The sequence below is a fragment of the Bradyrhizobium sp. AZCC 2289 genome, from assembly GCF_036924615.1.
Classification (GTDB): Bacteria; Pseudomonadota; Alphaproteobacteria; order Rhizobiales; family Xanthobacteraceae; genus Bradyrhizobium.
In genome coordinates this window covers 112,614-167,673 of sequence record NZ_JAZHRY010000001.1, presented here as the reverse complement: position 1 = coordinate 167,673, position 55,060 = coordinate 112,614, and the positions used below count along the sequence as shown (strand labels likewise).

Here is a 55,060-nt window from a genome sequence, read left to right as displayed (position 1 = left end):
CCTCAGCATCGCATCAGGCGGTGGTCACGGCGGGAGTCGGACGGGGCAGTAGGAGCGTTGATGCCGGGTAATGCCGGTGGAGCAAAGGGCCCCGACTTCTGGTGCGCTTTTGAAGATGGCGAGGTCGTGGTGATTGGCGATGAGCCTGCAAACACCATCAATGACAGGCGCCGCCGGAGATTGCTGTGTCGAGGGGCGAAGGAGAGTTACTCACCGTGCCGAAGCCGCGTGCGGTCAGTTTGTCTCCGTGTGCCTTGCGGTGAAGCCAGTCGGAAAGCCGGATGCCGGAAATCGGCTCGTCCGGTTGTGTGTCCAGCGAAGGCTGGCATGTTCAGCAGGAGACAAACCTGCCGGGGTAGAAGTCAGAGCCCCGTAGTTTGGATAGCAGAGGTGATGGAAACTGAAACTCTGAAGCCTATCGACAAGGTCTCCCCAGGGGAGGCTACGAGTCACCGGGCCGTAACAAAGGTGAACGCGTTGTGGCCTCGAAAATGAGTATCCCCGAGGGCCAAGCCTTCAACTGGAGGGCGAAGGCCGCATGAGCAGCTCAGTACTCAATCCCGGCCAGCTATCCGTGGCCTGAGTTCGCCAGCGCTGGCGGACTGCTTTGCTACGGAGCAAACAATTCCGACGCCTGGCGGCAAGGTGGCGTTTACATCGGTCGGATTCTCAGGGGCTCGAGCCCAGCCGAACTTCCGGTCATTCAGTCAACCAAACTGGAGTTGGCAATTAACCGCAAAACCGCGAGGAGCCTTGGTCTGGAAATCCCGGCCATGCTTCTCGCGGTAGCCGACGAGGTCATCGAATAGCGCTGTCACTTCCGCTTTTGGCACCAAACGGACATCATTGGACGCGCTGATGATGTCGGCTTTTCGGGGTAAAGCGGACCTCGAACCGGGCCGCGCCGAAGTCAGCTCTTGACCCATCTCGGAAGTTTGCCCCTAGCCCAAGATTAGCCCCCGTGCTTTGATTGTGTGGTTGAATTTGCGGATCATCTAGGGGGCGTTTCTTTGGCGACCGAGCGTGTGGACCGGCGATTGGCCGCGGTGCTGGCGGCGGATGTCGCTGGGTACAGCCGACTGATGGGGGCCAACGAGGAAGACACGTTGGCGCGGCTAAAGGCTGTCAGAAAAATCCTAGTTGACCCGGCTATAACCTCCCATCGAGGCCGGATCGTTAAGACGACCGGCGACGGTATGCTGGTCGAGTTTGCCAGCGCCGTCGATGCGGTGCGCAGTGCGATTGAAGTCCAGCGCAGCATGGCCGAGCAGAATGCCGCCGTGCCGCAGGATCAACGGATCGAATTTCGCATCGGCATTCACGTTGGTGACATCATTTTCGATGACAACGACATTTTCGGCGATGGCGTCAACATTGCTGCCCGCCTTGAGGGTATTGCCGAACACGGCGGGGTTTGCATTTCGGATGACACCTATCGGCAGATCCGGGGCAAGGTCGACATCGCATGTGACGACCTCGGGCCACAGAACCTCAAGAACATTGCCGATCCGATGCGGGCTTGGCGCGTTCGATTGACCAATCAAGCTTCGTCCACGGCACAATGCGGTTCGGGCATAGCTGCACCAGCGGTTCTGGCTTTACCCGACAAGCCTTCCATCGCGGTGCTGCCGTTCCAGAATATGTCCGGCGATCCCGAGCAGGAGTATTTCGCCGACGGCATGGTGGAAGACATCATCACTGCGCTGTCGCGCTTCAATTCGCTGTTCGTGATCGCCCGCAATTCGAGCTTCACCTACAAGGGAAAGGCGGTCGACATCAAAAGGGTCGGCCGCGAGCTCGGCGTGCGCTACGTGCTGGAAGGAAGCGTCCGGAAGGCCGGTGGCCGGGTGCGCATCACCGGTCAGTTGATCGATGCGTCGAGCGGCGCCCATCTTTGGGCGGACAGGATCGACGGTGAATTGACCGACGTCTTCGAGCTTCAGGACCGGATAACGGCGAGCGTGGTATCCTCGATCGCGCCGAAGATAGAACTGGCAGAGATCGAGCGGGTCCGGCAAAATCCTACGAACGTACCGGACAGCTACGATTCGTATCTGCAGGGAATGGCGCTGGCTAGTCGCGGGCAAGGCGCCGAGGCCAGGCGCCTGTTCAAGCGGGCGATCGAGCAGGATCCGCGATACGCCGCTGCCTACGCGATGGCGGCTTACACCTACCTCGTGGATCAAGCTCAGCACGGTGCGATAGCGGACCCGGGCATGCGCGCCGATGCCGTCGCGCTTGCCAATGCCGCCCTGAAACTCGCTAATCAGGACGCCTTCGTGCTGGCCCGCTCCGCCCAAGCCCTCACCTACCTCGGCCTCGAATACGACCGCGGGGCGTCGCTGGTAGAGCAGGCGATTGCCCTGAATCCGAACTTGTCCGTTGCATGGCTCGCAAGGTGCTGGGTTTCGGTCATGCGGGCTGACGCGGAGCGGGGGATCGAAAGCTTCGAGAAGGTGATGCGGCTAAGCCCTCTCGATCCGCTCAAGCCTTTCTTCGTGGCCGGCGTTGCGCACTGCCATTGGTTCCAGGGCCGTTTCGAGGAGGGGCGCGAGCTTGCCAGGGAGGCCATTCAGATTCGACCGCACCTTCAGCCCTTCGCATCCTACATCGTGAACAGCGTAGCTCTCGGAGATCTGCCGGAGGCCAGGGAGGCCGCCCGGCGTCTGCTGGAGTTCGATCCCTCCTTCCGGATGTCGGGCGCGGCCGCGATTTTCCTGATCCGGTCTCCGGAATATCGCGAAAAATTTCTGGGCGCCCTCCGGACTGCGGGTCTGCCGGACTAGGGCATCGATGCCGCACTGAACGAGGCCGGGACTCGCTGGCTCCGGTTGAGAGGACCAGGCAAGGCGCGCGTTGGTGAAATGTCTGTTCATGGCAGATATTGTTGCAAAAGTCGAAAATCGAACAACCCCAAAAATCTCGCGAAGTTGATCTTTGGGCTTCTCTGCGGCTGCGTCGCTCTTTAGCTCCACGCCGGAGACCCGTGATCGATTTTGGATGAAACGATATGGTCCCTCACGTCGCCGTGGGTAAAATGCACCACCGGCTCTAGAAATTTTCGTTCGTCACAGCAAAAAGACTTTTGCAACAATATCGGCACGAAACGGACCAGCCGGACCGGTCGGTTGATGTCCGTTGATTGGGGTAGACCGGTCGTGGCCGGTTGAGGGGCAAGGCGGCGCGATTTGACCCAATGTATGGTCCGGCCGCGCGTTGCAAGAAGATTTCGTCGAATTGGCGGCGGCGGTCTTGCATCAATGTATCCGGCCTCTGATTGGAGCATGTGGTGCTCCGGGCCATCATGGATATCAGCGCGCGTGCGTTCTCATTAACGGACAGGCCTCGATTGGGCCATTTGGGTCACCAGTGTTCGCACGCGCTCGGAAGACCGATCCTCCCATCTCGTCTCATCCTCTCGCAGACCTCGGCTGGAAACTGTTGATAGGGTTACGTCATCGCTTGCTCCTCATGTCGCGCAGTTCCTTTGTTCGAGCCAAGGGCCGTTCCTTCGTCCCGGCCCGCAGAACGTCGATCGCGTCGCGCGCAGGGGCGGTCAAGGCCGGCCGTCGCGCTTGGCTTGCGGCGGGCGCCGGCGTTGCCAGGCTGCGCCTTGACCGCGCCGAGCACGGCGCGAGGATCAAGCAGATCGGACGCTTGCATCATCGGTCCTCGTCAGCTCGAAGGCGCGTCCTTTGGCCAGCACCGCCCAGGCGATCCGGGCAAGCTTGTTGGCGAGCGCGATCGCGAGCACGTTGTGGTGCAACCGCCTCTTGGCGGCTTCGATCCAGGATTTGAGCCCGTAACGTTCCCAGTCCTTTATCCTGACCAGCACAACCCATGCCGCCTGCACGAACAGAACGCGCAGGTAGCGATTGCCGCGCCTGGAGATTTTGCCGAGGATCGTGCGGTCTCCCGTCGAGATCTGCTTGGGCACCAGTCCGAGCCAGGCGCCGAAGTCGCGGCCTTTGGAGAATACGTCTCCAGTGCCGATCGCGGCCACCATGGCGCTCGAAATGATCGGCCCGATGCCGGGCACCGTCATCAGGCGCGAACATGCCTGATCCTGACGGGCCAGGGCTTCGATCTCGCCGGAGAGGCCATCGATGCGCTGGTCCAGCCGGCGCCAGTCGCCTGCCAACTCCTCGATGACACGCAACATGCGGGGCGACAGGGCATCGGTGCGCGTCGCAAGGATGGTGGGCAGCTCCTTGCGCAGGAAGCCGATACCCTGGCGCGCGGCGATCCCGCGTTCCAGCATGAAGGCGCGAATCTGATTGATGATACCGGTGCGTTGCGAGACCAGCCGCTCGCGCACCCGATGCAGCGCCTGCAGATCAAGTTGCTCCGCGGTCTTGGTCGCCACGAACTTCATCGTCGGGCGCTGCACGGCTTCGGCAATCGCTTCGGCATCATTGAAGTCGTTCTTCTGTCCCTTGCTATAGGGGCGGACATATTTGGCCGGCATCAACCTGGCATCGTGACCAAGCGATGCGAGTTTGCGGCTCAGGTGATGCGCGCCGACGCAAGCTTCCATGCCGATCAGGCAAGGTGGTATATTGGCGAGCCGCGCTTCCACTTGGCCACGCGACCACTTTTGCCGCAGCACGATGGCGCCGCGCGCATCGTGGCCCACGACGTGGAACGAGTTCTTGCCGATATCGATGCCGATCACGGCGATCGCGGTATTGGGTATCTGAGACATGGCGTGCTCCTTGTCTTTGGCGCCCCTTGCCAGCTTCGCTTGCTGGCGGGGCAGGAGCACGGCCGGACCATCCCATTAGCAGACGTCGCGCCTCCTTATTCGATCACCTCGTCAGCGCGGGCAAGGAGGAGCGGCGGGATATTGAGTCCGAGCTTTTTCGCCGTCTGAAGGTTAATCCGCAGATTGAAGGTCACGGGTTGCTGGATCGGGATGTCTTGCGGTTTTTCCCCTTTTAGAATCTTGTCGACGACCGCTGCAGAGCGCCGAAAAATATCGGCGTGGCTAGGGCCATAAGCGAGGAGTGCGCCCGCTGTCGCTTCGTCGAGATTGCTTCCCATGTACGGCAGGCGACTTTTGAGCGCCAAGTCAGCGAGCCGTCCTCGTGAGTTGAAGATCATTGAATCGGGGGCTGACGCGACGGCGTCGAGGCTTCGGGTGCTTGCGCTCTCCATAGCAACATCGATTTCGGCCGGCGTGTGCGCTTCGAGCACGACTGTTTCGATGCCGAGGAGAGCCGCGGCGGCGCGGTACTCGTCGAAGACCCGTTGTGGGCTCTGGCCTCCGGGATGCACGATCAAGCCCAGCCTTTTTAGATGTGGCACAGTATCCTTAAAAGTCTGAACCCTCTTGGTGGTCAGATCCTCAGAGATGTTCGACATACCGGTCAGGTTGCCGCCCGGGTGCGCCAAACTCTTGGCGAGCCCGGTGCCGACTGGATCGGATACGATTACGAAGACAACCGGAATCGTGTTGGTCGCCTGCTTGGCCGCACGCGCGGCGGGCAGAATGGAAGCCATGATGACATCCACTTTCAGACCGACAAGCTCCTGGGCGAGGGCCGGGAACCGATCGTATTGCTCATGAGCATATCGGTGCTCGAACAGGATTGTTTGCCCCTCAACGTATGCCAAGGCATTGAAGCCTTCGATAAGTGACGTGAAGTACGCTCCTTCCTCTTCAGCACTGCCTGCGTGCCAAAGCATGCCGATTTTGGGAATCCTCCCGGGAACTTGGGCGTTTGCGCAGCTTGGCCAGGCAAGAGCTGCCATGCCGAGGGTGATTAACTCTCGCCGATTCATTCGCTTTAGCTCCCAGTTGCCGATAACGCAGCGCTTCATTTGAAATTGAGGACAGATGAATTTCAGTATGGCCTAAAGCTGACGGCTCTCTCAATCAAAACCTCCTATGTGAGCTAGACGAGTTACGGCGCGGCCCTGCGCTTCTGGGTAGGCCTCGACGTGCCTCTGCGTGGGTCGTCGGTTGGGTTGTCCGGCGCAAGCGGCATGTCTGTTCATGGCACGAAATGGACATGCGGGGCCGGCCTGACAATGTCTGCTGTCGAGGGTGGAACGGACATCAATTCGGATCGCGCCGAGGTCCCAACGAACGACGGAGGTAGAGTACGCTCTTCGGGTCCAGATGCTTGGCTTGGAGCGACATGGCCAGAAAGAATGCCCGTGTCACCCACGTTGAGACAAGTGCACCGCTGAACGTCGATCGCGAGAGATTTTTCTGAGACCGATCCTTTGATGACCTCGTCTACCGAGATCACGCCCTGTCGATGGGCTTCGGTCGTTCGGTATCCAGGGAAGACATGCTCCCCAGGAGACGTCGCACGAAAAGCACGGACTTGGGGCGTCAGTGTCTCCGAAAGAAGACCCCTGAGGTAGTTTCAGATTTTCTTTGGCATGAGACCCCCGCGAAACCTTGGGCCGTTATACGTCCGGCATCTGAAACCGTACGGAGCCAACGGAAATGACATCCACACGCTGCGACACACCTGCATCACCAGAATGATCGAGAAGGGGCAGTCGGCAACGGTGATCTCGGCGATCTGCGGCATCTCGCTCGACATGCTGAGACGCCGCTACGACCACAGCGACGCCCGCGTCGTCCAGGTGATCGGCCACGCCATCATGGACGATCTGCTGGGTGTCGCGGCCTAGCCTCCTGCTCGACCAGTTTGCGCCGCCGGCCCCTGCCGGCGGCCTTTTTTTGCCTCGGCGGGGGGCGGGGGTGGGACTGGTGGCGTACGATCTGCGGACGCGGCCCCGCGCGACGGCCCTCCCAGCCCTGCGGCACAGGCACTTCTGAAGCAAGGGGTGTAATAGGGGTAATTACAGGTCCTGCTTTTTATATCGGAAATCCGTATTACAAGACGCCAGAAGCTGATGAAGATCGCGCCGCGATCATCGAACACGACCTAATTTCGACGAACTACACTCCCAGGACCAACTATCAGCGCTTGGTGAGCAAGGAAGCATATGACGCGCGTCTTCCAGCGCTGTCCTGGGCGCCGCAAAAGCGACATACCAGCGTCTTTCGAATCGCGTTCCGGAATATGTTGCCGCCCAAGAACGAGCGGACGCTCATTGCTGCACTTATACCTCCAGGGATCTGGGCGATTTTTGCTGCATACAGAGCGCGGCTCGATCAGGAAAACCTGTCGGAGCCCGAGGACGCCTACCGGGCAGCGAGAGAGATTTTGGCGGCAAAGCCGGCGCTCCTGCCCTATCGCGCCGTCGTCGTCGACGAAGCGCAGGACCTTGGTGCCGAAGCTTTCAAGCTGATCGCGGCGATCGCGCCGAAGGCGGACGGAGGCGGAGGCAAGGCTGCACCCGATAGTCTCTTCGTTGTCGGTGATGCGCATCAGCGCATCTATGGGCGCAAAGCATCTATGACGAAGTGCGGCATCGACGTGCGGGGAAGGAGCAAAAAACTGAAGGTTTGCTACCGCACCTCTGACGAAATCCGTCGATGGGCTGTCGCGGTGATGGAAGGTGTGACCGTCGACGACCTCGACGAATCGTCCGACGATCTCCGCGGGTACCGCAGCCTGTTCCATGGGCCGGTGCCCGAGGTTCTTATCGCGAAGACCACCGCGGGGGAAATGAATGCGCTCACTGAATGGATTGAGAACTGTAAGGATGACGGGATCGACGAGTCCGACATCTGTGTCCTCTCGCGAACGAACCCTATCCTGAAGGAAATCGGCGAGGCCTTGAAGCAGAAGGGATACAAGACGGTACAGATCGCACCTGGCGAGGCCGATAACAGGGCGAAATCAGGCATTCGGCTGTCGACCATGCACCGCTCAAAAGGCCTTGAGTTTTCTGCGGTGGCCTTGGTTCGGATCAATGAGGATGTTGTTCCCCCGAAGGCCCTTTTGAGTTTGGCGCCTGACGCGGCAATTCGCAGATCGCTGATAGCCGGCGAGAAGTCGCTAATTCACGTTTCGGCGACGAGAGCGAAGCGGAAATTGTTCGTCAGCAGTAGTGGGCAGCCCGGTGCCTACCGTAAATCACATCCGGCCATATTGATGGTGCAGTCCGCCCAGGATCGGGCGGCAGACGATATTCCCGGCCCACTCAACGCCGCGAGGGACCGGGGCATCCTTGTTCAATGACAAATGAGTGCGCGTGGCGTTGTAGTAATCTTTGTACGACAGCAGAACGTGGCGCAGATGGCGTTCGCCGAAGACTGCGACATGATCGATGCATTCCCTCCGGATTGAACCGATCAACCGTTCTGCGCAGGCATTTTGCCAAGGTGAGCGGAAAGACGTCGGGCGGTCTCGAATGCCGATCGACCGAACCCGGCGGACAAAGATCTCGCCATAAGCTCGATCGCGGTCCCTGATCAAGTAACGAGGGATTTGCTCCCAGCCACAGGCTTCAGTGAACTGATTGGCGATCCATTCGGCCGTCGGGTGCGCGGTCACCCCAAACCACAGGATCTGCCGCCGGCCATGGCCCATGATCAGCAAACCATAGAGCAGCCGGAACGAGATGGTCGGCACGACGAAGAGGTCCATTGCGACAATGCCATCCGCATGGTTGCGAAGGAACGTCTTCCATCCCTGCGAGGGAGGGCCCCTCCTCCGCGCCATATACTTGGCGACGCTGGTCTGGCCGATCTCGATGCCGAGCTTGAGAAGCTCTCCATGGATTCTCGGCGCTCCCCACAGCGGGTTGGCGATGCTCATCGCGCGGATCAGCCGGCGAATTTCCAACGGTACCGTTGGTCGGCCGCAGCGGTGCCGCGATTTCCAGCGCCAATACGATCTGAAACCGGCACGGTGCCAACGGATGACGGTATCCGGCTTCACAAGCGTCAGCGCCTTGATGGTATTTGGCACCAAACGATACAGCCCAACAAAGATCAGGCGATCCATGGCACTGAAGGCCACTCTCTTCGGCAGATGCCGTCGCTGGATGTTAAGTTGATGACGAAGGATCAGGATCTCAGCTTCCAACGAGGCCCGCGACCGGAACAATAAGACCAGCACCGACCAGACCAGGCTGCAAGCTTCTCTCATGAGACAGAAGCATTGCGCGATTCGGCCTCCCGTACCAGCCGGATTAGGTTTCCGACAGGGACAGCCGGGTAATTTTTCGAAGGGTGTACTGGCCTCGAAGGGATGCACAACTTTGGCGTTATGGCACGAGTGTTGCACAAGTGGGGAAAGCTCCTTTTGCCTCTTATGTGATTTCAAAGAGTTAGGCGTTGTAAAAAGGTCACGTTCGACAACTTCTGCGCGATCAGCCTTGCGACAGCCATGGAGCATCATAGGGCGAACCAATTTTTGAAGACTGCAACAAACCTCAATTTTGTCCAACCGAAACTGTACTCGTCGGTGCCGTCGGAGAAATGGTTGGAATTGGGCGTGGCGCATTCTCCGGGAACATGAGGGTATCGTTTCAGGCTGCGAGGTCAATCGGCTGATTGCCAGGCTTTACGGCGAGCGTCTGCCATCCATCGACCTTGCGCATGTTGATCTGTCCAGAGGCGAGCAGCGCCCAGAACAACATGGCTGCGGTGTCTGCTGACGGCAGCACGGTTTGCGTCTTGATTCTTCGCTTGAACTCTTCGTGCAGCCGCTCGATTGCATTGGTGGTGCGCACGCTGCGCCATTGGCTCGGCGGCAGGCGCGTGAAGGTGAACAAGCGTTCTCCTGCCTCCTCCAGGCTGTCGGCGACGGCGCGATGCTTGAGCCTCCATTTGCGGATGAAGGCTTTGCGGCGCGCTTCGATCTCCTCAGGCGTCGTCGCGTAGATCATGTCGTTGTAATCAGCGGTGATCTCGTCATGCAGCCGCTCTGGGGCATGTGCGAACAGGTTCCTGTGCTTGTGGACCGTGCAGCGCTGGACCGGCACGCCGTCCCAGACGGAGGCGATGGCCTTGTCGAGCCCCGGCGCGCCATCGACGATGAGGAATTCCGGACGCCGCAGCCCGCGATTGATGAGGTCAGCAAGGACAGTGCGCCAGGCCTCGGCGCTCTCGCCGCCCATGCTCTTGATCGCGAGCAGCACCTTCTGGCCGTCCTCGCGCACGCCGAGAACGACCAGCAGCGAGATGGAGGTCGCCTTGCGGTCGAGCCGCACGCGCACCACGGTGCCGTCGAGGATCAGGCGCACGATCGGCTCTCCAGTCAGCGAGCGGGTGTGCCAGGCGTCCCAGTCGCTCTTCACCTTGCGCCAGGTCCGGCTCACCGTGTCCTTGCCGACCGTCCCGCCGAACAAGGCCGCGAGCGCGCGACGCACCCGCCGCGTGTTGGTGCCAGCGAGATACGTGCTCGCGATCAGCGCGTCGGCGGCCAGTGTGCGCCGCTGATAGGCCCGCAGCGTCTGGCTCTTCCATTCGGTCGTCTTGCCATCGGCAGTGGTCAGACGGGCGCGCGGCACCGCGATCTCGATCGGTCCGAACGTGCCGGTCAGCGATCGCGTCCGGCTGCCGTGGCGGTGGCCCGCAACGCTCGCTCTTCCTTCGTTGCCGGACATCGGGATGCGCCCGTAACGTGGCCGCGAAAGTGCCGCCTCGAGCTCGCCGCGGAGCAGTTCTTCGATGAACTCACGCGATCGAGCCCGCACTTCGGCCTCAAGCGGATCAAACCAATTGTCGAAAAGATCGCCGGCCATATCGGCCGCAGGCTGCAAAGAATCAGGCTTCGTGGTAGTGCTCGTCATGGCGTGGTCTCCAGTCCGACGCTTCAACGCCGGATGATTCGAGGTTGATCACCCCGGAGACTACGCCACACTCAATTCCTACCAACCCCGCGACGGCACCTACTCGTCAAGATGATCACTGCTTCTCCGATTGCACGGTGTTCGTTATTCAAATTCTTGACGATGCAGATATAGCCTTCTGCATCTCGGGCGCGGAATTGCGGACCGTTCTATCCGCGACCACCATGCTCGCAGACAAGCCGCATCGCCTCAACGGACGAACTAGCGTGCAGCGAATTTGTGTTTTGACGATCTTGCCTCCGGTTACCGCACTCACGGTTGGGCTACCCGCGCAGCGGGCTATCGCGCAGCGATTTCGTGCTTTGGCCTTAGGTCACCCCGACCGGACTAGCATTACAGTTGTCTTTTTGATTTGAAGTGAGCGCGTTGAGCGGCAGCCTGGTGAGCTCTGCGCCAGAAAGACCATGCGATGATGCGTGCGGGTTGAATACGCTTTCGAGCAAGTCTGATGGCAATGCGGCGGATTTCCTGGATTGACCAACGGATCAGTGGCGGTGCGGTTATGTTTTGGCTTTTGCCGGGGGGCGCCGTTTCGTTTTTTTTGGCGGTGGCAGATTAGCGCGATGTCGGATCGCGGCCATCATGGTGAAGGCGAGCATCACCAAGGACACATGACGGTGCCAGCCATGCCAGGATCTGCTCTCGTTGTGATCGAGCCCGAACTCGTTTTTCGCGGTTTCAAAGCTGTCCTCGATCGCCCATCGATGGCCTTCGACCGCGACCAGCGCTTGGGCTCGTCGTAGCCGGCTTCGACGCCATGGTCCGACTCGGATAGCCTGGCGCCGGATAGGGAAGCGCGGACCACGCGCATGACAGCCGAGCCGAAGCCGAAGTCAGCCAGGAAGAAGCGCGGCCGCACCCCACGCGAGGTGTTGGTCGACTACGTGGTCGAGATCGACGGCTGGGACTGGGGCTACTCGCTGTCCCTCAACACGCTGTGGCGCGAGGCGGACCCCTACAACGAATTCAGGCACCTCAAGGTCACCGGCAGGATGCTGTGGCCGAAGGGGTTGAAGACCGATCAGGTCGAGGTCTCGCTGCTGCCGTCGTTCGACATGAGCGAGGAGCACCGAAAGGATTTCAAGCCCATCGCGCTGGGTGGGCTTGAGGCCTACCCCGACAGGATCGACGGACACGTCGGGATCCCGGCGGACGCGCTATCGCCGATCCTGCAGAAGCTGATCGCCGGCCGGTTCAAGTTTGCCCTGATGCGGGGCTCGAAATTCCGCTACCGCAGCGCCAGGCTGGTCAGCCTGCGGCTCGAGATGAAACTGACCGAAGACGATATGCCGGACGACCCGGCGAGCGGGATCCAACCCGTGCAGAGCGGCGCGTCTCCGAGGTTCGGGGATCCGGCCCTTGCCGCCGCACTTTTTGCAGCGGTCCAAAAGATTCCCGCCCATGAGCGCTTCCGGCCGGTTGCAAATTTACGGCAACGCGACAAACTCACGCTGCTTCAAATCATTTCAAGGAGCGACCGATGATTGACCAAAGGATTGCGCCTTATGCTGCATTGCTACTACGCGTGACGATTGCCGGACTGTTCATCGCTGCCCTGTACGGCAAGTTCGTCCTCAAGCCCATCGGCGTCTGGTGGAATGGGCTTCTGAAGGCCGGATATCCGGAATGGGTTCTCGCCTACGCCTTGAGCGCGGAATTTGCGTCAGCCGTTCTGCTGTTGCTCGGCGTCTACACTCGCTGGGTGAGTATCTACACTTTGCCGATGATGATGGGAGCCACCCACTTCTGGATGGTTCGCAAGAGCTTCTGGTTCGTCGAGGGTGGATGGGAAATGCCTTTCGTCTGGGCCGTCATGCTGCTCACCCAAGCGCTGCTGGGCGATGGTGCTTTCGCGCTGAAGGTACCCAAGCTGCCTTGGGACGCGCGGCTTAAGAGAGCGCCGGCCTTAGAAGCTTGTCCGGTGCATGCCGTCGGAACGAACGATCCTGCGGGCTACCAAATCGTGGGATATACGAAGTAGACTGCCCGTCGTCGCCCTCCGGCCGCGGCGGGCTTTTTGTGAGTTGCGTAGTTGGCCAAGCGTACCCAGACCCGGTTCCTGGCGCGGACGATCGAGGGCTCACGGCCCTCGGAGATGCCGGGATTCGTCCCGCCCCAGCTGGCGACGCTGAGGTCGAAGGCCCCCGCCGGCGACGGCTGGCTCCACGAAATCAAGTACGACGGCTACCGCCTTCAGATCCACCTGAACAAGGGCAGGGTGACGGTCTACACCCGGAACGGATTGGACTGGACGAAGCGCTTTTCCGCGATCGCCCGCTCATTCGACATCCCGGTCGAGCGCGCGATCTTCGACGGCGAGGTGGTCGTGGTGAAGGACGGCCGGACCAACTTCTCCGAGCTCCAGGCCGCGCTCGCCGGCGGGCAGCAGGGAGCGCTGACCTTCCTCGCCTTCGATCTTCTCTTCCTCGAAGGCTTCGACCTGCGGGGCGCGCCCCTGATCGAGCGCAAGCGCATCCTGAAGGGACTGTTCGACGAGACGGGATTGGCAGGCCCCGTGATGTACGCCGACCATCTCGAGGGCGACGGGGCGCGCCTGTTCGAACATGCGTCCAAGCTGGGATACGAGGGCATCATCTCGAAAAAACGCGACGCGCCCTACCGATCTGACCGCAGCGATGCGTGGGTCAAGATCAAGTGCGTGCAGCGGGCGAAGTTTCCGGTCGTGGGGTTCGTCAAGGACCCCACGGGCGTGGCCGCGCTGCACCTCGGCCGGAAGCAGGGAAAGGATTTGGTCTACATGGGCAAGGTCGGCACCGGCTGGTCGCGCACCGTTTCGAGCCGGATCCGGAAGCAACTCGACACCGTCGTCAGCCCGAAATCGAAGCTGACGAAGCCGATCAAGGCTCTCAGGGCCACCTGGACCGAACCAAAGTTCGTCGCCGAAATCGAGTACCGCGACATCACGGCCGAGGGGCTGCTGCGGGCCAGCTCGTTCAAGGGGCTGTCGAAGGCATGAACCCGAAGTGTCCGATCTGCAAAGGCGTCGGCTGGGTCTGCGAGAACCATCCGGACAAACCGTGGGATGCCCAACTCGGGTGCGTGTGCGGGGCTGGCGTGCCCTGCAAGTGCAACGAGACCGACGGCGTCGATGAGCCGGACGTCAGCCAGGTGATCGTCGAGGACGGCCCGCAGCGCCGCCACTAGCCAACTCCGGACCAAGCCCGCGCGTCAGCGCGGCGGCTTGAGCTCGCCGGCGAGCCAGCCCACGGCATCAGACTTCATGGGATCCACGGCGATCGAGATCGTCTCCGTCCGGCCGCAGGTGGAGCACTCGAACGTCCGCTCCTCGAACCCGCGCTCGCCGGGAGAAATCCGCGCCAGGGCCATCCTGTGTTTGCACACAGGACACATCGGTCGGTCGTTGGTCGGTCTGCCCATGACACCCTTGCCCAGAGGCCATCATACCCAAACTGCGCCGGCTGTCGGCAAAATGCGCGAGTCAGGACGAGATTTTCAAAGGGCGGCTTGTTCATCGGAACGGCCGCGGCGCGGAGGAGTTGATTAAACGGGCCGCGACCATTGCGCGGCCTGCGTAGCTCCGCCCCCAAGCCCCGAAAAGCCCCCCAAACGCGGGGCTGCGCTCATGGTGGATTGCCACCTTCCAAAGCCCGCGCGGACAACAAGGGATCTGTCCCGCGGGGCGAAAGACAAGCTTGAAGAAGCCAGCAAAAACGCGCGAAGAGCTCGAGGCCGCGATCAGGCTGGAGATGGAAGACATCAGCGAGTTGCCGACAGATCTTGCCATCTCGGTCGTGCCCTTTGAGGATACCTGGAAGGTCGGGATCATGACGGAGGGACCGCAAGATGCGGGGCGCTCCGAGATGATCGAAGCGATCGCGGACAGGCTGCGCACCGAATTCGACTTGAAAGGCTGAACCGAACGGATTCAGAACGCGCTCAGGTCCTCGGGCACGTCGCCGAACTTGCGGATCACCTTGGCGTCGCCGAAATCGCCGGTCGCGGGATCTCCCGTCCGGCTGAATGCCACCACGCCGACGACGCCGGGTTTGCGCGAAAGCGCCTCCGCCTTCATCACGGCCGCGTTCAGGTTGAAGCATTCGGTCGCCTCGCCAGCGGCGACGCCGTCGTCGGCAACGACGAAGGGCAGGGCGACGTAGTAGGTGACCTCGGACATCTCAGTCGTCCTTGCGCTTGCGTTTGCCCTCGATCACCCGCACGGTCTTCATCGAATGCACCGGTAATGGCTGGGAAAACTGGAAAAAGGCGGACCCCAATGTCACGGTCTTGTGAGCACCAATGAGTGGACCGGCGTTCCGCTTCCCTTTCTCATCGATCTCGTCGGGAAGGACCGCCGATCCACCTGGATGCTGGCGGAAGGCGCCGACGCAGCCGGCGTTGATCCGAGTATTCCGCTCACCGAGGAGATCATGGACGAGGCCTTCATCGCATACGGCCAGAACGGCGAGCCGTTGCGGCCGGCCCACGGCTTTCCGATCCGTCTCAATCGACAAATCGCGTCCGACAGCCCTCGGATCGGCGGCAGGAAATAACCGTCGCAGTGACGGCAGGGCCGTAAACCGACGATGCCCCGAGAGATCGGCACCCACCTCGCGCGGCGGCACGTCGGCAAGCGTATCGGCTGTCGCCTGCGTTGTAAGGAGAGCGCTCGCAACGCCTGCCGTCGTGCTTGCGAGGAAACGCCTGCGCGAAAGCGGAGCTTCTGCGAAATCCTAGCGGTGTAGGAGATGATCGCCCAGGGGCAAGATTGCTCGCATGACACGATCACATCACGAGAGGCCGACTAACTCACGAAGCAAAAGATCAGCAAATTGACCGAAGAGGCTGCGAACAGCGCCAAAGTCACTGCGACCAGCGTTTGAGGGCGGTTCGAACTTGGTGGCGTTCTCATAGAGAGAAACATCCGGCGATTCTACGCCGCGAGTCCCGCGAATAATTTGCTTGAAAATTCAGAATTCGTTTACGACTCGGCTCGCGGTCGTCAGTGAATCATTTAAGGTCCCTGCGCTGGAAACTCGGCGCAGGTCACAGCATGACCGATAAACTGGTCGGTCGCTCCGTGGGACTACTCCATGCTGAAGGCTTACCTAGGAGCCCGTCCAGATAGGCGTTGCGATGGGCATTGTTGCAGGTTAGCCGGCTGAGGCTGCGTTTGCGAGGGTGAACAGCTTCAGGAGGTTGTGGGTGGTGCAGATGATGGCCCATTCGGCCCGCACTTTCTCTACGCCCCGCAACAGGAACTGGCGGAAGCCGCGCGCCTGTTTGATCTGTCCGAACACCGGTTCCACTACTTGCTTTCTCAATCGGTAGGGTGTTTCGAAGCCGCCGTCGTCGATCTTCTTTCGCATCCGTTGGGTCAGCGGTCCGCCGATTTTTCCGTTCGCTGCTGTCGGGTGCTTGGCGCGTCCGGGCGCGACATAGCCGTCAACGCCGTGTGCTTCGAGCGCTTCGAGATTGGATTCGCTGCAGTAGCCGGAGTCCGCCGAGGCCTGCTCCGGCTTGCGGCCGAGATTGTTCTCGATGGCCTCGATCAGGGGCACCAGCTGGCCCTGATCGTTGCCGCACTGCGTCAGTTCGTGCGCGACAATGATCTGGGCGCCTGCGTCGACGGCGGCCTGGGCATTATAGGCCTGAACGAAGCCATCCTTCGACTTCATGATGCGGCTTTCCGGATCGGTGAAGTTGCGTTGCGACTTGGGATCAGGTTGGTCCGATGCCGGCGCCGCCGGTTTGCCCGGCTTCTTGCGGCCTTCGACTTGGCGCTGCTGTTCCTTTTCGACCTCGATGCGACGCTCTTCCTCCGCCGCCAGCTTGGCATCCGCCTCCAGCGCCGCCATCGCCTGCTGGATCTTCGCCAGCCGCTTCTCCTTGTCGCCAGCCCAATCCGGCAGCTCGTCGCCGCGCTTGTCCTTACCGAAAGTCTCGTCTTCCTCGGCATCCGCCGCCTCGGCGGCCGCCAGCATGCGAGCGACCTCGGCTTTCAATTCCGCCTCGCGTTTCTTCATGCGCTCATAACTCATCGCTTTATGTTTCGACGCGTTCGCTTTGATCTTCGTGCCATCAAGCGCGACATGGCCGAGTTTGACCAACCCTGCCGTCTCGCACAACTTCAGAACCTGCAGAAACAGCGCGCCGAGCGCCTTCAAATGCCGCTTGCGGAAGTCGCTGATCGTGCGAAAATCCGGCGGATCGAGCGCCACAATCATCACAAAATCATTCCGTTCGCGGCAGGCCTTCGCGATCCGCCGCGACGAATACAGCCCACTCGCATAGCCGTGCAGCAGAAGCGCCACCATCATCCGCGGGTCAAACGGCGGTTGCCCGAGCCCGCTCACATAGCTGCCCGTGATCTCCTTGAGATCGAGGCTCTCCCGCACCAGTTCAACGATAAACCGCGAGACATGGCCTTTCGGCACGAAGTCCTGCACATTCGGCGGCAGAAGCAGCGTCTGATCGATATTCCAGGGGCGAAAATACTTGCTCATAGCCCAAGGTTGAATCAGACTCGCTCAGAATTGAACAGCCGCTATTCGGACAGGCTCCTAGCCCGAATGTAGCCCCATGTAGCCCTGTAGCCCATTTGGCTGCCAAGTGCCGGAAATTTGGGGCTACATTTGTGCAGAAAACCAGCATAAATGCTGGTGCCGGTTGAGAGGATTGAACTCCCGACCTTCGGTTTACAAAACCGCTGCTCTACCGCTGAGCTAAACCGGCGAATTGAGGGGATCGGCGGCCCGAATATCAGACTTGCCCGCAAAGAGCCAGAACCTCGAAGCCCGCTTCCACCATGATCGCGCACAAAAAAGGCGGCCCTTAGCCGCCCTTTTTGCCTCAAAGCGCGAAAGTCTTACTGGCAGAGGTGCCGGCGGCCGTCTTCGCCGCGGAAGTAGGTACCGGGGGTGCAGATAAAACCGTTCTGCCGGGCATAGGCGTCGCTCGCGAGCGGTGCGGTGGCGATGGCTGCCGCGGTGCCGACCGCCCCGCCGACGACGCCAGCTGCGACATCGCCCGGCCAGAAGCCGGTATCTCGTTCGCTCCATCGGTCGCCATTCCAGCGATTGTAGCTGTCGTTCCAGGTGCCGTTGTGCCGGTAGGCACGCCGCTGATAGGCGCCTCGGTAGGGATTGCCCGGTCCGTAATTCTGGCAATTGGCGTTCGGATAGTACTGCGCGCATTTGCCGGGGCTGGTGACCACCTCCTGCGCCATGGCAGGGCTTGCCAGGGCGGAGGCGAGGATCGCGGCGGCGCCGAGAATTCGAAATTTCGTCATGCGGTTTCTCCGGAGTGGGAAGGGTGAGAAGAACGGATGGCGCCGGCCGATGTTCCGATTTCGGGTTGTGTACGCTTCAAACCGGTGTGAAGTTCCGGTTACCGTCGATTTCAAGGACCAATGGATTTCATGCAGACGCGCGACGTCGATTACCGCTGCGAACAAGCCAATTTGCGCGGCTATCTCGCCTGGAATGATAGCGCTGAGCCGCAACCGGGCATCCTGGTGTTTCACGAGGGGCTGGGATTGGGCGATTTCGCCATGGAACGCGCGCGCCGGCTCGCTGGCCTCGGCTATGTCGCGCTCGCCGCCGACATGTTCGGCGAGCGGCGGCAGGCGCGGAACCTGCAGGAAGTCACCACCCTGGTCGGCGGCCTCCGCGCCGAGCCGGAAAAACTCCGCGCCCGTGGCCGTGCGGCGCTGGAAACGCTGGCGGCGTTGCCGCAAGTCGACGCGCGACGACTGGGGGCCATCGGATTTTGCTTCGGCGGTTCGGTGGTACTCGAACTCGCGCGCGCGGGCGCCGATCTCAGGGCCGTCGTCAGTTTCCATGGCGTGCTGGCAACGAAAATGCCGGCGGTATCGGGTAAGGTGAGGGCGAGCGTGCTGGTCTTAACCGGCGCGGACGATCCCCTGGCGCCGCCCGATCAAGTCGCCGATTTCGAGAACGAGATGCGCGCAGCCGCCGTGCGGGACTGGCAGGTCATCAGCTACGGCAATACGCTGCATGGTTTCACCAATCCCGCCTCCGACGGATCGATGCTGCGCAGCGCGCTCTACAATGCGCAGGCCGACCGCCGTTCATGGGCGTCGATGCAAAGCCTGTTCGATGAAGTGTTGACCTGACAAGTGCTGCGACCTGGTGTTTGATGCGACCTCATATGGGGCAGGGGGCATATGTTCGGAATTCTGGGGCTTGGGTTTTTGCTGGGCATGCAGCACGCGCTCGAGGCCGATCATATCGCCGCCGTATCCAGCATTGCCGCGCGCCGCACCGACGTCGGTGATATCGTCAAGCACGGGCTGACCTGGGGGCTCGGCCATACGCTGACGCTGTTCGCCTTCGCCGGCGCCGCCATCCTGCTCGGTCACGCGATCCCCGAGGCGATGGCGCGTCCGATGGAGACCGCCGTCGGGGTCATGCTGGTCGGTCTCGGCGCGCATGTGCTGTGGCGGCTCTGGCGCGACCGCGTGCATTTTCACCGGCACGGCCACGGCGATGGCACGGTCCATTTCCACGCCCACAGCCACGCCGGCGAAGCCGTAGCCCATGCGCGCGCTGCTCACGCGCATGAGCATGGTTTTCGCTGGCGCACGCTGCTGGTCGGGTTGATGCACGGCATGGCCGGCTCTGCCGCGCTGCTGGTGTTGGCGGTATCGCAGGGCTCCAGTCCCGCGATCGGACTTGGCTACGTCGCGCTGTTCGGGATCGGCTCGATGATCGGCATGGGCGCGCTGTCGACGCTGATCGCGGTGCCGATTGCGGCCTCCGCGCGCTGGCTCACGTTTGCCAATCGCGGCCTGCAAGGCGCGGTCGGCCTCGTTACCGTTGCGATGGGCGTCACGACGATCGTCGAAACGGTGTTTACGTAAGCGGATACGCTCGAACGGCCCGGCCGCGTTAACAATTACTGATTGCAATCTCTCGCAATTGAACAGACGCGGATGCTTACGCGTTAGGCTTACCGGCAGTTTGGTCGGACGCTTTAACCCTTGGGTCCGCGCATTGGATTAGGTTGCGGCCAGAGAGGTCCGGACTCCAAGCAATGCGCATTTGCGTGACACTGGCAATTTTGTTGGCGACGACGTCGGCGGCTTTCGCCGGCGGCGGCTTCGACATCGTCATTCCAGGCCGCGCCGGCGTGCCCGTCATCATTAACGGCGTCGATGCATCCTATGCGGTGGTCGAAGGCGAATGGGGCCTTGGTCAAAATTGGCAAGTGCAGCCGACCGTCTATGGTGGCCGCGTCATCGATCCGGTTCCGAATGTCGGCCACTATTATCCCAGCGCGGGCCATTTGCCGGGTTACGGCCGTCTGGAGATCGAGCCGCCGCTAGGCCGCAGGTTGCCGCAGCCGGCCGAGAGCTATCATCAATCCTGGTCGGCACAATCAGCGCCATTGCCTGCGCAGTCCGATGTGCCGGTCAATCCGCCTGCGATCATCTATGCGCCGCAGGGCGACGGTCTCCTTGGCGCGCCACCGAATGTTCATCCCCGCAAACATCGGGGTATGCCGTAGTAACTTCCCAGGAAGACTTTGAAGAAACCCACGCCCACAAGAAAACACTTACAGGAGAGAATAATGCGTCAGATGATTTCAGGATTGGTTGCGGCAGTCGCCGCGATGGTTGCTGCGCCCGCAATGGCGTGCGGCTTTAGCCCCTGCGGGCTGCCGGAGGTCTATGTTTCCCCGGCGCCGGCCTACAGCTATTCGGGCTGCAACCCCTGCGGCTGGGCCCATGAGCGGCTCGCCGATCCCGTGTACCAATATTACTACGTCAACCAGGGCCCGACCTATACCGGTCCGGGCAACTGGGCTCCGCAGCCGACCTATCAGGAGAGCGCGATCCCCGGTTACTACCACCCGCATCACCACTATCGTCGGTGGCATCACACCGGCTATTACCACGCGCCGCGCTATCACTACGGCTACGCGCCGCATCACGCCTACGCGCCCTATCACTACGGCCATCACGTGCTGCGCCGCTACTACTGAGCGCTTCGACTGGTCGATAGCGTAGATTAAAATACTCAGCGCCCGTTCGCGTCACGCGAGCGGGCGTTGTTCTTTTAATTCAGCCCATCAGGCCGAGCCGGCTGGCGCCGATATAGAGCGCCAGGACGGCCGCGTTCGAAACGTTCAGGCTCTTGATTTCGCCGGGCATGTCGAGCCGCGCCACCACGCTGCAGGTTTCGCGCGTCAATTGCCGCAGGCCCTTGCCCTCGGCGCCGAGCACCAGCGCCAGCGGTTGTCGCAGGGCGACGGCGCCCAGATCATCGCTGCCTTCGCTGTCGAGCCCGACCGTGAGGAATCCGCGGTCGTTCAATTCGTTCAGCGCGCGCGCGAGATTTTGCACCGTGACCAGCGGCACCAGCTCCAGCGCGCCGGACGCGGATTTCGCCAGCACGCCGGTGGCCTCCGGGCTGTGCCGCGCCGTGGTGACGATGGCCTTGACCGCAAACGCCGCGGCCGAGCGCATGATCGCACCGACATTGTGCGGATCGGTGATCTGGTCGAGCACCAGCACGATGCCTTCCTGCGTCAGCTCATCGATGTCGGGCGAGGGCAGGGGATCGGCTTCGGCCAACAGCCCCTGATGCACGGCGTCCGGGCCGAGCCGCTGGTCGATGGCGTTGGGCCGGACGATTTCCGGCGGCACGCGGGTGTCGATTTTCTCGTCCGTGAGGCGGCGGGCGGCATTTTCGGTCAGCAGGAGCTTGCGGATCTCGCGCTGCGGATTGGCCAGGGCTGCCACCACCGTGTGCCAGCCATAGAGAATCACCGGCCCGTCCGAACCCCCGCCTCGGTCGCGCCAGGCCGGCCGGCCGGCCGATTTTCGGCCCTTTTCGAAGGGTTTGCCGCCGCCACGGCGGAACGGCGGTTTTCGGTCGCGATCGCTCATGGGTGAGCTTGTGTCACGGGTTCCGGATTATGGCAATTTGGGCATTTGGAGGGGCTATTTAGCATGCGTCATTGGTTGACTTTGCCATGGCCCTTCCCGCATAAACCGGCCGACCGGGAGCCCGCCATCGGCTCACGGTATTAACGTCATCCATGGCCTCATCCGCCGCCAATCGAGCGGTTGGGTTTGCGATGCTGTTAAACGGGGGAGTGTCCCGAGTGGCAAAGGGAGCTGACTGTAAATCAGCCGTCTTATGACTTCGAAGGTTCGAGTCCTTCTTCCCCCACCAGCCTACGCTCGCGTGCGAGCGTGGCTGCCGCGCCGGAGCCCACAGGGCGAAGGCGGGCTTTGCTGCGGCGAGCTACGGCTCGGCGAGCCACTGGAAACGTAGCTTGAGCGCAGCGAGAGCGAAGACGGACTGGTGTGGCAACCGAGCAATGCTGCCGCAGCGAAGCCATCGTCCCTTCATGATCGCGCGCAGATGATCCCACGCCGTGCCGGAAAATTTCGGGCATCCCTGATCGTTGTGTTGCTGCTGTTGCTGGCCTGCATCGTTCCGGTACTGCTGAACTGCTCGCAACTCTACCAACGCGTTTACGACGACAGGCGCTTTCCGGCGCTGAGCAGATACGCGCTCGAGCCGACGCCCGAGGTGGCGCTGGTCGGCAGTTCGATGATCTCCAGGGTGTACGAGGGGTATTTCCAGACCCGATTGCGCAATGTCGCGATCGGGGGCGGTTCTCCCATCACGGGACTTGCGATCATCGCGAGCTATCCGGCGCTGCCGCGGATCATCGTGGTCGAGACCAATATCCTTTCCCGGCCGCTCGATCCCGCGCTGGTCGAAATGTTCGGCAGCAACGACGCCACGCCATTTCGCTGGTTCAGGCCCTATCGCGTCGCCATTTCCTACATTTATTATTGGCTGAAATATAAGTCCGAGAGCGACAATGTTGCGCGGCTGCCGCGACAACCTCCGTCGAGCTACGACATCAAGTCCTCGCTCGATGAAACCGAGGTCGAATATGGCAGCCACGGCCTCGACCAGCAGATGGCTGCAAACACCGAGGCGCTGCGCGGTCTGGTCGCAAAGCTCGAAAGCAGGGGATGCCGGATCTATTTTGTGGAATTGCCGTATCCGGGGAATCTGAACGATTCGCATTTTGCGCAAACCGCGCGGTCGTTGGCGCACAAGGCGTTTCCCGATCGCGAAAAATGGCCTGAGATCGATTACCATGTGCCCGAACTACGATGGGTCGACGCCTCGCATATGGACGAGCGGTCCGCGATTATCGTCGCCCGGGAAATCGACGGTTTTCTCGGCCGCCTGACACAACCAAATTAAGGGCTGGCCTCCGGTCAGCCCGGATCGGGTTCGGCGGCGGCTTCGGTGACCGGGAAGGGCACGCCGGGAAGATAGAGGAGGAGGGCGCGGATTTCGTAGACCGCTGACGGATTGACGCGGCGCAGGTCGCGGGCGGCCTGAACGGCGGCCTCCTCACCGGCGCAGTCGATGACGTAAAATCCCAGCAACTGCTCCTTTGTCTCGGCAAACGGGCCATCGATCACCGTTCCGGCGCCCGGACCTCGCAGGGTGCGGGCCTTCCCGGTCGTCCCCAGACGTGCCGCCGGCCCGAGCCGGCCCTCCTGATTGAGCCGGTCATGGACCCCTTGCAGATCGGTCATGAGCGCCGCATCCGCCTCTGGTGTCCAGGACATGACTTCGGCTTCCACGTGATAGGCCAGGATGGCGTAGAGCATCGGTACCTCGTTTGGTTCGACCGAAAGCCTGCCCCGCATTTGAAGCGGGGTGGATGCCGGTTCGCATGGAGAAAACGCGTCAGAATAACAGCCTGGATGATCGGTTCCGACCCGATCACCTGGCGGGCTTGGTCCAAGGACGTTTCGCGCGGTCAATTCCCGACAGGTCATATTGGAAGATGATTCGGCCGCCGGGTGACCCGGCCGGTGTCCCGGTTGCATGCTGCCACGAAACAATCCGGAAATACGATATATCCGCACGCCCTTGAACGCGCCGCGGGAACTCCACGACTGATGTGCAGAACGCAGGAACCGCGCAGCATTCACGGAGAGGGTCATGCAACGTAAGCCAGCCACGATCATCAGCGATGCCGCCCGGTCGCCCGCTTCGACACAGGCCGGCGATTGGCATGATACGAGCGGTCATCACCGCTACTACGGCAGCTCCGCCACCAATGCCGGCGAGCAGATCGTCGAAAGCCGGCGCGGCCCGCGCCCGCGATCGGTCAATCTCTGCGGCTTCTGATCGCGCATTCGCAAAACGAGATTTCGGACATGACCGCCGCGACTGCAGGCACGCTCCTGGTTCTGTTCCTGCCGTTTCTGCTTTCGCTGGCCGGGCAAGGCGGGATGGCGAAGATGCTCTGTCTGATGACGAGCGTTCTCGCCTTGCTTCTCAGCGTCAAGGAATACGCTGCCGTCCTGCCCTGGATTATCGGCATGCTGATCGCAACCGTTTCCGTCTGGGAAAGAATCAGGCAGCGGCGGATGGTGTAGCGAACCATGCATCGCCATTCCCGGATGGTCCGAAGGACCAGACCTCAGGTGCGCAATTGCACATCGTTGTTCGCGCTTCGCGCGCCCCGGAATGACATCAAACAAAAAAGGCGCGGCAGGATGGTCCGCCGCGCCCCAACTTTTGAACTCGCTGGTCCAGGGCTGAGAGCGCCCCGATGCCAAGCCTCAAATGAGCTTAGCGGGCGATCCCAGCGAGGTGACAGCGCTTGGTAAGAGACACTGGATCACCTCCTTTCGTTGGTTGTGGAAACCTTAGTATAGGAAGCGAATCTGCCGGTGTTAAGGGCCGGAATGGCCGATAATGCTGATGGAACAAGACTGTTTGCCCTGATGGCGAGGCGAGCGCAGGGCGGTTGAGGCCGCCCGCATGGCATGTTAGGTGATCTCTCAGGCGCGGGTGTAGCTCAATGGTAGAGCAGCAGCCTTCCAAGCTGAATACGAGGGTTCGATTCCCTTCACCCGCTCCATCTCCGTAACGCGTAATCACCTGCAGTTTCAGTGTGTTACACGGAGGTCGGAGTCCGTCAATGACGGGAAAGTTTTATCCACGATTTTGATTCGGGCGCTCCTCGGGCGCTGTGGATTCGTAAGTCGTTGAAATCACAATACAGCAACAGATTTTTCGGAAGCATGAGTTCGCGCAGAGCCATCATGAATGACAAAAAGCGCCATCACTTCGTACCCGTTGGTTATCTAAAGGGGTTTTGTGATGAGGACGAGAAGATCAGAGCATTTCTGAAAGACGCGCCGCTTAACGACAAAATTCATCTGAAGCCGGACGAGATTGGCTTTGAAAATTATTACTACTCTCAGCCGCTGCCGGACGGCGGTCGCAACAATAATGCGGTCGAGGACGCATTCAATAAGTTCGAGACAGGTTGGCCCGCGCTGGTCGTTCGCCTTTCTGCGTGGTCCGTCGCACCTCAAGATCTCGTGGAGTTGCTCACGTTCGTCTTAATGATGCGCGTCCGAGTCCCAGCGGCTCGTGATATGGTTGAGCTCTCGCTAGCCGAGCAAGTCAAGGCGACCGCCCGTGCTTTACATCGCGCTGGGCGCTTGCCGCCGCCACCGAAGGAATTTCCTGATATCGTAGACAGGCTGGAGGTATCGATCGATCCTCACCGTTCGATCTTGGCGATGACTGATCTCGCCAAAGGTGTTGGTCGAGTGATCGATGCGCTTAGCTACCAAATTTTACACAATGAAACCGGTGACCAGTTTTTGACTACCGATTGTCCGGTCTGCTACTTCGATCCACTCGTCCCCGAGCACATCGTGAGGCCCTATACCGTCTCGCCACCGCATGGTCCAATAGAGCTGCTTTTTCCGATAAGCTCGAAGCTGCTGTTGCGCGGCTACACCTCATTTGGATCGCGTGATTTCCGCCATCTTGACCTTCATCGGCCAGATGAGATTCGTCGTTACAACACGATCGTCGCGAAATTTGGATACCGGATGATATTGTCTGGCAGCTATTCGCACTTCGCCCTTTTTCGCCGCGCATCACGAAAGTTCGCCGATCTTAAAGACATCGGTGCACAGAAGCGGGCGAGGGGAGATGCTGCTGTTTGAGCACATGTTCGGCAAGCGGCCTCGCAAACCGAAATGGAGGGGTTGACCGAGCTCTGGGCTGTCGTGACGCGATGATTGCTGCATGCTCATCCTCTTCCTCAAATCTCATTCCGCCGACTCAGACGACGAGATGCCGCTGACTGAAAAGTTGCGGCGGATATTAATGCTGAAGGTTGAGGAGGCGCAGACCGACAAAGATCGGGAGCGGGCGGAGAGGGAGCTTGCGAAGCTCGGAGCAGTCAGCCCTAGCGCCAAACCCCGATCAGAGTGATCGTTACCAGCGCGAGTGCAAACAGTAGAACAATGGCAAGATGGCCTTCGGCCGCAGCCTCCAAAAGGAACGGGATCCGGACTTTCAGTTTGGTTTTGTTTGACATGGCTCGACTGCGAAATGGTGGGATCGCACGGACGATGCCCGGTCCATGGCCGTTGCGCACTTACATTCGCGCGCAATGCCTACTTACCTATTCGATCTAGCGGGAGCAGCTTTCCATCCTTGTCACAAAGGCTGGCCCAACTGTCCCGGGCCTTCTCAAACTCGCCGGGCTCAAACCAGCGCTTAACTGTACTAGGGGACACGCCAAGGGCTTGGCCCAGAATCTTGAATGTAGGCGTCACGCCACGAGCCATCAGTTGCCCCGCGATCACCCCGGCGTCCAATTTATTCTGCCGGACTTGGCCTTCCTGCTCATACTGCGTATTGGACCCGCCCAGGCGCTCGCGGATAAGCACAATGAGATCGCGTGGGATGATCTGGCTGTCATTCCAACTCAGCGCGTCAAGTGAGCAGCAAACAACCCAATCGATCAGCTTCTCGGGGACGGCCAATCCACGCCGAATCAGGTGGCTTTCGCCCGACTGTTCAGCCTGGCGCGCTTCGATAATCTTCTCCATCAGGCAAAGCGAAATCTCGCTCACGGCGTCCTGATCAGCATCCAGAATGCCTCCGAGAAGCTCTGGATCGATCCCGTGCCGTGATAGCTCGTCCCGCATGTAGAACATGGAGTCGAACCCGCCGACAACGCTCACCTCTATCTCAGCGTCAGGGTCAGCTGCGCGATCGCGGCGGCCTGTGCAGTGATGGTCGCGTCCGCGCCATCCCCGCGAGTAGAGTAACCCGAGCCGGGGCGATCGACGAGAATCAGGCGGAACTCGGCGGCGAGGCGGCCTGCGAGCGCGTAGTCGAAATGCAGCAGATTGCCGCCGAGCCCATGGATCATGACGGCCGCGGGACCTGTTCCACCCGTATCGACATGGTGAAGACGCTCGCCGCCGATCTCCATGAATCGGCCGCGCGGCGGGAGCGCCGCTTCGACCTTTCGCGCAGTGGTGAGCGTAAACCAAACGAGGCCAGTGATCAGGGCCGCCAGCAGCAGAACGGCGGCGAGGATGATTGTCATGCATGTCCTCCCGATTTTCCGACGGTGCTGCTCACGGTCGCGGCGCCAGCGGTCCCAGAATCTTCCAGTACGATACGGGTGCAAGGCGCTCGATTACCGCCATTATCCTGGCGCGCCCGCCGACCACGACGCGCGGAGCGCGCCGCTCGACCGCCCGGACGATGATCTCGCCGGCCTTCGCCAGCGGCATGGTCAGCACGCGGCGGGCCAACTCAACCTGCTGCGCCACCTCCGCGTTGGTGGCGCCGGCGTGTCTGCGCGCATTCTCGGCAATCCGTGTAGCGACCCCGCCCGGGTGCACGACGGTAACGCCGACATTGCTTCCCGCGAGTTCGAAATGCAGGGCATTGGAGAAACCCCGCACGGCGAACTTGCTTGCCGAGTAAGCGGTTTGGCCGGGCGGCGAGATCAGGCCGAACAGGCTCGACATGTTGACGATCCGTGCATCGTCGCTCGCCTTCAGGTGCGGCATGAACGCCCGGGTCAGCCGCACCACCGCCCCGAAGTTGATATCGAACAGCCAGTCGAAATCGGTCTCGCTGATTTGGTCGAAGGTTCCGGCGAGTGCGACGCCGGCATTGTTGAACAGCAAATCGACGCGGCCGTGCTCGGCCAGGACGGCCTGCGGCAGTGCAGTCACCGCCGCGCGATTGGCGACGTCCAGCCTGTGGCGGGAGATGCGTATCCCGGCGCCGTCAAGCAGCTGCACCGTTTCTGCCAACGCTGGCTCGCTGATATCGGCGAGCGCGAGATGGCAGCCGCGCCTTGCAAGTGATAGCGCAATCGCGCGCCCGATGCCATTGCCGGCTCCCGTGATCACTGCGGTCCGGTCATGAAGGGTCATTCGGTTTGGCGTTGCCATCGGACGTGCTCATGCCTGCCGGCGTGCGCCGGTTGCGCGGCGTGGCGCGTGAACACCAGCGTGCCGTCGTCGATCGATCCGAAGCGCAGGGCCAACAAGTCCCTGGCGTAGTTCTGGTAAAGTTTCCACGGGTGTTTCGAGCCCTGCTTCGGCAGGATGTCCTTCGCCCGCTGCATGTAGCTCGACGAGAGCGGTAGCGTCGTATCCGGAATCGTCGACGGATCGTTGTTGCGTGGCGTGCTGTAGGCATAGCCCCCGCGATCCATCTTGTTGAGAATGCGGCAGAGATATTCGGCCGTGAGATCGGCCTTGAGCGTCCACGATGCGTTCGTATAGCCGAACGTTGAAGCAAAGTTCGGCACGTCCGACAACATCATGCCCTTGTAGCTCAAGGCCGTGCCCGGATTGACGACCCTGCCGTCCACCACAAGCTCCATCCCCCCCATCAGCTTCATGACGAGCCCGGTCGCGGTGACGATGATGTCGGCCGCAAGCTCGTCTCCCGAGCGCAGCTTCAGGCCGGTCTCGCTAAAGGTCTCGATCTCATCGGTGACGACAGAGGCTTTGCCTTCCCGGATCGCCCTGAAGAGATCGCCGTCGGGCACAAGGCAGAGCCGCTGATCCCAGGGATCGTAGCGGGGCGTAAAGTGCCGAACGTCGATCCCGGGGCCGAGCTCGGCTTGTGCAAGCTCGATGATGCGTTTCTTCGCGGCGTCCGGCTTCTTGCGCGCGATGTTGTAGAAATACATCTGCAGCAGGATGCTCTTCCAGCGCGCGAGCGTATGCGCGACGCCCTCGGGCAGTTTCGCGTAGAGCCAGTTGGCGATCGCATCCTTTGCCGGGCGCGTCACGATATAGGTCGGCGAGCGCTGCAGCATCGTGACGTGCGCGGCCCTGTACGCCATCGCCGGCACCAACGTGACGGCGGTGGCGCCGCTGCCGATCACGACGATACGCTTGCCGGCGTATTCGAGACCCTCCGGCCATTTCTGCGGATGCACGATCTCGCCTTTGAAGCACTCCATACCCGCCCATCCGGGCATGTAGCCGGCGTCGTAGTCGTAATAGCCGCTGCATGTTTGCAGGAAGTTGCAGGTGTAGGTCAGCGTTTTGCCGCCGGGACCCTGGACCTCGAGCGTCCAGCGCGCCTCCGTCGACGACCACGACGCGTGCTTGACGTTGTGGTGATAACGGATCTTGCGGTCGATGCCGTATTCCCGGGCGGTGTCGTTGAGATAATCGAGAATCGAGGGGCCGTCAGCGATGGCCTTCTCGCCGCGCCATGGCCTGAAGCGATAACCAAGTGTGTGCATGTCGGAATCGGAGCGGATGCCCGGATAGCGGAACAGGTCCCAGGTGCCGCCGATCGCGCCGCGCGCCTCCAGAATGACGAAGGATTTGCGCGGGCAGTCCCGCTGCAGGTGGTAGGCGACCCCGATTCCGGACAAGCCCGCACCCACGATGATGACGTCGAAGTCGGTTTGGTCGGCCTCGGTTTGGCCGGCCCTCGGCTTGAACGTCGCGACGTTCGATCGCGCGCTGGAAGCGGCTGAATTTGCCGCCGTACGCACGGCCGACAATTCGGCGCCGAAGATTTTCTCTCGTGCCTGCTCGGGCATACCCAATATCTCCTTGGTCCGACGGTTATCCGTTGCGCATTCAGGTCTGCTTTGCGCCGGGCTAAGGCGCTCTCGTCCAATCCATCGACCTGCAGATCAGTCCACCGGCAATGCAGCCCGAAGTGCTGAGGTTGGAGCCTTGGACGGACAGTTTGCCGGAATAGACAGAGCCGCTATCGGGGCCGATGGCTTTTCCGATCCAGGAGTTCGCGCCCGCAGGCTTCATGTCATAGAACACGCGCTGTCCGATCTTGGCCTTTGAAGCGATACCCGGCTTCAGCCATATGATCGTTCCGCACATGGCGTCCCCACAGGAATCAAACTTCACCCGCGCTTCGCCGGTGTCGCGCAGCCAGATGCCGGTCAGCTCGTTTGCGAAACTGGGACTCGCAGCCGATAGGAAGACCGCCGCGAAACAGCAGAGGCGCTTGAGTTTCGTGACATTCCCCCGGGTCGTTGCGCCGCCGCCCGGTGCGAAGAATTGCTCTCGCGTCTGCGCAGGCATCCCTGCAATCTCCCTTGGTCCGACGATCATCCGGTGCGCATGTGGGTCTGTTCTCTTCTTCTGACATGCGCTATTGTCGGAATTAATAATCTGACAATGCGGCTTGTCAAGTAGGGGAATGGACAAAATCATGGCGACGGCACGGCAGTACGGAGGGCATTCCGCCGAGGAACGGCGGTTGGCACGGCGGGAGCGGCTGATCGAAGCGGCGATCCGCGTTTATGGCGCGGTCGGCTATCGCAACGCGACCGTGAAGGCGGTGTGCGAGGCAGCGGAGCTCACCGAGCGTTACTTCTACGAGTCGTTCGAAAGCAGCGAAGCGCTGCTGATTGCCGCCTTCGAGACTGTTTCGCATCGGCTGATCGATTGTCTCGACCGAATTCGGGCGGAACACACCGGAGGCGCTGACGAGCGTTGCCACGCGGTGCTGCGGACCTATTTTCAGGTCCTGAAGGACGACCCTGCGGGCGCCCGGCTGTTCGTGCTGGAGATTTCCCGGGTCGGACCGGCCGTCGATGAGGTCGGAGCGGCGTTGCTTCGCGAGTTCGGCGAGTTGTTGTCGCGAACGCTCGCGCCCAACGCAGGCGCGAGGCTGAAGAGGGGGGAGCTGGTCCGCGCCGGCGTGGTCGGTGCGGTGCTGCAGATCGCGAAAGTGTGGATTCGCAGCGGCTATGCGAAGAGCGTGGATGCGGTCGCAGGCGACGCACTGAAGATCTGCTGCGTGCTGGCGCAGTAAAATCAGGAACTCTCCTGATCATGAGCAAGGGGACCGAAAGCATGGCACCCCGACGAGAATCATCGGTAGCGCGATCCCGGTCTTCCTATTTCACCGCCCCAGCTAGCGCTCGCGGCTCCACGGGAAGAGGGAGGCCGGGAAATCTGCCGCATAGCGGTGACCTATCGGCGGGCGGGGCTGTTCTTCCGGCGGATTCGGGTCGGGTTCCACCAGCTTCCGATAGAGATGCCAGGTGGCATGACCGAGCACGGGAAGAACGACAGCGAGACCGACGAAGGCCGGTAGCGAACCGATCGCCAGCAGTACCGCAACAATCAGGCCCCATACGGCCATCGCAAACGGATTCTCCCTCACGGCCCGCAGCGACGTCCGGATTGCGTCGATCGCAGTTGCATGCCGGTCGAGCATCAATGGAAACGACACGACACTGACGCACAGGGCCACGACGGCGAACAGGAAGCCGACGCCGCAGCCGACGATGATGAGCGACCATCCCTCCGGCGTCGTCAATACACGCGTTGCGAAGTCAGGGATGGTTGCAGCCGGAGCGTGGCCGAAGGTTGCAATGTAGATCGCGTCCGCGGCGGCGATCCAGGTCCCGAACAGAACCAGCAGGAGTATGCCGAGTTCGAGCATGGCGCCGAAAGACGGTGCGCGCAGCACCTGCATCGCATCCCACGCAGCGGGTTCCTCGCCACGCTCGCGGCGGCGGCTGAGCTCGTAGAGGCCGAGCGCGGCAAAAGGACCGATCAGCGTAAAACCGGCGGCCAGCGGAAACAGCAGCGGCAGCACCGAATAACCAACAACCAGTCTGAACAGAACAAGACCGAGAACGGGATAAATCACGCACAGGACAACGGCGTGGGTTGGGATGGCCTTGAAGTCTTCCCAGCCCAGGCGCAGCGCGTCCCTCAAGTCGGAAAGGCCGATTTTGCGAACGACAAAGGCGGTGGAGACGCCGAACACTTGCAGTTTGGGTCTTGCGAATACTGTGGTCATGGCTCCGGTCTCCTTGCTTGTGATCGCAGGGGAACGGAGCGCCCTCAAAACGCGCGCATCCGCCTCGTGCGCGAAAATCGCGATCGAGCCCGGCAAATCAGGTTCAACGAGAAAGAGCTTTGCCGGACGACACTGTCGCGACCGGTACACTGAAATTAGCGCGATATGCGATAGAAGCAAGATAGCGCTCGCGGTTGGGTGAATTGTGCATCTGCACAAATCGATTTGCTGCATTGCGTCATCGAATGGTGGTGCCGACGGGTGTTCTCCGGCTTGCGTTGCATTCGGGCCAACACGCACCGGACAAGGGCGAGGCATACTCCTCTATTGACGCCGGGCTCGACGGGTACCATGTTAAAAACACTGAACGCCCCCAGCTCCGACGAGATGAGCGGTCGTGACGCCCTGTTCTGTGTCATCTTTTGACGTCGCGACCGGTTGAATGGGCGAGGCAAGAGGCACGGCGACGGCGAACCTGAAATCCGCCATCGCTACAGACGTGAGCTTCGCCCTTTGATTCGTATCCGCAGCCTTTAGTGGCAAGGATGAATGAGGGATGGCTGTAGCGATCATACTGCTGCTGGTTGCGGTCGCCTCGGTGCTGTTTCACATTTTCAGCCCGTGGTGGTGGACACCGCTTGCCTCGAACTGGGGCTACATCGACGACACCATCACCCTGACCTTCTGGATCACCGGGGCTGTTTTCTCCGCGGTCGTCGTGTTCATGGCCTATTGTGTCTTCCGCTTTCGTCACACGGAGGGAAGGCGGGCAGCCTACAACCCCGAAAACAAGAAGCTCGAATGGTGGCTCAGCATCGGGACTGCGATCGGCGTCGCAGCCATGCTGGCACCCGGGCTGGTTGTCTGGCACCAGTTCGTCACCGTTCCGGCCGATGCGACCGAGGTCGAGGTCATGGGACAGCAGTGGATGTGGAGCTATCGGCTTCCCGGAAAGGACGGCCGGCTCGGGACTTCCGATGCCCGCAATGTCAGTTCCGACAATCCCATGGGGTTGAATCCCGACGATCCCGCCGGAAAAGACGACGTCGTCATTCAAAACGACGATTTGCACCTGCCGGTTGGAAAATCGGTGAAGGTGTTGCTCCGCTCAATTGATGTCCTGCATGATTTCTATGTGCCCGAGTTCCGGGCCAAGATGGACATGATACCGGGCTCGGTCACGTATTACTGGTTCACGCCCACCCGCACCGGAACATTCGACGTTCTCTGCGCGGAACTCTGCGGCGCCGCGCATGCGCAGATGCGAAGCAAGGTCGTCGTCGAGGAAGAGAAGGAATATCACGCCTGGCTGGAGAAGCAGCACACGTTCGCCGAACTTTCGGGACAGCGCGACGTCGCGAAAGCGGCCTACAAGACAGGCAGCGAATGAAAATACCGACGAGGAGGCGCCATCCATCGTGAGGCGAACTCGTCGTTGAACAGAAGACCAGGGAGGGTATTCCGATGGTCGATGTCCCGTTTGACACCGTTGCAGGCGTCCCGCCGGCTGAAGTGGGTGAGGTCGAGCTCTATCATCCGAGAAGCTGGTGGACGAGGTACGTCTTTTCGCAGGACGCCAAGGTTATCGCCATCCAGTATTCGATCACGGCGATGTCCATTGGAATGGTCGCGCTGGTGCTGTCATGGCTGATGCGGCTGCAACTGGGATTTCCCGGCACCTTTTCCTTCATTGATGCCAACCAATACCTGCAGTTCATCACCATGCACGGCATGATCATGGTGATCTACCTGCTCACGGCGTTGTTCCTCGGCGGCTTCGGCAACTACCTCATCCCGCTGATGGTCGGCGCCCGGGACATGGTGTTCCCCTATGTGAACATGCTGAGCTACTGGGTCTACCTGCTTGCGGTCGTGGTGCTGGCCGCGACCTTCTTCGTGCCCGGCGGGCCTACCGGCGCCGGCTGGACGCTGTACCCGCCCCAGGCGATTCTCTCCGGCACCCCCGGGCAGGATTGGGGCATCATTTTCATGCTGGCTTCCCTGATCCTGTTCATCATCGGGTTTACGATGGGCGGGCTCAACTATGTGGTGACGGTGCTGCAGGCGCGCACGCGCGGCATGACGTTGATGCGCTTGCCGTTGACGGTGTGGGGTATTTTCACGGCCACCGTCATGGCACTGCTGGCCTTCCCGGCGCTGTTCGTCGCCTCTGTGATGCTGCTGCTCGACCGCCTTCTGGGAACCAGTTTCTTCATGCCCACGCTGGTCGAGATGGGCACGCTGACGAAATATGGCGGCGGCAGTCCGATCCTGTTCCAGCACCTGTTCTGGTTCTTCGGCCATCCCGAAGTCTACATCGTCGCGTTGCCGGCCTTCGGCATCATTTCCGATCTGATCAGCGTCCACGCGCGAAAGAACATCTTCGGCTATCGCATGATGGTCTGGGCCATCGTGGCAATCGGCGCGCTCAGCTTCGTCGTATGGGCGCACCACATGTATGTGAGCGGCATGCATCCGTATTTCGGATTCTTCTTCGCCACCACGACGCTCATCATCGCCATCCCGACCGCGATCAAGGTTTATAACTGGGTGCTGACCCTGTGGCGCGGCGACATTCATCTCACCGTCCCGATGCTGTTCGCGCTGGCGTTCATCATCACCTTCGTCAACGGCGGCCTGACCGGGCTGTTTCTCGGCAACGTGGTCGTGGACGTTCCGTTGTCCGACACGATGTTCGTTGTCGCCCACTTCCATATGGTGATGGGTATTGCGCCGATCATGGCCGTGTTCGGCGGAATCTATCATTGGTATCCGAAAGTCACCGGACGAATGCTCAATGAGACGCTTGGACGATTCCACTTCTGGGTCTCGTTCCTAGGGGCCTATGCGGTCTTCTTCCCCATGCACTATCTCGGTCTGTTGGGCATGCCCCGCCGCTATCACGACATTGGCGAAACGTCCTTCATCCCGGCATCCGCCCATGACCTCAACGCGTTCATGAGCGTGGCGGCCTTGATTGTCGGCTTCGCCCAGCTCGTGTTCCTGTTCAATCTGATCTGGAGCCTGTTCAAGGGAAAAGAGGCCGGCGGCAATCCCTGGGGAGCCGCGTCGCTGGAATGGCAAACTCCGCAGACCCCGCCGGGGCATGGCAACTGGGGCAAGGAGCTCCCGATCGTCTATCGCTGGGCTTACGATTACAGCGTACCCGGCGCCGCCAGGGATTTCGTGCCGCAAAATGAACCGCTGGCCGGATTGTCGGCGCAGGGGGCCCACCCATGAGCGTCATCATCCTGTTCATGGCTGGAATAGCGGCAATTGCGGGATGGTGGCTCTCACAGCAACGGCTGACAGCCAAGCCCTGGCTGGAGGAAGGGCTGATCGTCGATCTTCGCGAACAGAGCACGTCGTTCCTGCCGCCGGCGAAAATCGGATTGGGCGTATTTCTCGCGGTCGTCGGCTCGTTGTTCGCGCTGTTCATCAGCGCTTACTCCATGCGCATGAACATGGTGGACTGGCGGGCGCTGCCGATGCCGCGGCTGCTGTGGTTCAACACGGCCGTCCTGGTCCTGAGCAGTGTGGCGCTGCAAGGGGCACACATGGCCGCGCGCCGGCGCGACATCGACGGCGTCATCGTCGGCCTGTGCGCAGGCGGAGCCTCCGCCGTTACATTCCTGATCGGGCAGCTCCTGGCGTGGCGCGAGCTCAGCGCTGCGGGGTATTTCCTCGCGTCCAATCCCGCCAATTCGTTCTTCTACCTGATCACTGCGGTGCACGGGTTGCATCTGATGGGCGGTCTCGTGGCCCTCGGCAGAACGACTGCCAAGGTGTGGCATGGCGTGGCGGTGACCCAGGTGCGCCTGAGTGTGGAACTCTGCGCTATCTACTGGCATTTCCTGCTGCTGGTCTGGCTGGTCCTGCTCGGCCTGCTGACGGGCTGGACAGACAATTTCGTCGACATCTGTCGCCAGTTGCTGAGCTAGGAGGGCTGAGACCCAATGGCAGAGACCGCGCTGACAAACACCGGAACATCGATCACTCGGTCTGAGGGCTGGCGAGGCATCGCCGCCGACTGGTCCTCGGATCAGCGCGCCTTCAAGAATGTTTCCTGGGGGAAGGCCATGATGTGGATCTTCCTCCTCAGCGACACCTTCATCTTCAGCTGTTTTCTGCTGTCGTACATGACGGCGCGTATGTCCACGACCGTGCCGTGGCCCAATCCCAGCGAGGTCTTCGCCCTCACGATCGGGGATAAGAAAATCCCGCTCATCCTGATCGCCATCATGACCTTCATCCTGATCAGCAGCAGCGGGACGATGGCGATGGCCGTCAATTTCGGTTACCGCCGCGATCGCGCCAAGACTGCAGCCTTGATGCTGGCGACAGCGGCATTCGGCGCAACGTTCGTCGGAATGCAGGCCTTCGAATGGACCAAGCTGATCATGGAAGGCGTCCGGCCCTGGGGCAATCCCTGGGGTGCGGCGCAGTTTGGTTCAAGCTTCTTCATGATCACCGGCTTCCACGGCACCCACGTGACGATCGGCGTGATTTTCCTGATCGCCATTGCGCGAAAGGTTTTGCGGGGGGACTTCGATGTCGAAAGGCGCGGCTTTTTCACAAGCCGGAAAGGGCATTACGAGATCGTCGAAATTACTGGCTTGTACTGGCACTTCGTCGATCTCGTGTGGGTGTTCATCTTTGCGCTTTTTTATCTCTGGTGAGGTCGCAGCATGACAAACGTCGCGGTACATCTGGAAGCGCAGCAACACTCGCTGCAAGCTCACGCGCATGACGCACTCGCATCGGGAACCACGCACACAAAGGGCCAGCAGCATCCGATCAAGCTTTATCTCGTGGTCTGGGGATGGTTGTTCGTGCTCAGCACCTGCTCCTATCTCGTCGACTATTTTGGCCTCCATGGCTATCTCAGATGGTCGCTGATCCTGCTGTTCATGGTGTTGAAGGCCGGTCTGATCGTCGCCGTATTCATGCACATGGCCTGGGAGCGGCTGGCCTTGGCCTACGCGATCCTGCTGCCGCCGGTATTGGTGTTGGTGTTTGTGGCGATCATGGTGTTCGAATCCGACTACACGCATCTCCTCCGGGTCGTATTCTTCGCGCCAACGGCCTAGCCACCATTGCCTCGTACCAGAAGGAGAACGGCCATGACCACCTACGTCATGCTTGCAAATTGGACCGAGCAGGGCATCGCTGAAAGCGAAGGACTCGCCACGTCGCCTGGACGCTGCGAAGAAAGCTCTCAAGGATATGAGCGGCGAGTTCAAATCGTTCTACCTGACCATGGGCGACTATGACATGGTCGCTATCTACGAAGCTCCGGACGATGCCGTGGCGGCACGTTTCAACCTGCAGCTGGGCATGCTGGGAAACATCCGGACGCGCACGCTGAAGGCGTTTCCCGAAGCGGCTTACCGGGAAATCATCAACTCGCTGGGCTAAAATCCCCAGTCTATTTCGCGCGGCTTTTAATCCGCCGGGATGATCCTTATCGGTAGAATCGGAGCGGCGAGATCACGGAATGCGCTTGATGTCGGTCCTGGCGAAATCGCCGCCGACATAGAGCAGGGGGCAGTCGTGCACTCTCGCTAATTCGTAGGCGAAGCAGTCGCCGAAATTGAGGCCCGCCGCATGGACGCCTTTTCCCCATCGCGCATAGGCCTGCGCAACCCGTCGCGCTGAGGCGGGAGTCACCGCCACGGCATTGAAGCCCAATCCGTCGATCAGAGTTGCCATTTCCTCGCCGACATTGCGACGCGCGGCGACGGTCAATGCTTCGGCGATGGTCGCAGCCGAGATCAGGATTTCGTCTTCCTTTTCCAGCACCGCAATGCATGCGTTGGCTTCGGCTTCGCCAAGCACAACGGCCATCAGGGCGGAGGTATCGACGGCAATCATCCGGGCAAGCCGTCGTCGCCATAGAGGAAGTCCTGACTCCTGGCGGCGCCTGGTCCGGGCGTCGCCTTTGTAGCCCCGCCCGCCCGCGCGGCTTCGAGCAGCGCTCGCCGCGTCTTCCGGTCGGAGACCGGCGTGACCGGAACCAGCCGCACCGCTTCATGTCCGTGCCGGGTCAGGATCACCTCGTCGCCGGCCTCGGCGCGGCGCACCAGTTCGGTCAATTGTCCCTTGGCTTCGGTGACGGAAATTCGCACGGTTTTCCTCTTGGACTACTGTAAGGTCTAACCTGTATAAAATGGACTATTTGATAGTCCATGTCAATGGAATCGTACTTCTCGGCCGGATCATCGGGGATCAACGCTCAATCGACGGCGTTGCTTCAGGAGCCGGCAATCCACTTCGACGCCGTCGCGGTCACGCCGGGCCGGGTGGTGATGGTTGAACAAGGCCGCTGTGCTTGCGGCGGCGCGCCGACCCGACGCGGATGGCTTCATGCCGCCAATGCAGGGCTCGGCACCGGAAAATAGTGTATCCGCTGGCATCGAAAAGCGCCGGGAGCCTGTTCCCGGACGACACGGCCAAGAATTCCGGAGGAACGTTTCATGTCGGCTCTGCCACTCCAAGGCATCAAAATTCTCGATCTGACGCGCGTGCTGGCGGGCCCGCTGTCGGCGCAGATGCTGGGGGATCTCGGCGCCGAGGTGATCAAGATCGAACGGCCGGGCGGCGGCGACGATGCGCGCGCCTTCGGCCCGCCTTATCTGGTCGACCCCGAGGGCAAGGAGAAGAACAACAACTCGTTCTATCTGTGCGCCAACCGCAACAAGAGGTCGGTCACCGTCAATATCGCGACGGAAGAAGGCCAGTCGATCATCCGCGAGCTCGCAAAATCCTGCGACGTGATGATGGAGAACTACAAGGTCGGCGATCTCAAGCGCTACAAGCTCGACTACGACACGATCAAGGCCATCAATCCCGGCATCATCTATTGCTCGGTGACCGGCTTCGGCCAGACCGGACCTTACGCGCCGCGCGCCGGCTACGACGCGATCCTGCAGGCGATGGGTGGGCTGATGAGCGTCACCGGCCATCTCGACGGCGAGCCGGGCGCAGGTCCCATGAAGGTCGGCCCCTCCATCGTCGACTACATGACCGGCATGAACTCTTCGATCGGGATTCTCTCCGCGCTGTATCATCGCGACGCCAATGGCGGCGAGGGGCAACATGTCGACGTCTGCCTGTTCGACACCGTGATCGCATCGCTGTCGCATTGGGCGCAAATCTATCTCGTCAACGGCAAGACGCCGCCGCGGCGCGGCACCTGGGGCAATGGCGGCATGCCGGCCGGCGTGTTCCGCTGCACCGACGGCGAATTGATGCTGGTGGTCGGCAATGACGGGCAGTACGCACGCACCTGCGCGGTGCTCGGCAGTCCGGAACTGGCGACCGATCCGCGGTTCCTCAAGAACAACGACCGCGTCGTACACGGCAAGGAGATCATGGCGATTTTTGCCGGTCTGTTCCTGAAGAAGCCGGTGGCGTACTGGCTCGACGAACTGGAGAAGGCCGGCGTTCCGTGCGGGCCGATCAACGATTTCGCGCAAGTGTTCGCCGATCCGCACGTCCGCTCGCGCGGCATGGAGATCAAGGTCGACCATCCCTTCGAACACGCGCTGTCGCTGATCCGCAATCCCCTGACGTTCTCCGGCACCCCGGTGAAGGACTATCGCGCCCCGCCGCTGCTCGGCGCCGACACCGGGGATGTGCTGGCGACGATCGGCTATGACGAGGCGAAGGTTGAGGTGCTCAAGAAGCAGGGGATCGTCTAGCCGGGAGGGGCCGGGCGCCGGCGGCGCATCGGTCCCGCCTTTGCGTTACGTCAATCCTGCTGCTCCCGCCACGCCAGCCTTGCCGCGTCGCGAAAGTCGGAAGGCTTGGCGCCGAAGTGGCGGCGGAAGGCGCGGTTGAAATAGGAGACGTCGCCAAACCCGCTCTCGTGGGCGATCTGCGCGATGTTGAGGTGCGCGTAGCGCCGGTCGATCAGCAATCGGTGCGCCTTCACCACGCGTTCGGCGAGAACGAAGGTGGAAAACGACGATCCGTCCTGTTCGAACAGTTTTCGAACGTAGCGCGGCGAAATGCCGTGGCGCGCCGCAATCAGCTCCGTCGACAGGTCGCTGCGGCCGAGATCGCGCTGAATCTCGGAGCGGATGGCGGTCAGCCGCGCCGCCTTGGCGCCACGCTGCCGCGCGATCTCGGCGTAATCGCCGCGCGCGCCGAGCGCGAGCGCCGCCAGATCGATGATGTGGTCGGACACGCTCTGCGCGATGGCCGGGTCGGTCAACTCATCGCCGGCCCGCACGAGGTCGAGATATCTGATCAGGAGGCCCAGCGCCGCGTTGTTGCTCGGGATCGGCCGGCCAAAGGCCTGTGAATAATCCGGCGCCAGGGCGGCGATGGTCGGACGCGACAATGCAAGGGTGATGAAGCTGCCGCGGGTGATCATGGTGCTCGTCGATGGATCCGACGGCGTCAAGACGCTGGCGCTGCCGATGCCGCTGATCAATTCCCGGCCAAACTGGGTGGCCGAAGCGGCCCCGCTGCGCAGTATGCTGACGGCGACGATGTCCCTGGTGCGCCCGGCGAGCTCCCGCGTGGCGCGATAATGCGCCGGTGATCTTGAGCCGGCGGCGATGCTGACGCCGGGCAGCAGGTCGAACGTCACTTCGGCGTGGAACGGTTCGTCACCGATCGGCTCGATGTCGACGCTGGCGATCCCGCGTCCATAGATCTCGCGCCACATTGCCAGCCGGTTTCTTTCGGGCAGGCCCTGGGTGGAAATATGCGCGTGTCGAAACGGCTCGATATTCTGCATGTGCCCCCTGCGAGAATCGTCGGTGTCAAAGGGTAGTCGCAGGATGTTGCCGGCAAGTTCACACCCATGCGTTCAGATGAACGATCGATCAGAGATCGGCGCGACAGTACCGCCCAGTCCGGCCCGAGTACCGCCTGAGACGATTTCCCGTGGAAGGATCGTGGCGGGGTGCCACAACCGGCCGCCCCCGCCGCTGCGCGGCGCCAGCACCGGACGGAAACACTTCGACCATCTTCGAAGCATGATCGCGGCAGATGACATTAGTCTTGCGCCGTCGATCCGCCAACCGAAGGTGCCCCGCGATGAAACGAGAAGCGCTCCGCGTCGAACCGATCTCCTCTTATCTCGATCGGTTGGGGGCGGCCGCCGGGATCGCCGGTGACGCGCGCCGGCAACATGATCTTCGTCTCGGGATTGCCGCCATTCGATCCCGAGACCGGCGACATCCTGCCGGCGCCGATCGAACGCCAGACCGAACTCGTTCTCGAACAGATGAAGCTTTGCCTCGCGGCTGCCGGCGCGTCGCTCGACAACGTGATGAAGTGCAACGTCTACTGCACCTCGGCCAAACATTTTGCCGCCGTCAATTCGGTCTATGCGCGCTACTTCCCGTTAGATCCGCCGGCGCGCATCTTCGTCTGCATTCCGGAATGGACCGGGCCGTTCGACATCGAGATCGATTGCATCGCGATGATCTGATCTGGTCCCAGCCTTCCGCCAGCGCACGCCCCGATTTTGGCAGGTCGTGTGGGGCCCATCGTTCTCCGGAAGGTCACGTTAGGGAATTTATTTCCGCTTTCGGCGGCACAGCGGACATGGCCGGGCTTGCTGGCGGCTCGACCCCGTCGCGAATGACCCATTTCCGACGTCACCCCTCCGGCACCCCGGCCAGGCGCATGCCCTCATACAACCGCTGGGCAGTCGGACTGTCGCTGGGTGCGCTGACGCGGAACCGACGGATGGTGAAGTGTGGATCGAGGGCAAGTCCCGCCTTTGCGGCGGCTCTCGCCTCATCCAGTGCGCCGAGCAAGCCGAGGGCAGCGGCCAACGCAAAATGGGCGAGAGGAAGATTGCGGTTGGCCTCAATGCTTCGTCGTAGCCAATCGACGGCTTCGGCGTCCGCGCCGAGCTGTATCTTGGCGAATCCGACATACAGCAGCCACCGGAAGGCGCGGAGATCGCGAGGAGAGAGGCGCAATGCTTCATTGACATGCGCCTCAGTCTCTGCGCCGCGACCCATAAAATACTTGGCGAAACCGATGATCCCGTGCGCGTCAGCCGAATTGCGATCCAATGCCAACGTTCGTTCGCACTCAGCCATGCCCTGAGCCGCGCGGTTCGTAAAAATTAGCACGGCGCCCAAGACCAAGTGGGCCAAGGCATGGTTCGGCGCGTGGGACAACGCCTTTATCACCGCCGCCTCGGCCACTGCGAGACGCTCAGCCCGGTCGTCGGTCAAGAGGGCCGATCCAATTGCCCCATCGACACACGCCATGCCGACCATCGCCCCGATATTTCCGGGATCGAGCGCCAAGGCTCGTAAAAAAGCCGCGAGCCTGAGCCAGATATTCGGGCGTCCACCCCTTGTTCAAGCAGGCATTACCTTGAAAATACAAATCCGTCGCATCCGGATGCAGGGACCTCTCCGCGCGTCGCGCCTCGGCTTCAATGAGCTGGGCACACAGTGTGTTAGCGAGCCGCGCTACGATTTCGTCTTGCATATCGAACAAATCGGCGACGGGCTTGTCGAAGCGCTCGGCCCACAGGTGCTTGGCGGTTTCGGCATCGACAAGCTGCACGTTCACCCGAAGCCGGTTGCCGCTACGCTGTAAAGAGCCTTCGAGCACGTAGCGGATGTTCAACTCCCGCCCGACCTGCCGAACGTCTATTGACTTGCCCTTGTACGAGAAGGCGCTGTTGCGGGCGATGACGAACGAACCTGAGATGCGCGATAAGTCGGTGGTCAGGCTCTCGGTCACACCATCGACGAAGTAGTCTTGCGCCGGATCACCGCTGAGGTTGGCGAAAGGCAGCACAACGATGGAAAGACGAGGCGGCGAAAGCGGGTCTTGCTTTGCGCGCTCAACCTGGGTCGCCGGGCTGGGTCCATCCCGAACCACGGCATAGGCCCGGACCGGGCGGGCGATGTTTTTGAGGTTCTGCTCTCCCAGATCGGCGAACTCAACCCCGACCTTGCCTCGGACTTGATCGTAGGCCGAGGACGAGATGCAGATGCCGCCGGGTTCCGCGATGCTCTCGAGCCGCGCAGCAATGTTAACGCCGTCTCCAAAGATGTCATGAGGCTCGATGATTACGTCGCCGATATTGACGCCCACACGGAAAGCAATGCGCCTTTCTTCCGCCTCAGCGATCGTAAGGTCCTTGATGCCGGTCTGGAACTGCACAGCAGCGCGAACTGCTTCGACCGCGCTCGGAAACTCCGCCAAGAACCCGTCGCCGGTGTTCTTCACGATGCGGCCGCCGTGTTCGACAATCGCGGGCGCGACACCGTCCGCCAGGAGCGCTCTCAGTTTGGCGTGCGTAGCCTCTTCGTCATTGTGCATGAGCCGCGAATAGCCAGCCACATCGGCGGCCAATATCGCCGACAATCTGCGCTCGACCCGGACTGGCCGCTCTTGCACCATGGCCCGCAATCCAACCCACAGCACAGTGTAGGACGGATCAGACCCTGGTACCAGACGCGCCTTCATGTCCACGGAGGCTGATGTCGGCTATTGGCACATCGCGTCATTACGCGGCGATGCGGAGTGTGTTCGCTACCGGGGCACAGCGGACATTGGTCAAGCCCGCACCAGTCAGCTCGATTTATAAATACGCGCCCTGGCTCACAGGTCTTGCCGGGTGAGCCGTCCATACGGCGCCACCGGCTTGACCGACGCCTTGCTCGTCGCGCCGCCCGCCGTCAGCGCCATCACCGATACCGCCACTACGCGGTCGACGATCGCCTGCACCTCGTTGAGGTCGCACTTTCCTTCCGACAGTTTCGTCAGCCGCTCTTTTTCGCGGATGGTGTGGTGCGACATCGCCAGCGCGAAGTGCAGACCCCAATAGAGTTCGGAATCGTCGCGGCCGGGCAGGGAGCGGCGCATTGCGGCGATGAACTTGCGCAAATGATCGACCTCGCGATTCTTGATGCGGCGGATCGGCGGCACCGATTCGATCGAGGCGCGGATCATGAAGCGCGCCGCGGTCGAGCCTTCGCGGTCGGGACCGAGGCAGCCGCGCAAGGTCGGTCCGACCAGCGCGTGCAGGATGGCGTCGATGCCGGCGCGGCCGCCGCCTTTTTCCTCGGCGGCCTTCAATTCATTGAGCCGCTCGCGGTTGGTGGCGAGGCTGCGGGTGACGAACAACTCGGCGATCAGTTCGTCCTTGGAGCCGAAATGATAGTTCACCGCGGCGAGGTTGACGTTCGCCTCGGCCACGATGTCGCGCAGCGTCACATCGCCAAAGCCGCGATCGGCATAGAGCCGTTCGGCGGCGGCGAGAATGGCATTGCGGGTATGATCACTCGCCATGGCCTTGAGCCTTTCCCGTCATTCCGGGGCGCGACAACGTCGCGAACCCGGAATCTCCCTCTGGATTCCGGGTTCAGCCCTGCGGGCTGCCCCGGAATGACGAGGCGCGCAGGGAGTTGCAATTCAAACAGTTGTATGAAACTATCGTTTGAGGAGCAGGAAATGTCAATCGCGTTTGTGCGCGTCGCCATTTTTGGCTCACCCAGCTGCCGGTCGCCGCACGCGACAATGATCTTGCGGCGACGAGGTGGCGGGCAGACAGTGCCGCCCAAAGATTTCAAAGGTGAGGAGTGTTCTATGGACTTCAATATGTCAGACCGCCAGAAAGATTGGCTCAACCGCGTGCAGTCGTTCATGACCAAGCACGTCCGCCCCGCGGTGCCGATCTACAAGCAGCAGGACGAGGAAGGTCCGCGCTGGAAGGTGATTCCGGTTCTGGAAGATCTGAAGAAGAAGGCGAAGGCCGAAGGCCTCTGGAACATGTTCATGCCGCCGTCGGCGCATGAGGACGACGAATTCCGCGGCGCGGGATTGAGCAATCTGGAATACGCGCCGCTGGCCGAGGAAATGGGCCACATCAGCTGGGCGTCGGAAGTGTTCAACTGCTCCGCCCCTGATACCGGTAACATGGAAGTGTTCATGCGCTATGCCTCCAAGGAGCAGAAGCGCAAATGGCTGCGCCCGCTGATGGACGGCGAAATCCGTTCCGCCTTCCTGATGACGGAACCCGCGGTTGCCTCCTCGGACGCCACCAACATCGAGACCCGGATCGAGAAGGATGGCGATCATTACGTCATCAACGGCCGCAAATGGTGGTCGTCCGGCGTCGGCGATCCCCGCTGCAAGATCGCGATCCTGATGGGCAAGACCGATCCGAAGGCCGCACGCCACCAGCAGCAGTCGCAAATCCTGGTTCCGCTCGACACCCACGGCATCAAGGTGGAGAAGATGCTGCCGGTGTTCGGCTACGACGATGCGCCGCATGGCCACGCCCAGGTGCTGCTCGAGAACGTTCGCGTTCCCGCAGAAAACATCCTGCTCGGCGAGGGCAGGGGCTTTGAGATCGCGCAGGGCCGGCTCGGCCCGGGCCGCATCCATCACTGCATGCGCACCATCGGCAAGGCCGAAGAGGCGCTGGAGAAGATGGTGAAGCGGCTGTCGTCGCGCTCGGCGTTCGGCAAGAAGATCATCGAATATTCGATCTGGGAGCAGCGCATTGCGGAAGCCCGCACCGATATCGAGATGAACCGCCTGCTGTGCCTCAAGGCCGCCGACATGATGGACAAGGTCGGCAACAAGACCGCGCAGCTCGAGATCGCCATGATCAAGGTCGCCGCACCCAACATGGCGCTGAAGATCATCGACAACGCCATTCAGGCGTTCGGCGGCGCCGGTGTTTCCGACGATGCCGGTCTGGCGCGGGACTATGCTTCCATGCGCACGATGCGGCTGGCGGATGGTCCGGACGAAGTCCATAACCGCGCCATTGCCAGACTTGAACTTCGGAAGTATGCAAACACGTCACAGTAAAGGGAACGCTTGAGATGGCGCTCCCCAAAGTTAGCTAAGAAGAAATCGCAAGGGAGCGTCATCGTGGCGGACGGCGTCAGGAAAGACGAAGAGTTTTCGGGCACAAGGCCGGTCGAGGAGCGGCATCGCATCGATGAGATGCGCCTCGACGGCTGGCTGAACGAAAACGTCGAAGGCTATCAGGGTCCATTGACCGTCCTGCAATTCAAGGGCGGCCAGTCCAACCCAACCTACCGGCTCGATACGCCTGATAGGTCCTACGTGATGCGGCGCCGGCCGTTCGGCAAACTGTTGCCGTCGGCGCACGCGGTCGATCGCGAATTTCGTGTCATCGCCGCCTTGAGCAAGCAGGGCTTTCCGGTCGCCAAGGCCTATGCGCTATGCACCGACGACGGCGTGATCGGTTCCGCCTTCTACATCATGTCGATGGAAGAGGGCCGGGTGTTCTGGGATCCCACGCTGCCGAGCCAGACGCCGGAAGCGCGGCGAAAAATCTTCACCAGCAAGATCGAGACGCTGGCGAAACTGCACACTTACGACCCGCAGGCGATCGGCCTTGGCGATTTCGGCAAGCCCGGTAATTATTTCGCGCGCCAGGTCGATCGCTGGACCAAGCAGTACCGCGCCTCCGAGACGCAGCACATTCCCGAATTCGAAAAACTCGCCGAGTGGCTGCCGAAAACCGTGCCGCCGCAGCAACGCGTGTCGATCGTCCACGGCGACTATCGCCTCGACAACATGATTTTCCACGCGACGGAACCGCGGGTGCAAGCGGTGCTGGACTGGGAATTGTCGACGATCGGCGATCCCATGGCCGACTTCACCTATCTGTTGATGCAATGGACCATGCCGGGTCTCGCCAATGCCGACCTCAAGGCGCTGAACATTCCGAGCATGGAAGAGGCCGCGCAGATCTATTGCAATGTGACCGGCACGGCGGTGCCCGATCTGAACTGGTATTTTTCCTACAATCTGTTCCGCCTTGCCGGCATCACCCAGGGTATCGCGGGCCGGATTCGCGACGGCACCGCCGCCAACGCCAAGGCACTGGAGTCGGCCAAGCGCACCGTGCCGCTGTCGCAGGCGTCCTGGGAATACGCGCAAAAGGCCGGCGCGAGGTGAAAAGAACAAGGCGCGATCTCGTCGAGGTCGCGCCTTTTTCAGTCTTTCCGTCATTCCGGGACGCGCCTTTTTGGCGCGGGCCCGGAATCCATACTCCCGATCGTAGTTATGGATTCTCTGATGTGCAACTGCACATCATAGCTCGCGGTTTGCGCGCCCCGGAATGACGGCGATATAGTTCCGTTCAGTTCCGCCGATTGCGCGACGACGCTCCCGGGTTGTGCTGCTTGCGCAATGTTTCGGCCGAGAGACGAACCACTTCGGAAATTTCCAGCAGTTGTCGGGCCAGCGGACTGGTCTTGCGCCAGATCATGCCGATGGTTCGCGACGGCTGCGGTTTTTTGAAGCGCGTGACCGACACCGACGCCGAGCGGGTCTCCACCGCCACGGCCATTTCCGGGATCAAGGTGACGCCGATGCCGGCGCCGACCATTTGAACGAGGGTGAACAGCGAGCTTGCGTCCAGCACCTCGCGCGGCGGCGTCGACTGCATATTGCAGAACGACAGCGCCTGATCGCGAAAACAGTGCCCCTCTTCGAGCAGAAGCAGCCGCATTTCGCGCAGGCTTTCGCTTGAGGGCGCCGGCGTTCCCTCATCCTCGCCCGGCCGCACCAGCAGAAAGTTTTCCGCAAACAGGGCGACCTCGGTAAACGAAGGTTCGGACACCGGCAGCGCGACGATGGCGGTGTCAAGCCGGCCCTCCGCGAGTTCCTGTATCAGCTTCGGCGTCACCGTCTCGCGGATGTGAATGTCGAGTTCGGGATGCATCCGGGTCAGGTTCCCGATCATCGTCGGCAGCAGATAGGGGGCAATGGTCGGGATCATGCCGATGCGCAGCCGGCCGTCGAGCCGGTCCCGCGACGCCCGCGCGAAGTCGCCGAGTTCATCGACCGAGCGCAGGATGTCGCGGGCGCGCTGGGCGACCTCTTCTCCGAACTTCGTCAGCCGGACCTGCCGCGCGCCCCGCTCGAGCAGCACGCCGCCGAGCGCTTCCTCAAGTTCCTTGATCTGCATCGACAAGGCCGGCTGCGAGATCGCGGATGCTTCGGCGGCGCGTCCGAAGTGGCAATGACGTGCCAGGACGTCAAAATAACGCAGCTGTTTGAGCGTAATGTGACTCATCAAAATATCTTATTGCAGCGATCATAAGAGTCAACTTTACCTGATCGCTTGCGTTGCGTAGAAACAGGGGAGAGGGTGGAAAGCATCAAGACCACCACCGAAGGAGGCGAATATGGATGACAAGACCAAGTGCCCGTTTTCAGGCGGGCAACCCGCACCGAGCAACCGTGACTGGTGGCCGAAACAACTGGATCTGGGAATCCTCCACCAGCAGTCCAACCTGTCCGATCCGATGGGCGAGGGTTTCGACTACGCCAAGGAATTCAAGAGCCTCGACCTCAATGCCGTGATCAAGGACCTGCATGCCCTGATGACGGACTCGCAGGATTGGTGGCCGGCCGATTTTGGCCATTACGGGCCGCTGTTCATCCGCATGGCGTGGCACAGTGCAGGCACCTATCGCATCGGCGACGGCCGCGGCGGCGCCGGAGCCGGCCAGCAGCGTTTTGCGCCGCTCAACAGCTGGCCTGACAACGCCAACCTCGACAAGGCGCGCCGGCTGTTGTGGCCGGTCAAGCAGAAATACGGCAAGAAACTCTCCTGGGCCGACCTGATGATCCTCGCCGGCAACGTCGCGCTGGAATCGATGGGCTTCAAGACCTTCGGTTTCGCCGGTGGCCGCGCCGATGTCTGGGAGCCCGAGCAGGACGTCAACTGGGGTCCCGAAGCCAAGTGGCTGGACGACAAGCGCTATGCCGGCGACCGCGAGTTGCAGGGGCCGCTCGGCGCCGTGCAGATGGGCCTGATCTACGTCAATCCGGAAGGGCCGAACGGCAAGCCGGATCCACTCGCGGCAGCCAGGGACATCCGCGAGACGTTCGCGCGCATGGCGATGAACGACGAGGAAACCGTCGCGCTGATTGCCGGCGGTCACACGTTTGGCAAAACCCACGGCGCCGGCGATGCGACGCTGGTGGGCCCGGAGCCGGAAGCCGGCGAAATCGAGCAGCAGGGCCTCGGCTGGTCGAGCAAATATGGCTCGGGCAAAGCGGGTGACGCGATCACCTCGGGTATCGAGGTGATCTGGAGCAAGACGCCGACGAAGTGGAGCAACAACTTCTTCGACAATTTGTTCAACTACGAATGGGAACTGACCAAGAGCCCGGCCGGTGCTCATCAGTGGACGCCGAAAAACAGCGCCGGCGCAGGGACCGTGCCGGATGCGCACGACAAGTCGAAGCGTCACGCGCCGTCGATGCTAACCACCGACCTCTCGCTGCGGATCGACCCGGCCTATGAGAAGATCTCAAGGCGATTCCACGCGCATCCGGATCAGTTCGCCGACGCATTTGCCCGCGCCTGGTTCAAGCTGACCCACCGCGACATGGGTCCGATCGTGCGTTATCTCGGCCCGCTGGTTCCGAAGGAGGAACTGATCTGGCAGGACCCGATTCCCGCGGTCAACCACGAACTGGTTGGCGAGCAGGACATTGCGGCGCTGAAGGCGAAGATACTGGCATCCGGTCTCTCCGTTTCGGAGCTGGTCTCGACCGCCTGGGCGTCGGCATCGACGTTCCGGGGCTCCGACAAGCGCGGTGGCGCGAACGGCGCACGCATTCGTCTCAGTCCCCAGAAGGACTGGGACGTCAACCAGCCGGCTGAACTTGCGAAGGTGCTTTCGAAGCTCGAAGGCATCCAGAAGGAGTTCAACGCTGGGCAGAAAGGCGACAAGAAGGTCTCGCTCGCCGACCTGATCGTTCTCGGCGGCAGCGCCGCGGTCGAGAAAGCGGCGAAGGACGCAGGGTCCGACGTGAAGGTGCCGTTCACGCCGGGCCGCATGGACGCCTCGCAGGAACAGACCGATGCGCATTCGTTTGCTCCGCTCGAGCCGACCGTCGACGGCTTCCGCAACTATGTCCGCGGCCAGCCGCCGATGTCGGTTGAGGAACTGCTGGTGGACCGCGCGCAATTGCTGACGCTGACGGCGCCGGAGATGACGGTTCTCGTCGGCGGTCTGCGTGTGCTCGGCGCCAATACCGGCAAGTCCAAGCACGGCGTCTTCACCACGAAGCCGGGCACGCTGACCAACGACTTCTTCGCCAACCTGCTCGACATGCGCACGCAGTGGCATCCGTCCGCGGGTTCCGAGGGCGTCTACGAGGCGCGCGACCGCAAGACTAACGCGGTCAAGTGGACCGGCACCCGCGCCGACCTGATCTTCGGCTCGCACTCGCAGCTGCGGGCGCTGGCGGAAGTCTATGCCTGCGCGGACTCGAAGGAGAAGTTTGCCAAGGACTTCGTGGCGGCGTGGACCAAGGTGATGAACCTCGATCGCTTCGATCGTGCCTGATCCCGCCGAAACCATCTTCGCGGGCTGCTAGGCCAGCAACAGGAAATCAGGGCGGCGCTTCAAGGCAATCTGAGCGCCGCCCTGACGTTATGCCGAAACGGATTATTGCTTGATCCCGTAGACCAGCACGCGTTTCGATGCTGTCAAATGATTTCATGGCCGCCCCTTTCAGCGCGAATATTCAAGTCCGGTTCTGTTGAAGCGCGCTTTTCGGGAGTGCCGGGGGGTGCGTGTGCTATCGTGGCGGCGCAACGGGAACGGCGGCGGTAAGATGAAGGGAAAACTGATTGCGGTCTTCGCGGGCGTGTTCATCGTGGCCGCGTCATGGGTGCCGCTATTGATTGTCGAAGCGTATGATCGCTATGCGATGCCGGTCGGGCTCGGCCTGGTTGCTCTTGCCGGCAGCTTTGTCGGCGGCGTGATCGCCCTGGTCGGGGCAATCAGGCTTGTGATCCACGCCTCACGCGCTTCAAAGACGCGATCCTGATCTGCTCAATACATTCGCCGTCCCTGCTTGCTGTCGTCGACGAGGTGATTGAGCAGGGCAGCCACTTCCGCTCTTGGCATCAACCGGGAGTGCATGCGCGATTGAATTGACTTGCCACGGCACGAAACTAGGGTTGGCGCCGTAGCGAAGGGAAATGAATCGCATGAATTTGCCGATGGGCTGGAACGAATGGGCGCAGCACGACGGCGTGGCGCTGGCCGCGCGCGTCAGGAAAGGCGACCTGACGGCAACCGAATTGGCAAGTCAGGCGGACGCAGCGATCGCAAAACTCAATCCGGCGCTGTCAGGAGTGGTCGAAATCTTCGAGGACGCGATCGCCGATCCCGGCGGGGCCGGCGCCAATCTCGCGGGGCCCTTTGCAGGCCTGCCGTTCCTGATGAAGGATCTGGGCCCGACAATGAAGGGGCGTTTGCAGGAAATGGGCTCGCTGCTGACGCGCGGCAATCGCGCCACCGCCGACACTTTCCTGACGGCGAAGATGCGCGAGGCGGGGCTCAACCTGATCGGACGGACCACCACACCGGAGTTCGGCGTTTGCAGTTCGGCGGACAATCCCGCCGTCTACGTGACGCGCAACCCGTGGAACACGGACTACACGACATGCGGATCGTCGGCCGGCAGCGCCGCCATGGTCGCGGCGGGCGCTGTGCCGATCGCGCATGCCACCGACGGCGGCGGTTCGATCCGCATTCCGGCCGGGGTCAACGGCAACATCGGGCTGAAGGTTTCGCGGGGCGTGTTCTCGCTCGCGCCGCAGCTCTCGGATTTATCGGGGCTGGTATCGATCCAGGGCTGCCAGTCGCGTTCGGTACGCGATACCGCTGTTTTCGTGGATGCGTGCCGGGGCCCTGCGCCCGGCGAATTCATGCCGTTCTGGACCTCACCGGAGCCTTACCAGGATATGATCAAGCGCGATCCGCGACCGCTCAAGATCGCGCTCTCGCATCAATGGGGCGACTATCGGGCGACACCGCAGATCGCTGCCGAGCTCGAACGGGCAGGGCGGTTCCTCGAAGGCCTCGGCCACCGCGTGGATTACGCGTTGCCGGCGGTCGACTATCCCGCCGCCTTTGACGCCCAGACCACCTGCTACATCAGCAATTTTGCGGTCGTGATCGGCAACATGCTGGCGGCACGCGGGCTGGACAGCCCGCCGGCGCATCTTGTCGAGCCTGTCAACATACGGATATGGGAAGCCGGCCGGCACATTTCGTTTGCCGAGCGGGCGCGCATGCAGGCGGTCTTCAACACCACATCCCGCGGCTTCGGGGCCTTTTTCGAGCAATGGGATATCATCCTGACGCCGATCACCGCGCTGCCGACGCCGAAAGTCGGCACGACAGAATATTTGACGATCTCGGACAATCCATCGGTGCTGGATTGGTTCGGCAATCTGTGGCGCAACTTCGCCTTCACGCCGCTCGCCAATCTGTGCGGGATTCCCGCGATCTCGCTGCCGATGGCGGAACATGAGAACGGCTTGCCGCTTGGCATTCAGGCCCAGGCAAAGCAGGCCAATGACGGGCTGCTGTTGCAGCTCGCAGCACAGATCGAGCGGTCGATCGGCGGCCAATGGAATTCTGGACGGAAGCCCGGGATGCACGTGACGAATGGCTGAATGGCCGTCGCGCCCGATCGCGGGCGCGCCATCTTTTGCTCGCTTCGCAATATGGTCTAGAACCCCGGCATGTCCAAAGCTCCGATATTGAACACGCCGCTCCCGTTTGACGAACTGGCCGAAGCCATCACGCGCCGCCGCTCCGTCTACGGCCACATCAGCGGACTGCGGCTCGACCGCGCCGCTCCGGGAGAGGCCTGGTCAAGCCTGCCGTACCGCCCCGTCTTCGTCGGCGACACCGCGACGGGCGTTCTTCACGGCGGCGTCGTCACCGCCATGCTCGACGAGAGCTGCGGCATGGCCGTCCAGCTCGCGCTCGACGGGACGCGCGCGATCGCCACGCTCGACCTGCGCATCGATTACCAGAAGCCGGCAACGCCGGGCCTCGACATCAAGGCGCATTCGGTTTGCTCCCGCGTCACCCGTTCGATCGCGTTCGTGCGCTCGACGGCGTACCAGGAATCCGAAGACGATCCCGTCGCCACCGCAACGGCCTGCTTCATGATCGGCGCCAACCGGACCAACATGCTGACGGACGAGCGGTTGAACGACGGCGCGCCGCCGACGCTCGAAGCGCCGGAGGATCCCACCAGCCCGTTCGCCAACAGCCCCTTCGCGCGCTGGCTCGGCATCCGCATCGGCGAGGATGACACGCTGGTGATGCCTTTCTCGCCGAAGATCATCGGCAACCCGATGCTGCCCGCCATCCACGGCGGCATGACCGGCGCCTTCCTCGAAACCACCGCGATCGTCGGCGTGACGCGCGAACTCGGCGTGGCGCCGCCCAAGCCGATCGGCCTGACGATCAATTATTTGCGTTCGGGCCGGGCGCTCGACAGCTACGCCAGCGTGTCGATCGTCAAGCAGGGCCGGCGCGTCGTCGCTTTCGAGGCGCAGGCCTGGCAGGACGACCGTGCCAGGCCGATCGCCTCCGCGTTCGGTCATTTCATGCTGCGACAGATTCCGGGCGCGGATGAGGAATAGGTGTGTCCGCCGCGCCAGCGATCGGCGCTTACTGCTGCTTGTAATTTCTTCCGCCAGCATTTGCCCCGCCGATCACGCCCGGCTTGATCTTTCCGTTCGCGACAGTCGTGGGCGGCTTTGCCTTGTTAGCCTGGCAATCCCCCCGCAAAGCGGACGACCGTTGTGGGTGGGGCCGCCGCGTTGGGCAAAGCTGGTGTCGGCCGTAGCGACGAGCATTAGTCCGGCGGTGGCGGCGAGTATGGCAAAGCTGAGCGTTGTTCTGATGGCTGACATAAATTCTCCGGCTGAAGTTGTTGGTTAGACATTTCGCGGTGACAAACGGCGGCGTTGCCGAAAGCTTGCGTGTGAAGCTTCGTCCCGTTCGCGCCAGTGGCGCGAACGGGTCCGGGTTCCGAAAAGCTTTATCGCTGGACGCTGGTCGAGGTCGCGGGGGGCTTTGTGACGTTATCCCCCGTCGCCGTGGCGCTAAACGACGGATGGGCCACGTCGTAGAGCCCATTTCCGATATCCTTGGCGGTATCCACGAGACCATTGCCGAGGGCATTGATGAAACCGCCTTCGGGGCCGCCGGTAACGGTGGTTCTGGTGGGGGGAGGCACTGGCGCGTTGGCCGCAGCTACAAAGTCGCCGTTCGGATGAGTGACGACTTGAACGCCAGGGCCACCTGCCACGGTGTTGAGGGCTTGACCGCCGGTTATGGTCACGGTGCCACCAGGCAACGTCACCGAATGGCTCGGGTCACCATTGGAGACGGTGATGGTGCCCGGTTTGTCTGATGTCACGCTCAAGCCGCCCGAAGAGTTTGGTATGTAGAGCTTGACCTGACCATTGGAGACGACCGCAGCGCCGGCCGGGGGGCCGGCAGGCGTCGGGTTCGCGGTCGGGCTTCTCGGCGGTGAGCCACCGCTGATGGGCGCACCGTTCGTTATCGGTTCGGTGGTAGACACCGGGTCTTCGGAGGAGAGCCGCCATTGACAGGCTTGCCGTTCGTTACCGGGTCGCTTTTGAGATCGACCGGAGTTCTCGAACCATTGTCGCCACGGACATGCAGGCCTGTCCCGGTGGGCGGCGGACTCCTCGGAGGCGAACCGCCCCAGGTGACGGTGCCTGCGGGCGGCGGGCTTCTCGGCGGCGAGCCGCCCCAGGTGACGGTGCCGGGCTTGGTTTTGCTTTTGCCTTTCTTGTAGGTGTCACCATCGGAATGCTTGCCGCTGCGTGCTGCGGAGCCATTGCCGTTACCGCTTTTCATTCCGCTGTGGTCTTGATGATCGCTATGTTCTTGATGATCGCCGCCGCCGTTTCGCGCAAGAGCGGCTTCCGAAAACAGAATCATCGCGGCTCCAAGCGAGGCAGCGAGCATCAGCGTGGGAATGGTCTTGATCGTTTGCATTTCAATCTCCTGTTTGTTTAATTGAAGACACCATCGAAATGTTGTGCGCGAGATCGGCCGCATCATCCGGCGGATCGCTGCAAGCTCGGAGAACGGATGGCTGGTTCTGCCTCTGCTGCCCCAATGCGTCACGGTCGCGATAATTGCCGGTCAGCCGGGATTTTGCGCAGTCACCATCCACGAACTTGAACCCATCATCACCCCTTCTGGACGCACATACTTACGCAACTCATCCTTGAGAGCAGCGACCAGGATCTCATGCTTGCCCTCGGCTTCCCTACCAGCCTCACGATAAACCTCACCCGCGGGCCCGATCGCGAGCTGGAATGCGGC

57 protein-coding genes, 3 tRNA genes and 4 pseudogenes (1 of these 64 running past the window's edge) are annotated in these 55,060 nt (G+C 61.6%); 37 read left to right on the top strand and 27 right to left on the bottom strand.

Translation table 11 applies throughout. The annotated features are described in order from the left end of the window. Positions 1–557 precede the first annotated feature (557 nt). Positions 558–809 (top strand): ABC transporter substrate binding protein, encoded by a 252-nt coding sequence (locus tag V1289_RS49445; RefSeq protein WP_442896157.1) that lies wholly within the window; start codon positions 558–560, stop codon positions 807–809. A gap of 201 nt (positions 810–1,010) precedes the next feature. After that, on the top strand, positions 1,011–2,786 hold the full coding sequence (locus V1289_RS00895; RefSeq protein WP_334395235.1) for an adenylate/guanylate cyclase domain-containing protein: 1,776 nt from the start codon (positions 1,011–1,013) through the stop codon (positions 2,784–2,786). 854 nt (positions 2,787–3,640) lie between these two features. Here V1289_RS00895 and V1289_RS00890 read toward each other — a convergent pair. Continuing rightward, the gene (locus tag V1289_RS00890) at positions 3,641–4,705 is read right to left on the bottom strand and encodes an IS110 family transposase (RefSeq protein WP_334395234.1); all 1,065 of its coding nucleotides are present in this window, start codon (positions 4,703–4,705) and stop codon (positions 3,641–3,643) included. A gap of 95 nt (positions 4,706–4,800) precedes the next feature. Beyond that, positions 4,801–5,784 (bottom strand): ABC transporter substrate-binding protein, encoded by a 984-nt coding sequence (locus V1289_RS00885; RefSeq protein ID WP_334395233.1) that lies wholly within the window; start codon positions 5,782–5,784, stop codon positions 4,801–4,803. 714 nt (positions 5,785–6,498) lie between these two features. Between V1289_RS00885 and V1289_RS00880 the strand changes: the two genes are divergently transcribed. Together V1289_RS00880 and V1289_RS00875 are read left to right on the top strand one after the other, a co-directional pair. Further along, a complete protein-coding gene (locus tag V1289_RS00880) occupies positions 6,499–6,651 on the top strand; it encodes a hypothetical protein (protein ID WP_334395232.1) in 153 nt (50 codons plus the stop codon). Between the two features lie 302 nt (positions 6,652–6,953). Next, positions 6,954–8,111 carry a 3'-5' exonuclease gene (locus V1289_RS00875; RefSeq protein WP_334395231.1) on the top strand — a complete coding sequence of 386 codons (1,158 nt, stop codon included), beginning with the start codon at positions 6,954–6,956 and terminating at the stop codon, positions 8,109–8,111. Here the strand turns inward: V1289_RS00875 and V1289_RS00870 are convergent. The 3 genes and pseudogenes from V1289_RS00870 to V1289_RS00860 all read right to left on the bottom strand — a co-directional run. Beyond that, positions 8,007–8,879 carry an integrase core domain-containing protein gene (locus tag V1289_RS00870; RefSeq protein WP_334395230.1) on the bottom strand — a complete coding sequence of 291 codons (873 nt, stop codon included), beginning with the start codon at positions 8,877–8,879 and terminating at the stop codon, positions 8,007–8,009. The genes V1289_RS00875 and V1289_RS00870 overlap by 105 nt on opposite strands. Before the next feature lie 526 nt (positions 8,880–9,405). Then, positions 9,406–10,623, bottom strand: a complete 1,218-nt coding sequence (locus V1289_RS00865) for an IS256 family transposase (RefSeq protein WP_334407198.1) — start codon at positions 10,621–10,623, stop codon at positions 9,406–9,408. A 608-nt stretch (positions 10,624–11,231) separates the two neighbouring features. Next, positions 11,232–11,462: pseudogene (locus V1289_RS00860) on the bottom strand (transposase); the annotation flags it as partial. Between the two features lie 78 nt (positions 11,463–11,540). Between V1289_RS00860 and V1289_RS00855 the strand changes: the two are divergent. From V1289_RS00855 to V1289_RS00840, 4 genes are read left to right on the top strand one after another with little or no spacing between them, the layout of a single operon-like run. After that, positions 11,541–12,215 (top strand): hypothetical protein, encoded by a 675-nt coding sequence (locus V1289_RS00855; protein ID WP_334395229.1) that lies wholly within the window; start codon positions 11,541–11,543, stop codon positions 12,213–12,215. Further along, positions 12,212–12,712: a DoxX family protein gene (locus V1289_RS00850; protein WP_334395228.1), complete on the top strand. Its 501-nt coding sequence runs from the start codon at positions 12,212–12,214 to the stop codon at positions 12,710–12,712. The genes V1289_RS00855 and V1289_RS00850 overlap by 4 nt, the downstream gene beginning before the upstream one ends. Before the next feature lie 51 nt (positions 12,713–12,763). Continuing rightward, on the top strand, positions 12,764–13,708 hold the full coding sequence (ligD, locus tag V1289_RS00845) for a non-homologous end-joining DNA ligase (RefSeq protein ID WP_334395227.1): 945 nt from the start codon (positions 12,764–12,766) through the stop codon (positions 13,706–13,708). Next, a complete protein-coding gene (locus V1289_RS00840) occupies positions 13,705–13,896 on the top strand; it encodes a hypothetical protein (RefSeq protein ID WP_334395226.1) in 192 nt (63 codons plus the stop codon). The genes ligD and V1289_RS00840 overlap by 4 nt, the downstream gene beginning before the upstream one ends. A gap of 24 nt (positions 13,897–13,920) precedes the next feature. Here V1289_RS00840 and V1289_RS00835 read toward each other — a convergent pair whose 3' ends face one another. Further along, entirely contained in the window at positions 13,921–14,079 is a 159-nt protein-coding gene (locus tag V1289_RS00835; RefSeq protein ID WP_334395225.1) for a response regulator, read from the bottom strand. Positions 14,080–14,405: 326 nt separating this feature from the next. On the opposite strand from V1289_RS00835, the gene V1289_RS00830 reads away from it, so the two are divergent. Then, positions 14,406–14,627 carry a hypothetical protein gene (locus V1289_RS00830; protein WP_074272416.1) on the top strand — a complete coding sequence of 74 codons (222 nt, stop codon included), beginning with the start codon at positions 14,406–14,408 and terminating at the stop codon, positions 14,625–14,627. An 11-nt stretch (positions 14,628–14,638) separates the two neighbouring features. Here the strand turns inward: V1289_RS00830 and V1289_RS00825 are convergent, their stop codons facing one another. Then, the gene (locus V1289_RS00825; protein WP_334395224.1) at positions 14,639–14,887 is read right to left on the bottom strand and encodes a hypothetical protein; all 249 of its coding nucleotides are present in this window, start codon (positions 14,885–14,887) and stop codon (positions 14,639–14,641) included. Positions 14,888–14,999: 112 nt separating this feature from the next. On the opposite strand from V1289_RS00825, the gene V1289_RS00820 reads away from it, so the two are divergent. Then, positions 15,000–15,263 carry a molybdopterin-dependent oxidoreductase gene (locus tag V1289_RS00820; protein ID WP_334395223.1) on the top strand — a complete coding sequence of 88 codons (264 nt, stop codon included), beginning with the start codon at positions 15,000–15,002 and terminating at the stop codon, positions 15,261–15,263. 600 nt (positions 15,264–15,863) lie between these two features. On the opposite strand, the gene V1289_RS00815 is transcribed toward V1289_RS00820, so the two are convergent. From V1289_RS00815 to V1289_RS00805, 3 genes are all read right to left on the bottom strand, one after another. Continuing rightward, positions 15,864–17,216: an IS1182 family transposase gene (locus V1289_RS00815; protein ID WP_334395222.1), complete on the bottom strand. Its 1,353-nt coding sequence runs from the start codon at positions 17,214–17,216 to the stop codon at positions 15,864–15,866. A 154-nt stretch (positions 17,217–17,370) separates the two neighbouring features. Beyond that, positions 17,371–17,445: transfer RNA gene (locus V1289_RS00810), tRNA-Thr, on the bottom strand. 133 nt (positions 17,446–17,578) lie between these two features. Beyond that, positions 17,579–18,001, bottom strand: coding sequence for a hypothetical protein (locus V1289_RS00805; protein ID WP_334395221.1), 423 nt, complete (start codon positions 17,999–18,001; stop codon positions 17,579–17,581). A 129-nt stretch (positions 18,002–18,130) separates the two neighbouring features. On the opposite strand from V1289_RS00805, the gene V1289_RS00800 reads away from it, so the two are divergent. From V1289_RS00800 to V1289_RS00785, 4 genes are all read left to right on the top strand, one after another. Continuing rightward, a complete protein-coding gene (locus V1289_RS00800; protein WP_334395220.1) occupies positions 18,131–18,847 on the top strand; it encodes a dienelactone hydrolase family protein in 717 nt (238 codons plus the stop codon). A gap of 51 nt (positions 18,848–18,898) precedes the next feature. After that, positions 18,899–19,594 (top strand): HoxN/HupN/NixA family nickel/cobalt transporter, encoded by a 696-nt coding sequence (locus V1289_RS00795; RefSeq protein WP_334395219.1) that lies wholly within the window; start codon positions 18,899–18,901, stop codon positions 19,592–19,594. A 173-nt stretch (positions 19,595–19,767) separates the two neighbouring features. Next, a complete protein-coding gene (locus V1289_RS00790) occupies positions 19,768–20,241 on the top strand; it encodes a hypothetical protein (protein WP_334395218.1) in 474 nt (157 codons plus the stop codon). A gap of 63 nt (positions 20,242–20,304) precedes the next feature. Next, on the top strand, positions 20,305–20,718 hold the full coding sequence (locus V1289_RS00785) for a hypothetical protein (RefSeq protein WP_334395217.1): 414 nt from the start codon (positions 20,305–20,307) through the stop codon (positions 20,716–20,718). A 79-nt stretch (positions 20,719–20,797) separates the two neighbouring features. Here the strand turns inward: V1289_RS00785 and rlmB are convergent, their stop codons facing one another. Next, a complete protein-coding gene (gene rlmB / locus V1289_RS00780; protein ID WP_334395216.1) occupies positions 20,798–21,625 on the bottom strand; it encodes a 23S rRNA (guanosine(2251)-2'-O)-methyltransferase RlmB in 828 nt (275 codons plus the stop codon). Positions 21,626–21,828: 203 nt separating this feature from the next. Here rlmB and V1289_RS00775 point away from each other — a divergent pair. Together V1289_RS00775 and V1289_RS00770 are read left to right on the top strand one after the other, a co-directional pair. Further along, a tRNA-Tyr gene (locus tag V1289_RS00775) sits at positions 21,829–21,914 on the top strand. 192 nt (positions 21,915–22,106) lie between these two features. After that, entirely contained in the window at positions 22,107–22,970 is an 864-nt protein-coding gene (locus V1289_RS00770) for a hypothetical protein (RefSeq protein ID WP_334395215.1), read from the top strand. A 14-nt stretch (positions 22,971–22,984) separates the two neighbouring features. Here V1289_RS00770 and V1289_RS00765 read toward each other — a convergent pair whose 3' ends face one another. Continuing rightward, positions 22,985–23,386 carry a YciI family protein gene (locus V1289_RS00765; RefSeq protein ID WP_334395214.1) on the bottom strand — a complete coding sequence of 134 codons (402 nt, stop codon included), beginning with the start codon at positions 23,384–23,386 and terminating at the stop codon, positions 22,985–22,987. 337 nt (positions 23,387–23,723) lie between these two features. On the opposite strand from V1289_RS00765, the gene V1289_RS00760 reads away from it, so the two are divergent. From V1289_RS00760 to V1289_RS00740, 5 genes are all read left to right on the top strand, one after another. After that, complete coding sequence (locus V1289_RS00760; protein WP_334395213.1) at positions 23,724–23,912, top strand: hypothetical protein; 189 nt, start codon at positions 23,724–23,726, stop codon at positions 23,910–23,912. Positions 23,913–23,941: 29 nt separating this feature from the next. After that, complete coding sequence (locus V1289_RS00755) at positions 23,942–24,163, top strand: hypothetical protein (RefSeq protein ID WP_334395212.1); 222 nt, start codon at positions 23,942–23,944, stop codon at positions 24,161–24,163. A gap of 414 nt (positions 24,164–24,577) precedes the next feature. Next, positions 24,578–24,651: transfer RNA gene (locus V1289_RS00750), tRNA-Gly, on the top strand. A 184-nt stretch (positions 24,652–24,835) separates the two neighbouring features. Next, positions 24,836–25,756, top strand: a complete 921-nt coding sequence (locus tag V1289_RS00745) for a DUF4238 domain-containing protein (protein ID WP_334395211.1) — start codon at positions 24,836–24,838, stop codon at positions 25,754–25,756. An 82-nt stretch (positions 25,757–25,838) separates the two neighbouring features. Continuing rightward, positions 25,839–26,027, top strand: coding sequence for a hypothetical protein (locus V1289_RS00740; RefSeq protein WP_334395210.1), 189 nt, complete (start codon positions 25,839–25,841; stop codon positions 26,025–26,027). 185 nt (positions 26,028–26,212) lie between these two features. Here V1289_RS00740 and V1289_RS00735 read toward each other — a convergent pair whose 3' ends face one another. The 5 genes from V1289_RS00735 to V1289_RS00715 all read right to left on the bottom strand — a co-directional run bounded on the left by V1289_RS00735 (position 26,213) and on the right by V1289_RS00715 (position 30,274). Next, a complete protein-coding gene (locus V1289_RS00735) occupies positions 26,213–26,785 on the bottom strand; it encodes a hypothetical protein (protein WP_334395209.1) in 573 nt (190 codons plus the stop codon). Positions 26,786–26,787: 2 nt separating this feature from the next. Then, positions 26,788–27,156: an alpha/beta fold hydrolase gene (locus V1289_RS00730; protein ID WP_334395208.1), complete on the bottom strand. Its 369-nt coding sequence runs from the start codon at positions 27,154–27,156 to the stop codon at positions 26,788–26,790. A 31-nt stretch (positions 27,157–27,187) separates the two neighbouring features. Continuing rightward, the gene (locus V1289_RS00725) at positions 27,188–28,000 is read right to left on the bottom strand and encodes an SDR family NAD(P)-dependent oxidoreductase (RefSeq protein WP_334395207.1); all 813 of its coding nucleotides are present in this window, start codon (positions 27,998–28,000) and stop codon (positions 27,188–27,190) included. Beyond that, positions 27,997–29,637, bottom strand: coding sequence for a flavin-containing monooxygenase (locus tag V1289_RS00720; protein WP_334395206.1), 1,641 nt, complete (start codon positions 29,635–29,637; stop codon positions 27,997–27,999). Before V1289_RS00720 ends, V1289_RS00725 begins: the two co-directional genes overlap by 4 nt. Positions 29,638–29,698: 61 nt before the next feature. Further along, positions 29,699–30,274, bottom strand: a complete 576-nt coding sequence (locus tag V1289_RS00715; RefSeq protein ID WP_334395205.1) for a DUF2147 domain-containing protein — start codon at positions 30,272–30,274, stop codon at positions 29,699–29,701. Between V1289_RS00715 and V1289_RS00710 the strand changes: the two genes are divergently transcribed. Further along, entirely contained in the window at positions 30,273–30,878 is a 606-nt protein-coding gene (locus V1289_RS00710; RefSeq protein WP_334395204.1) for a TetR/AcrR family transcriptional regulator, read from the top strand. The genes V1289_RS00715 and V1289_RS00710 overlap by 2 nt on opposite strands. 102 nt (positions 30,879–30,980) lie before the next feature. On the opposite strand, the gene V1289_RS00705 is transcribed toward V1289_RS00710, so the two are convergent. Beyond that, positions 30,981–31,877 carry a DUF2189 domain-containing protein gene (locus V1289_RS00705; protein WP_334395203.1) on the bottom strand — a complete coding sequence of 299 codons (897 nt, stop codon included), beginning with the start codon at positions 31,875–31,877 and terminating at the stop codon, positions 30,981–30,983. Positions 31,878–32,433: 556 nt separating this feature from the next. Between V1289_RS00705 and coxB the strand changes: the two genes are divergently transcribed. The 6 genes and pseudogenes from coxB to V1289_RS00675 all read left to right on the top strand — a co-directional run bounded on the left by coxB (position 32,434) and on the right by V1289_RS00675 (position 37,295). Continuing rightward, a complete protein-coding gene (gene coxB, locus V1289_RS00700) occupies positions 32,434–33,267 on the top strand; it encodes a cytochrome c oxidase subunit II (protein WP_334395202.1) in 834 nt (277 codons plus the stop codon). Between the two features lie 74 nt (positions 33,268–33,341). Further along, positions 33,342–35,117, top strand: a complete 1,776-nt coding sequence (gene ctaD / locus V1289_RS00695; protein ID WP_334395201.1) for a cytochrome c oxidase subunit I — start codon at positions 33,342–33,344, stop codon at positions 35,115–35,117. Next, positions 35,114–35,818: a cytochrome c oxidase subunit 3 gene (locus tag V1289_RS00690; RefSeq protein ID WP_334395200.1), complete on the top strand. Its 705-nt coding sequence runs from the start codon at positions 35,114–35,116 to the stop codon at positions 35,816–35,818. The genes ctaD and V1289_RS00690 overlap by 4 nt, the downstream gene beginning before the upstream one ends. 15 nt (positions 35,819–35,833) lie before the next feature. Then, positions 35,834–36,556 (top strand): heme-copper oxidase subunit III family protein, encoded by a 723-nt coding sequence (locus V1289_RS00685; RefSeq protein ID WP_334395199.1) that lies wholly within the window; start codon positions 35,834–35,836, stop codon positions 36,554–36,556. Between the two features lie 9 nt (positions 36,557–36,565). Next, positions 36,566–36,967: a cytochrome C oxidase subunit IV family protein gene (locus V1289_RS00680; RefSeq protein WP_334395198.1), complete on the top strand. Its 402-nt coding sequence runs from the start codon at positions 36,566–36,568 to the stop codon at positions 36,965–36,967. A 33-nt stretch (positions 36,968–37,000) separates the two neighbouring features. After that, positions 37,001–37,295 (top strand): annotated as a pseudogene (locus V1289_RS00675) (GYD domain-containing protein). A 72-nt stretch (positions 37,296–37,367) separates the two neighbouring features. Here V1289_RS00675 and V1289_RS00670 read toward each other — a convergent pair. Then, complete coding sequence (locus tag V1289_RS00670; protein ID WP_334395197.1) at positions 37,368–37,751, bottom strand: type II toxin-antitoxin system VapC family toxin; 384 nt, start codon at positions 37,749–37,751, stop codon at positions 37,368–37,370. Further along, on the bottom strand, positions 37,748–38,005 hold the full coding sequence (locus tag V1289_RS00665; protein WP_334395196.1) for a type II toxin-antitoxin system Phd/YefM family antitoxin: 258 nt from the start codon (positions 38,003–38,005) through the stop codon (positions 37,748–37,750). Before V1289_RS00665 ends, V1289_RS00670 begins: the two co-directional genes overlap by 4 nt. Before the next feature lie 60 nt (positions 38,006–38,065). Here V1289_RS00665 and V1289_RS00660 point away from each other — a divergent pair, with 60 nt between their 5' ends. Both V1289_RS00660 and V1289_RS00655 read left to right on the top strand, forming a co-directional pair. After that, the gene (locus V1289_RS00660) at positions 38,066–38,278 is read left to right on the top strand and encodes a hypothetical protein (RefSeq protein ID WP_334395195.1); all 213 of its coding nucleotides are present in this window, start codon (positions 38,066–38,068) and stop codon (positions 38,276–38,278) included. 75 nt (positions 38,279–38,353) lie between these two features. Beyond that, positions 38,354–39,580, top strand: coding sequence for a CaiB/BaiF CoA transferase family protein (locus tag V1289_RS00655; RefSeq protein WP_334395194.1), 1,227 nt, complete (start codon positions 38,354–38,356; stop codon positions 39,578–39,580). A gap of 50 nt (positions 39,581–39,630) precedes the next feature. Here the strand turns inward: V1289_RS00655 and V1289_RS00650 are convergent, their stop codons facing one another. Then, on the bottom strand, positions 39,631–40,626 hold the full coding sequence (locus V1289_RS00650) for an AraC family transcriptional regulator (protein WP_334395193.1): 996 nt from the start codon (positions 40,624–40,626) through the stop codon (positions 39,631–39,633). Between the two features lie 302 nt (positions 40,627–40,928). Here V1289_RS00650 and V1289_RS00645 point away from each other — a divergent pair. Then, positions 40,929–41,325: pseudogene (locus V1289_RS00645) on the top strand (RidA family protein). 169 nt (positions 41,326–41,494) lie between these two features. On the opposite strand, the pseudogene V1289_RS00635 reads toward V1289_RS00645, so the two are convergent. Next, positions 41,495–43,271 (bottom strand): annotated as a pseudogene (locus V1289_RS00635) (adenylate/guanylate cyclase domain-containing protein). Positions 43,272–43,472: 201 nt separating this feature from the next. Beyond that, on the bottom strand, positions 43,473–44,162 hold the full coding sequence (locus V1289_RS00630) for a TetR/AcrR family transcriptional regulator (RefSeq protein ID WP_334395192.1): 690 nt from the start codon (positions 44,160–44,162) through the stop codon (positions 43,473–43,475). 297 nt (positions 44,163–44,459) lie between these two features. Between V1289_RS00630 and V1289_RS00625 the strand changes: the two genes are divergently transcribed. Both V1289_RS00625 and V1289_RS00620 read left to right on the top strand, forming a co-directional pair. Next, positions 44,460–45,692 carry an acyl-CoA dehydrogenase family protein gene (locus tag V1289_RS00625; RefSeq protein ID WP_334395191.1) on the top strand — a complete coding sequence of 411 codons (1,233 nt, stop codon included), beginning with the start codon at positions 44,460–44,462 and terminating at the stop codon, positions 45,690–45,692. A gap of 63 nt (positions 45,693–45,755) precedes the next feature. Further along, positions 45,756–46,814 (top strand): phosphotransferase family protein, encoded by a 1,059-nt coding sequence (locus V1289_RS00620; RefSeq protein ID WP_334395190.1) that lies wholly within the window; start codon positions 45,756–45,758, stop codon positions 46,812–46,814. A 184-nt stretch (positions 46,815–46,998) separates the two neighbouring features. Here V1289_RS00620 and V1289_RS00615 read toward each other — a convergent pair whose 3' ends face one another. Continuing rightward, complete coding sequence (locus tag V1289_RS00615) at positions 46,999–47,937, bottom strand: hydrogen peroxide-inducible genes activator (RefSeq protein WP_334395189.1); 939 nt, start codon at positions 47,935–47,937, stop codon at positions 46,999–47,001. 112 nt (positions 47,938–48,049) lie between these two features. Between V1289_RS00615 and katG the strand changes: the two genes are divergently transcribed. From katG to V1289_RS00595, 4 genes are all read left to right on the top strand, one after another. After that, positions 48,050–50,227 (top strand): catalase/peroxidase HPI, encoded by a 2,178-nt coding sequence (gene katG, locus V1289_RS00610; RefSeq protein WP_334395188.1) that lies wholly within the window; start codon positions 48,050–48,052, stop codon positions 50,225–50,227. A gap of 226 nt (positions 50,228–50,453) precedes the next feature. Further along, positions 50,454–50,714, top strand: coding sequence for a hypothetical protein (locus V1289_RS00605; protein WP_334395187.1), 261 nt, complete (start codon positions 50,454–50,456; stop codon positions 50,712–50,714). A gap of 163 nt (positions 50,715–50,877) precedes the next feature. After that, positions 50,878–52,353: an amidase gene (locus tag V1289_RS00600; protein ID WP_334395186.1), complete on the top strand. Its 1,476-nt coding sequence runs from the start codon at positions 50,878–50,880 to the stop codon at positions 52,351–52,353. A gap of 69 nt (positions 52,354–52,422) precedes the next feature. Further along, entirely contained in the window at positions 52,423–53,337 is a 915-nt protein-coding gene (locus V1289_RS00595; protein WP_334395185.1) for a PaaI family thioesterase, read from the top strand. Positions 53,338–53,738: 401 nt separating this feature from the next. Here the strand turns inward: V1289_RS00595 and V1289_RS00590 are convergent, their stop codons facing one another. The 3 genes from V1289_RS00590 to V1289_RS00580 all read right to left on the bottom strand — a co-directional run. Continuing rightward, entirely contained in the window at positions 53,739–54,284 is a 546-nt protein-coding gene (locus tag V1289_RS00590; protein ID WP_334395184.1) for a hypothetical protein, read from the bottom strand. Continuing rightward, on the bottom strand, positions 54,263–54,793 hold the full coding sequence (locus V1289_RS00585; RefSeq protein ID WP_334395183.1) for a hypothetical protein: 531 nt from the start codon (positions 54,791–54,793) through the stop codon (positions 54,263–54,265). The genes V1289_RS00590 and V1289_RS00585 overlap by 22 nt, the downstream gene beginning before the upstream one ends. Positions 54,794–54,877: 84 nt before the next feature. Then, positions 54,878–55,060: the final stretch of a class I SAM-dependent methyltransferase gene (locus tag V1289_RS00580; protein ID WP_334395182.1), read on the bottom strand. 690 nt of this gene lie beyond the right edge of the window; only the last 183 of its 873 coding nucleotides appear in the window; its start codon lies beyond the right edge, outside the window — the gene reads right to left on this strand; it ends in the stop codon at positions 54,878–54,880.

Bases quoted from the DNA above. Each gene is read 5' to 3' on its own strand.
- V1289_RS00890 (WP_334395234.1), bottom strand. From the start codon at position 4,705: ATGTCTCAGATACCCAATACCGCGATCGCCGTGATCGGCATCGATATC.
- V1289_RS00885 (WP_334395233.1), bottom strand. From the start codon at position 5,784: ATGAATCGGCGAGAGTTAATCACCCTCGGCATGGCAGCTCTTGCCTGG.
- V1289_RS00880 (WP_334395232.1), top strand. From the start codon at position 6,499: ATGATCGAGAAGGGGCAGTCGGCAACGGTGATCTCGGCGATCTGCGGC.
- V1289_RS00870 (WP_334395230.1), bottom strand. From the start codon at position 8,879: ATGGATCGCCTGATCTTTGTTGGGCTGTATCGTTTGGTGCCAAATACC.
- V1289_RS00865 (WP_334407198.1), bottom strand. From the start codon at position 10,623: ATGGCCGGCGATCTTTTCGACAATTGGTTTGATCCGCTTGAGGCCGAA.
- V1289_RS00855 (WP_334395229.1), top strand. From the start codon at position 11,541: ATGACAGCCGAGCCGAAGCCGAAGTCAGCCAGGAAGAAGCGCGGCCGC.
- V1289_RS00850 (WP_334395228.1), top strand. From the start codon at position 12,212: ATGATTGACCAAAGGATTGCGCCTTATGCTGCATTGCTACTACGCGTG.
- V1289_RS00840 (WP_334395226.1), top strand. From the start codon at position 13,705: ATGAACCCGAAGTGTCCGATCTGCAAAGGCGTCGGCTGGGTCTGCGAG.
- V1289_RS00835 (WP_334395225.1), bottom strand. From the start codon at position 14,079: ATGGCCCTGGCGCGGATTTCTCCCGGCGAGCGCGGGTTCGAGGAGCGG.
- V1289_RS00825 (WP_334395224.1), bottom strand. From the start codon at position 14,887: ATGTCCGAGGTCACCTACTACGTCGCCCTGCCCTTCGTCGTTGCCGAC.
- V1289_RS00815 (WP_334395222.1), bottom strand. From the start codon at position 17,216: ATGAGCAAGTATTTTCGCCCCTGGAATATCGATCAGACGCTGCTTCTG.
- V1289_RS00805 (WP_334395221.1), bottom strand. From the start codon at position 18,001: ATGACGAAATTTCGAATTCTCGGCGCCGCCGCGATCCTCGCCTCCGCC.
- V1289_RS00800 (WP_334395220.1), top strand. From the start codon at position 18,131: ATGCAGACGCGCGACGTCGATTACCGCTGCGAACAAGCCAATTTGCGC.
- V1289_RS00795 (WP_334395219.1), top strand. From the start codon at position 18,899: ATGTTCGGAATTCTGGGGCTTGGGTTTTTGCTGGGCATGCAGCACGCG.
- V1289_RS00790 (WP_334395218.1), top strand. From the start codon at position 19,768: ATGCGCATTTGCGTGACACTGGCAATTTTGTTGGCGACGACGTCGGCG.
- V1289_RS00785 (WP_334395217.1), top strand. From the start codon at position 20,305: ATGCGTCAGATGATTTCAGGATTGGTTGCGGCAGTCGCCGCGATGGTT.
- rlmB (WP_334395216.1), bottom strand. From the start codon at position 21,625: ATGAGCGATCGCGACCGAAAACCGCCGTTCCGCCGTGGCGGCGGCAAA.
- V1289_RS00770 (WP_334395215.1), top strand. From the start codon at position 22,107: ATGATCCCACGCCGTGCCGGAAAATTTCGGGCATCCCTGATCGTTGTG.
- V1289_RS00765 (WP_334395214.1), bottom strand. From the start codon at position 23,386: ATGCTCTACGCCATCCTGGCCTATCACGTGGAAGCCGAAGTCATGTCC.
- V1289_RS00760 (WP_334395213.1), top strand. From the start codon at position 23,724: ATGCAACGTAAGCCAGCCACGATCATCAGCGATGCCGCCCGGTCGCCC.
- V1289_RS00755 (WP_334395212.1), top strand. From the start codon at position 23,942: ATGACCGCCGCGACTGCAGGCACGCTCCTGGTTCTGTTCCTGCCGTTT.
- V1289_RS00745 (WP_334395211.1), top strand. From the start codon at position 24,836: ATGAATGACAAAAAGCGCCATCACTTCGTACCCGTTGGTTATCTAAAG.
- V1289_RS00740 (WP_334395210.1), top strand. From the start codon at position 25,839: ATGCTCATCCTCTTCCTCAAATCTCATTCCGCCGACTCAGACGACGAG.
- V1289_RS00730 (WP_334395208.1), bottom strand. From the start codon at position 27,156: ATGACAATCATCCTCGCCGCCGTTCTGCTGCTGGCGGCCCTGATCACT.
- V1289_RS00725 (WP_334395207.1), bottom strand. From the start codon at position 28,000: ATGACCCTTCATGACCGGACCGCAGTGATCACGGGAGCCGGCAATGGC.
- V1289_RS00720 (WP_334395206.1), bottom strand. From the start codon at position 29,637: ATGCCCGAGCAGGCACGAGAGAAAATCTTCGGCGCCGAATTGTCGGCC.
- V1289_RS00710 (WP_334395204.1), top strand. From the start codon at position 30,273: ATGGCGACGGCACGGCAGTACGGAGGGCATTCCGCCGAGGAACGGCGG.
- V1289_RS00715 (WP_334395205.1), bottom strand. From the start codon at position 30,274: ATGATTTTGTCCATTCCCCTACTTGACAAGCCGCATTGTCAGATTATT.
- V1289_RS00705 (WP_334395203.1), bottom strand. From the start codon at position 31,877: ATGACCACAGTATTCGCAAGACCCAAACTGCAAGTGTTCGGCGTCTCC.
- coxB (WP_334395202.1), top strand. From the start codon at position 32,434: ATGGCTGTAGCGATCATACTGCTGCTGGTTGCGGTCGCCTCGGTGCTG.
- ctaD (WP_334395201.1), top strand. From the start codon at position 33,342: ATGGTCGATGTCCCGTTTGACACCGTTGCAGGCGTCCCGCCGGCTGAA.
- V1289_RS00690 (WP_334395200.1), top strand. From the start codon at position 35,114: ATGAGCGTCATCATCCTGTTCATGGCTGGAATAGCGGCAATTGCGGGA.
- V1289_RS00685 (WP_334395199.1), top strand. From the start codon at position 35,834: ATGGCAGAGACCGCGCTGACAAACACCGGAACATCGATCACTCGGTCT.
- V1289_RS00680 (WP_334395198.1), top strand. From the start codon at position 36,566: ATGACAAACGTCGCGGTACATCTGGAAGCGCAGCAACACTCGCTGCAA.
- V1289_RS00670 (WP_334395197.1), bottom strand. From the start codon at position 37,751: ATGATTGCCGTCGATACCTCCGCCCTGATGGCCGTTGTGCTTGGCGAA.
- V1289_RS00660 (WP_334395195.1), top strand. From the start codon at position 38,066: ATGTCAATGGAATCGTACTTCTCGGCCGGATCATCGGGGATCAACGCT.
- V1289_RS00655 (WP_334395194.1), top strand. From the start codon at position 38,354: ATGTCGGCTCTGCCACTCCAAGGCATCAAAATTCTCGATCTGACGCGC.
- V1289_RS00650 (WP_334395193.1), bottom strand. From the start codon at position 40,626: ATGCAGAATATCGAGCCGTTTCGACACGCGCATATTTCCACCCAGGGC.
- V1289_RS00630 (WP_334395192.1), bottom strand. From the start codon at position 44,162: ATGGCGAGTGATCATACCCGCAATGCCATTCTCGCCGCCGCCGAACGG.
- V1289_RS00625 (WP_334395191.1), top strand. From the start codon at position 44,460: ATGGACTTCAATATGTCAGACCGCCAGAAAGATTGGCTCAACCGCGTG.
- V1289_RS00615 (WP_334395189.1), bottom strand. From the start codon at position 47,937: ATGAGTCACATTACGCTCAAACAGCTGCGTTATTTTGACGTCCTGGCA.
- katG (WP_334395188.1), top strand. From the start codon at position 48,050: ATGGATGACAAGACCAAGTGCCCGTTTTCAGGCGGGCAACCCGCACCG.
- V1289_RS00600 (WP_334395186.1), top strand. From the start codon at position 50,878: ATGAATTTGCCGATGGGCTGGAACGAATGGGCGCAGCACGACGGCGTG.
- V1289_RS00595 (WP_334395185.1), top strand. From the start codon at position 52,423: ATGTCCAAAGCTCCGATATTGAACACGCCGCTCCCGTTTGACGAACTG.
- V1289_RS00585 (WP_334395183.1), bottom strand. From the start codon at position 54,793: ATGATGCGGCCGATCTCGCGCACAACATTTCGATGGTGTCTTCAATTA.